A 55,483-nucleotide genomic window follows, 5' to 3' on the forward strand; every position below is an offset into this window, starting at 1 on the left:
CGGCGATCGCGTCCGAGCCGTCCTTCATCGCCTCCGTCTCGCGATAGGGGCTCGCGACCGACCCCGAGTCGAGGTGGTCGCGGCCGATCGCGACGGGCGCGCTGATCTCGCCCGAAGCGACCATGTCGTTGAATCGCCCACCGGCGACGTCGCGCTCGCCGTAGCCGAGCCAGCAGATGCGCGCGGGCAGCCCCTGGAAGCGCACGCGCTCCTGCGCGAGCGGGATCCACCGCTGCAGGCTCTCGTTCTCGGGGAACAGCTCGAGCACCGCGCGGTCGGTCGCCGCGATGTCCTCCGGGTCGCCGCTCAGCGCCGCCCACCGGAAGGGACCCTTCCCCTGCGCGAACAGCGGGCGGATGTACGCGGGCACGAACCCGGGGAAGGAGAACGCGTCCGCGTATCCGGCGACGCGAGCCTCCGTCCTGATGTTGTTCCCGTAGTCGAACACCTCGGCGCCGGCCCGCTGGAAGCTGACCATGGCCTCGACCTGCACGGCCATCGACGCGCGCGCCGCGGCCGCGAAGCCCTGCGGGTCGCGCTCGCGCGCCGCGTCCCACTCGTCGAAGGCGTGCTCGAGCGGCAGGTAGGCGAGCGGGTCGTGAGCGCTCGTCTGGTCGGTGACGATGTCGATGGGTGCGCCCATCGCGAGCAGGGCGGGGAAGACCGCCGCGGCGTTGCCGAGGACTCCGATGGAGAGCGGGCGGCGGGCATCCCGCGCCTGCGTCGCGAGCTCGATCGCCTGATCGAGCGAGTCGGCCTGCACGTCGAGGTAGCGGTGCTCGATGCGGCGGGCGATGCGCGAGGGGTCGACGTCGACGCAGATCGCGACGCCGCCGTTCATCGTGACGGCGAGGGGCTGGGCGCCGCCCATGCCGCCGAGTCCGCCGGTGAGGGTGATCGTGCCGGCGAGGGTCCCGTTGAACCGTCGGGTGGCGACGGCCGCGAACGTCTCGAACGTGCCCTGCAGGATGCCCTGCGTGCCGATGTAGATCCACGAGCCGGCCGTCATCTGGCCGTACATCGTGAGGCCGAGCTGCTCGAGCCGCCGGAACTCGTCCCAGTTCGCCCAGTCGCCGACGAGGTTCGAGTTGGCGATGAGCACGCGCGGCGCCCACTCGTGCGTCTGCATGACGCCGACCGGGCGACCCGACTGCACGAGCATCGTCTCGTCGCCCTTGAGCGTCGCGAGCGTGCGGGTGAGCGCGTCGAAGCTGCGCCAGTCGCGCGCGGCCTTGCCGGTGCCGCCGTAGACGACGAGCTCGTCGGGGTGCTCGGCGACCTCGGGGTCGAGGTTGTTCTGCAGCATGCGCAGGGCGCCCTCCTGCTGCCAGCCGAGGGTGTGCAACTGCGTGCCGCGGTGGGCGCGCACGGGGCGGGGGCCGGATGCCGGGCGCGCGCCGCCGGCGCCGGCGCCCGTTCCGGGGCGGTCGCTCGCGATGCTCATGAGGGGCCTTTCGTGAGAAGCGGGATTCAGACGAGCTCGGGGACGATCGAGCGGGCGGCGGCGAGCAGCTCCCCGCTCTGCGTGAGACGGACGGCCGCCTCGATCTCGGGGGCGAGGTAGCGGTCGGGGCCGGGGCCCTCGACCTCGGTGCGCAGGGCAGCGATGACGGCGGCCGTCACGGGCGACGGCGCGATGCCGCGCAGGTCGATGCCGCGCGCCGCGGTCAGCAGCTCGATCGCGACGACGCGGCCGAGCCCGTCGATCGACCGTCGCAGCTTGCGCGCGGCCGACCAGCCCATCGAGACGTGGTCCTCCTGCATCGCGCTCGACGGGATCGAGTCGACGCTCGCGGGGCTCGCGAGCCGCTTGAGCTCGCTCACGATGCCGGCCTGCGTGTACTGCGCGATCATGTGGCCCGAGTCGACGCCGGGGTCGTGCGCGAGGAACGGCGGCAGGCCCGCGTTGCGAGCGGTGTCGAGGAAGCGGTCGGTGCGCCGCTCGCTCATGCTCGCGAGGTCGGCGACGGCGATCGCGAGGAAGTCGAGCACGAACGCGACGGGCGCTCCGTGGAAGTTGCCGTTCGACTCGACCCGGCCGTCGAGCGTCACGACGGGGTTGTCGATCGCGCTCGCGAGCTCGCGACTCGCGACGAGCGCGGCGTGCGCCATCGTGTCGCGCACGGCGCCGTGCACCTGCGGGGCGCAGCGCAGGGAGTAGGCGTCCTGCACGCGCGTGCAGTCATCCGTGCGGTGGCTCGAGACGATCGCCGAGCCCGCGAGCACGGCGCGCAGGTTCGCGGCGCTCGTCGCCTGACCGGGGTGGGGGCGCAGCTCCTGCAGATCCGAGGCGAAGACGGCGTCGGTGCCGAGCTGGCCCTCGACGCTGAGACCCGCGGCGAGGTCGGCGGAGGCGACGAGGCGGTCGAGATCGGCGAGCGCGAGGCAGAGCATCCCGAGCATGCCGTCGGTGCCGTTGATGAGGGCGAGTCCCTCCTTCTCCTCCAGCTCCAGGGGGCGGATGCCCGCCGCCGCGAGCGCGTCGCCGGCGGGCACGAGGACTCCCGCGGCGTTCCGCACCGAGCCCTCACCCATCGCGGCGAGCGCGCAGTGCGCGAGCGGCGCGAGGTCGCCCGAGCAGCCGAGGCTGCCGTACTCGCCGACGATCGGCGTGATGCGCGCGTTGAGCATCGCGGCGTACGTCTCGGCGACGACGGGCCGGGCGCCGGTGCGGCCGGTCGCAAGCGTGGCGAGGCGCAGGAGCATCGTCGCGCGGACCACCTCGCGCTCGACCTCGGCTCCCGAGCTCGCGGCGTGCGAGCGGATGAGGGAGCGCTGCAGCTCGGCGCGCTTCGCGAGTGGGATGTGCGTGGTCGCGAGGGCGCCGAACCCGGTCGAGACGCCGTAGTGGGCCACGGAGTCGTGGGCCAGCCCCGCGATGAGGGCGCGCGTCGCGGTCATGGCGGCCAGAGCATCCGCGTCGATGACGACCTCGGCCGAGTCGCGGGCGACGGCGACGACGTCGTCGCCGGTGAGGGTGCGGGAGCCGACCGGGATGCGCATGGCACCAGTGAACCGCTCGGGCGCAGCTGCGGCAGCGGCGCGGCGCGATAAAGTGTCTGAGATTTCAGACGATGTTCACGAGCACGCGGCGAAGCGGCGAGGAGGCGGGGCGATGTCGGATGTTCCCGCCGCACGCGCGGCGCTCCGCATCGTCACGCACCTCGCCCACCACAGCGAGCCCGTGCCCGCCTCGACGATCGCGCGCGAGCTCGGACTGCCGCGGTCGTCGACGTACCAGCTCATCCGCGTGCTGCAGGAGGAGGGCTACGTCGTCCACTACCCCGAGCTGCGCGCCTACGGGCTGGGTGGGGTGGTCGCCGAGATCGGCTCGTCGGTGCTGCAGGCCAGTCGGCTCGCGCGCCTCGCGAACCCGCTCATCGAGCGGCTCGTCGCCGAGGCGCCCGTGCCCGCGGTCGCTCAGCTCGCGGTGCTGAACGGGTCGGACGTCTCGTACGTCGGGCAGGCCTCCGCCCCGCGCGCGCCGACGACGGTCGCGCGACTCGGCGTGCGGCTTCCGGCCCACCTCACCGCGACCGGGCGCGCGATGCTCGCCGCCCTGCCCGCCGCGCAGGTGCGCGCGCTCTTCCCGCACCGCGACGCCCTCATCACGAGGCACGGGATCGGGCCGGCGACCCTGCGTGAGCTCGACGGGATCCTCGCCGAGACGCGAGGGCGCGGCTGGGCGGGCGAACACGGCGAGATCACGCCCGAGTACGCCTCCGTGGCCGCCGCGGCGACCGACCGCACCGGCTACCCCAGCGCAGGCATCGGGCTGACCTACCGGGGTGAGGCGGTGGATGCTCCGACCGAGGCCGCGCTCGCCCGCGCGGTGCGCGCGGCCGCCGACGCCTTGACGGCGCGGCTCACGGGGCGCTGACCGCGCTCAGGCCGCACCCGCCCGGCGCGCCGGGCGCCCCGACTCGGGCCGCTCGAGACGCCGCGGCTGCACGATGAGCAGCTCGGTGACGAGAACGGCGATGATCACGGCGATGAGGAGGACGGCGCCGGCTCCGAGCGCGATCGCGATGATGAGACCCGACCAACCGCTGTCGGCCGGCCCGGCGACGAGCGCGAGGAGACCGGTGTTCAGGCCGACGGCGATGACCGCGCTCAGGAGGTGGACGCCGATGCGGACGCCCACTGGGCGGTGACGGAGCACGACAGCCCCGGCGATCAGCAGGAGCATCCAGAGCCCGATCGCGATGCCCGTCGCCCCGAAGAGGAACCGGGCGGCGTTCGGGACGATGTCGCCTGGCGTCGTGGCGTCTCCCGCGGTGACGATCGAGAGCCCGACGAGGGCGAGGACGATCGTGATGCCGAGGATCGACCCCACCTCGGTGAGGATCCCCCTGCCCATGCGTGCCGCCCTTCGCCGGGCAGCCGCCTCATGACGGACGCGCTGCCGCGACTGTAGCGCCCCGCGTGCCGGAACGGACCGCTGCCGGAACGACGAAGCGGGGGCCGGGCTGACGCCCGACCCCCGCTCGCGCGGTGAAGCAGAGGAACTACTTGATGATCTTCGTGACCGTGCCGGCGCCGACGGTGCGGCCACCCTCGCGGATGGCGAAGCCGAGGCCCTCCTCCATGGCGATGGGCTGGATCAGCTCAACGACCATGTCGGTGGTGTCGCCGGGCATGACCATCTCGGTGCCCTCGGGCAGCGAGATGACACCGGTGACGTCGGTGGTGCGGAAGTAGAACTGCGGGCGGTAGTTCGTGTAGAAGGGGTTGTGGCGGCCACCCTCGTCCTTCGAGAGGATGTACGCGGTGCCTTCGAAGTTCGTGTGAGGGGTCACCGAACCCGGCTTCACGACGACCTGGCCGCGCTCGACGTCCTCGCGCTTGGTGCCGCGGAGGAGAAGACCGCAGTTCTCGCCGGCCCAGGCCTCGTCGAGCTGCTTGTGGAACATCTCGATGCCCGTGACGGTGGTCTTCTGCGTCGGGCGGATGCCGACGATCTCGACCTCGGAGTTGATGCCGAGGGTGCCGCGCTCGGCGCGGCCCGTGACGACCGTGCCACGACCGGTGATCGTGAAGACGTCCTCGATGGGCATGAGGAACGGCTTGTCCTTGTCGCGCACCGGGTCGGGGATCGACTCGTCGACGGCCTCCATGAGCTTGACGATGGACTCGGTCCACTTCTCGTCGCCCTCGAGGGCCTTGAGGCCCGAGACCTGGATGACGGGCGCGTTGTCACCGTCGAAGCCCTGGCTCGAGAGGAGCTCGCGGACCTCGATCTCGACGAGCTCGAGGATCTCCTCGTCGTCGACCATGTCGGCCTTGTTGAGCGCCACCATGAGGTACGGCACGCCGACCTGCTTGGCGAGCAGCACGTGCTCGCGCGTCTGGGCCATGGGGCCGTCGGTCGCGGCGACCACGAGGATCGCACCGTCCATCTGCGCGGCACCCGTGATCATGTTCTTGATGTAGTCGGCGTGACCGGGAGCGTCGACGTGAGCGTAGTGACGCTTGGGCGTCTCGTACTCGACGTGCGAGATGTTGATCGTGATGCCGCGCTGGCGCTCCTCGGGAGCCGAGTCGATCGACGCGAAGTCACGTTGCACGTTCGTCGCCGAGGGGTACTTGTCGGCAAGCACCTTCGAGATGGCGGCGGTCAGGGTGGTCTTGCCGTGGTCGACGTGACCGATCGTTCCGATGTTGACGTGCGGCTTGGTCCGCTCGAACTTGGCCTTACCCACTGTGGGTCCTCCTCAGGACTCGGTTGCAGGCATCCATGGTTTCGGATGCACTGCGGTTTGGTGTGTGTTTATCGTAGCGAGGCTCGGGGAGCCCCACCCAGGTCGAGTGTCTACTCGCCCTTGGTCTTCTGGACGATCTCGTCGGCGACGGCCTTCGGGACCTCCGCGTAGCTGTCGAACGTCATCGAGTAGACGGCGCGACCCGAGGTCTTCGAGCGCAGGTCTCCGACGTATCCGAACATCTCCGACAGCGGCACGAGGGCGCGAACGACCTTCACGCCCGTCGCGTCGTCCATCGACTGGATCTGACCACGGCGGGAGTTCAGGTCGCCGATGACGTCGCCCATGTACTCCTCGGGGGTGCGCACCTCGACCGCCATGAGCGGCTCGAGGAGCACGGGGGTCGCCTTGCGCGCGGCCTCCTTGTACGCCATCGATCCGGCGATCTTGAACGCCATCTCCGAGGAGTCGACGTCGTGCGCCGCGCCGTCGAGGAGCGTCGCCTTGACGCCCACCGTCGGGAAGCCGGCGAGCACGCCGACCTGCATCGCGTCCTGGATGCCCGCGTCGACCGAGGGGATGTACTCGCGCGGCACGCGGCCGCCCGAGGTCGCGTTGACGAACTCGTAGCTCGCCTCCGGCGTGACGTCCATCGGCTCGAGCGAGATCTGGACCTTCGCGAACTGACCCGACCCACCGGTCTGCTTCTTGTGGGTGTAGTCGTACTTCTCGATGGTCTTCTTGATCGTCTCGCGGTAGGCCACCTGCGGCTTGCCGACGTTGGCCTCGACGTTGAACTCGCGCTTCATGCGGTCGACGAGGATGTCGAGGTGCAGCTCGCCCATGCCCTTGATGACGGTCTGGCCGGTCTCGATGTTCTGCTCGGTGCGGAACGTCGGGTCCTCCTCGGCGAGCTTCTGGATCGCCGTGCCGAGCTTCTCCTGGTCGGCCTTCGTCTTGGGCTCGATCGCGACCTCGATGACGGGCTCGGGGAAGGTCATCGACTCGAGAACGACCTGGTTGTTCGGGTCGCACAGGGTGTCGCCCGTGGTGGTGTCCTTGAGGCCGATGACGGCGTAGATGTGACCGGCGGTGACCGAGTCGACCGGGTTCTCCTTGTTGGCGTGCATCTGGAAGATCTTCCCGATGCGCTCCTTCTTGCCCTTGGTCGAGTTGATGACCTGGGCGCCGGAGTCGATCTTGCCCGAGTAGACGCGCACGTAGGTCAGGCGACCGAAGAACGGGTGCACCGCGACCTTGAAGGCGAGCGCGGCGAAAGGCTCGCTCGCGTCGGGGCGACGCTCGATCTCCTTCTCCTCGTCGCGCGGGTCGTGCGCGATCGTGGGCGGAACCTCGAGCGGGCTCGGCAGGTAGTCGACGACCGCGTCGAGCATGGGCTGCACGCCGCGGTTCTTGAACGCCGAGCCGCAGAGCACGGGGTAGATCTCGGAGGCGATCGTGAGCTTGCGGATCGCCGCCTTGATCTCCGCGACCGTGAGCTCCTCGCCGCCGAAGTACTTCTCCATGAGCGCGTCGTCGGTCTCGGCGACGACCTCGAGCAGCGCGGTGCGGTACTCGTTGGCCTTCTCGACGAGGTCGGCGGGGATCTCCTCGATCTCGTACTTCGCCCCCATCTCGACGTCACCCTTGGCGTCGCCGCGCCAGGTCAGCGCGCGCATCTCGACGAGGTCGACGACGCCCTCGAAGCTGCTCTCGAAGCCGATCGGCAGCTGGATGACGAGCGGCTTGGCGCCGAGGCGCTTGATGATCGTCTCGACCGTGAAGTAGAAGTCGGCGCCGAGCTTGTCCATCTTGTTGACGAAGCAGATGCGGGGCACGTCGTACTTGTCGGCCTGACGCCAGACGGTCTCGGACTGGGGCTCGACGCCCTCCTTGCCGTCGAACACCGCGACGGCGCCGTCGAGAACGCGCAGCGAGCGCTCGACCTCGACCGTGAAGTCGACGTGGCCGGGGGTGTCGATGATGTTGATCTGGTGCTTGTTCCAGAAGCACGTCGTCGCGGCAGACGTGATCGTGATGCCGCGCTCCTGCTCCTGCGCCATCCAGTCCATCGTCGATGCACCGTCGTGGGTCTCACCGATCTTGTGGTTGACGCCCGTGTAGAACAGGATGCGCTCGGTCGTCGTGGTCTTACCGGCATCGATGTGCGCCATGATGCCGATGTTGCGGACCTTGTTCAGGTCGGTGAGCACGTCAAGTGCCACGGGGGTTCCTCCGGTTCGATAAAGATTGCGGGTGCGAGCAGGGGCGAGGGGCGAGCCCTCGGCCCCCGCTCGCGAAGCCGGTTGTTACCAGCGGTAGTGCGCGAAGGCCTTATTCGACTCGGCCATCTTGTGAGTGTCCTCACGACGCTTGACCGCCGCGCCGAGGCCGTTGGAGGCGTCGAGGATCTCGTTCATGAGGCGCTCGGTCATCGTCTTCTCGCGACGGGCCTTGGCGTACGAGGTCAGCCAGCGCAGCGCGAGCGTGTTGGCGCGGTGCGGCTTGACCTCGACGGGCACCTGGTAGGTCGAGCCGCCGACGCGGCGGCTGCGGACCTCGAGAGTCGGGCGCACGTTGTCGAGCGCCTTCTTCAGGGTGACCACGGCATCCTGGCCGTTCTTGGCCGCGACACCCTCGAGCGCGCCGTAGACGATGCGCTCGGCGAGGCCCTTCTTGCCGTCGAGGAGGATCTTGTTGACGAGCTGGCTGACGATCGGGGCGCCGTAGACGGGGTCTGCGACGACGGGGCGCTTGGGCGCCGGTCCTTTACGAGGCATTACTTCTTGTCCATCTTCGCTCCGTAGCGGCTGCGCGCTTGCTTACGGTTCTTGACCGCCTGGGTGTCGAGCGCGCCGCGCACGATCTTGTAGCGCACGCCGGGGAGGTCCTTCACACGACCGCCGCGGACGAGCACCATCGAGTGCTCCTGCAGGTTGTGGCCCTCACCGGGGATGTAGGCCGTGACCTCGGTGCCGTTCGAGAGCTTCACGCGCGCCACCTTGCGGAGCGCCGAGTTCGGCTTCTTGGGCGTGGTCGTGTACACGCGAGTGCACACCCCGCGCTGCTGCGGGTTGGCCTTGAGGGCGGGCGCCTTGGTCTTGACGACCTTCGGCGTACGACCCTTGCGGACCAGCTGCTGAATAGTGGGCAAAGTTGCTCCTTGGAAATGCTGCACGGTGACAGCGGTTGCGGTTTGTTGTTCCCCGTCTTGGCCAGCGGCGGTGACGGGCTCACGCGAGATCCGACGATGATCGTGACCGATCGGTGGCGGACATGCCGTGGGGGTGTGTCTTCTGCGCGATTCGGCCTGCGGCCGGGTGCGCTCTCATCAGTGACCCTCGTGCGGATGCTCCGCCTCGCGCCGCCCGCGCCGCTCTCGCGGCACAGCACAGGCGCGTGCGAATGCACACACGCGGTCAAGAATAGACGCGGGGGCGCCGGGGGTCAAACGGCGGAGGTCGCGGCACCCTCTCGTGCGGCGGCGAGCTCGCGCTCGTACTCCGCGCGCGCCTCGGCGTTTCGGGCCTTCGTCGCCCGGCCGTGGCGGGCCACGAGCCCGCCCACCCAGATCGGCACCTCGCGCGCGGCGATCGCCGCGGCCCAGCCGAGCGGGTTCGTGATCTGCAGCAGCAGGAAGCGCTGGAGGTCGGCGGGGTTCGCGCCGATCGCCTCGGCGCTGAGGACGGTCGACCCGATGAACACGATGTAGACGAGCGCGGCCACGAGGAAGCCGCCCAGCACGTGCGCCCACCAGCCGGCGCGATTGACGACCAGGACGAGGACGACGTAGCCGATCACGAAGGCGATGACGGGCATCCAGAAGCTGGGCGTGCCCGCGAACGTCTGCACCTGCTGCGCGAGGCCAGGGCCGCCCGTGCCGAGACCGATGAAGATGAAAAGCGTCGCGAGGAGCGCGTAGAGGATCGTGAAGACGAGGCTCGACGCGAGCGCGACGCCGACGCCGAGGCCGCGGGAGCCGCGGCGGCGCGGCGGCTGCGGGGTCGGGACGTACACGACGCGCTCGGGCTTCGGCTCGGCCGGTGCGGATGCGGACGCGGCGGGCTGGTCGGCCGGCTCGGGATGCTCCGCGGGTGCCACTGGTTCCGCGGGGGCCGCCGGTTCCTCGGGGACCGCCGGGCGACGGTCGTCGGGCGAAGCGGCATCCCCGGTGGATGGCTGCTCGTCGGTGCGGTCACACTCGTTCATCGTCGGCCCTTCGTCGTCAGCGCGATCCTTTCACGCTACGGCGAGGGGCTGGTGCTCGGCTCGGCGCTGGGCTCCACGCTCGGGTCGACGCCCCCGACCGCGCCCTCGTCGACCGAGGGCAGCGCGGCGCCTTCCTCGGGTAGCACGAAGATGAAACCGTCGAGCGAGACGCGGCCGGATCCGCCGTCGTCGCCGATCCCGAAGCCCGCGACGAGCAGCAGGCGCGGGCCGAACTGCGCGCTCCTGAGGAATCGCGTGATGTCCTCCGGCGCTCCGAGCGCGCTGATCTGCACGGGGATGGCGACGAGATCGGTGACTCCGTAGGGCTCGACGAGTCGCGCCTCCACCAGCTGCGGAGTGTTGGCCGTGACCTCGTTGAGCGAGACCCCCGAGGCCTCGGCGAGCACATTGAGCTGCCCGAGGTAGGTCGACAGCTCCGGATCCTGCGGGATCTCGACGCGCACCGCGGCGAGCTCGCTCTCGAGCGCCGGCAGGTTCTCCGACAGCTCCCGCAGATCTGCGAGCACCGCCTCGTACTGCGCATTGACCGTCGCCACGTTCTGGCGCTCAGCGTTCGACGCACTGACCTCCGCAAGGCGGGGCTGCACCCCGAGGAACCATCCGGCGAGGAGCAGGAGCGCGGCGACGAACGCCGAGCCGATGACCCACAGTCTGAGAATCGACATGGACTACTCCTCCTCGTCCTCGCTCGAATCCGCGCCGGCATCGGCATCGGCCGATGCCGCGTCCTCCGGGGCGAAGCGGCCGAGGTAGGCCTCCTCGTTGAGCAGGACCTCGATCGTGACTGCGTAGCTCGCGCCCTCGCTGCCGACGACCGAGACGGGCGGGGCGATTCCCGCGAAGCCCGTGATCGACTCGAGGTCGTTCAGCCATGCCTCGATGTCGGGGACTGTCGGGCTTGTCGCGTTGATGCGGAAGCTGCCGATCGAATCCTGCCGAAGGGGTTCCGGCTGCTCATCGCCCCCCTGCGGGGACTCGGCAGCGCCGATGGCATCATCGGCCGTAAGCGTGCCATCCACCGAGATGAGGAGCACGCCCGCGGGCAGGGTCTCCCGGATCTCGCCGAGCAGGGTCTCCCAATCGACCTCCACCGCGGTGCTGACGACGCGGGCGGCTCGGCTCTCCGTCAGTGCCGCGTCGGCGGCGCGTGCGTCGACGAATTCGAGCTGCTGGGCGACCAGGCTCTCTGTCCGCGCGCGTTCCGCCTCGAGCTCACCTGCTGCGACCGAGGCGAGCAAGGTCGCGCCGACGACTGCGACCACGACGATCAGCGCGAGCACGACGAGGCCGAGGACCAGTCGCCGGACGACCGGGCGACGCCTGATCGCATCGCGTGCGGCCGGCGGGAGGAGGTCGGCCCGGGGGGCGCCGCCCACCTCGAGCGTCTCGGACTGCTGCTTGCTCATGATCTGGCCCCCATCGCTAGACCGACCGCGGCACCCGCGCGCAGCGCCTCCGAGACCCCGAAGCCGATGAGCGACTTCGGCATCCTCACCCTCTCGAACGGCGCTGGCGCGACGAGTGCGATGCCCGTCGACTGCGCGAGCGCCGCTGGCAGACCGCGAAGTCGCGCACCGTTCCCGGTGAGCACGAGCGACTCGACGCGTGCGTTCTCGTGCGTGGAGGAGTAGTAGCGCAGGGTATTGATGACACTCGTCATGAGCTCACGCGTGGTATCGAGAATGATCCCGGCGCTCGTCGCGTCATTGGGCGGAACGATCTCCGGGTGCAGACCCTGTGCCACCTTGAGCTTCTCGGCTTGGTCTCGCGGAATCTCGAGCTGAAGCACGAGCGCCCTCGTGGCGTCCTCGCTTCCGGAGGGGATGATGCGCACGAAGTCAGGCACACCGCGCGACGAGACGATGATGTTGGTCGTCGTCGCCCCGATGTCCACGATCGCGCTCACGCCCTCGCTCGGCTGACCGACCGCCCGCTGCAGCGCGAACGGGATGAAGTCCACTCCGACGACGTGGAGGCCCGCCCGCTTCACGGCGTTGACGTTCGTCGTCACCGCGTCGGCGTACGCGGCGATCAGGAGCCCGCGCACCGTGGGGCCCTCGTCGCTCGGTGCGCCGTCGGCGACGGGGTAGAAGTCGATGATTGCTTCCGCGACGGGCATCGGGATGAGCTCCTGAACGCGCAACGGGAGCAGATCTCGGATCTCCTTCTGCGTGAGCTTCGGCATCACGAGGTCGCGCGCGACGACCTTCTGGTCGCCCATGCCGAGCAACACGTCCTTGGTGCCGAACTTGGCGTCGACCCACATCTTCTTCAGGATCGTCGCGACCGCCGTCGGCTCGACGATCTCGCCGTTGCGGACGGCACCGTCCGGCAGCGCCGATTCGTGATACGCGCGCACCTCGACCGAGCCGTTCTTCGACGCCTTCGCCTCGACCGCCCGGATCGCGGTCTGGCCGATGTCCACCCCCACGATGTGACTGCTCATGCTCATGCCCCCCTAGACAAGTTCAATTCCGAACAATGACAGATACGAGCCCGCGATGGATGCCCCCAAAACGAGTCCCACCCACGTGCCCGCGATCATCCACGGCCCGAAGGGGATGCCGCCCTTGCGCGAGACGCGTCGCATCGCGAGAAGGACGATACTGACGATCCCGCCGAGCACGAAGGCTCCGAAGGCGCCGACGATCAGGGCGGCCCAGCCGGAGAAGCCCAGGAACGCACCAAGAACGCCCGCGAGCTTCACGTCGCCCATCCCCATGCCGCCCGGCCAGGCCACTGCCATGAGGGCGTAGGCGGCGAACAGGATGCCCGCGCCGGCCGCCATCGTGCCGAGCCGCTCGAGGTCGCCGGCGAGCAGTGCAGGGGTCACGAGCCCGACCACGGCGACGCCGTAGCCGGGGAGCACGATGATGTTGGGGAGTCGGTGCGTCTCGAGGTCGATCGCGGTGAGCGCGATGCTGGCGGCTGCGAGCCAGAGGTAGGCGGCGAGAAGCAAGCCACCCGCGAGCAGCCCCCACGGCCCTGCGTCGGCGACGATGGCGCCCGCGGGGCTCAGCGGCGAGAGCATCCAGGCCGCGACGAGCCCGAAGGCGATCGCGGTGCCCGCCTCGACGAGCGGATAGCGAGGGGAGATCGGGGTAGCGCAGTCGCGGCACCTGCCGCGCAGCACGAGCCACGACAGGATCGGGATGTTGTCGTACGGCCGTATGCGGTTGCCGCAGGCCGGGCACCCGCTGGGCGGGTGCACGACCGAGACTCCCGCGGGAGCACGGTGGATGACGACGTTGAGGAACGAACCGATGAGGGCGCCGAGCACTGCTGATCCCCCCATCAGCAGCGCCGCCGCCGCGTCACCCACCGGACGACACCTCGCGGATGCTCAGCCGCTCGCCGAGGAACGCGTCGTTCAGGACCAGGTTCGGCGGCAGGCTCGCGCTGAGGTCGATGCCGGGTGGAGACGTCGGAACGTACGTCATCTGCGCCTGCTGATCGAAGTCGATCGTGCCGCCGTAGAGCTGCCCGCGGAAACCGTTCCGGTCGGACCTCACGCGGCAGGGCGAGTAGATGAACGCGGAGACGGTGGAGCGGAAGTCCGCTTCGTTCGTCAGGTAGATGTCGCCAGCCCCGCCCGAGCATGTCGGGAGGGAATTCGGCGTGTTGTCCGGGACGATGAAGTAGAGCTTCCTGTTCGCTGTCGGGTTCGCCGACGCGAAATACAGCTTGTCGAACCGGAAGCTGTTGGAGAAGAAGACGATGTCCGTCTGCAAGCCGATATCGGGCTTGAGATTGTTCAGCGTGACGACTCCGCCGACGCACCCCGTCGCGTCGATGACGGTCGGGGTCGTGTAGGTCTGCAGCGCGACCCAGCGCGGGTCGTGATTCCCGAAGTCGCACGAGCCGCTCCACACGACTCGATTGGTGAAGCCCTGCTGGAACCACGAGGTCGCCTCGAACTGCGCCGTCGTCGAGACCGCCCACGGGATGTCCGTCCAATCCGGGACCTGGGGCGGCGGCGGAGCGCTCAAGCCGACCACAGCCGCTGAACGCGTGCCGAGAATCGAGCCGCCCGGCTGGATCGTGCCGGAACTCAGCACGTTGCCGTCGACGGTCGACCCGGCGGCGACCGATACCGTCGTCGCCGTGTCTCTGTGCGCTGTGACGTTGCCGATCACGCGGGAGCCGGGCCCGCTGAGCACGGATACGCTCCCGCCGGCGAAGACGCTGCCGCGCACTTGACTTCCTCCGGAGACCGTGACGACGGGGTTCGAACCGACCACGCCGTCACCGACCGTCAGGAGGTCTTCGCGAATCACGCTGCCGTTGGACATGCGGACATAGTCGGTGGCGTGCACTCGACCAGTGATCGTGCACGCGGTCAGATCGGCGTAGCCGTCGGCCAGGATGACGTCTCCATTGACTTGCGCATTGTTCGTGCACACGAAATGACCGGTCTTGATCTGGAGGTCGGCCGAGATCGTGATGTCGGCGGTGTCGAGAACGAATCTCCGCAGGATGCCGTCAACCGTGTACGCGTAGACCGCAGGATCCAGAAAAGGAATCTCCACGTACTGAGGGATGTACTGGTAGACCGCTTCCACGACGCGGCCGCCCGACTCCCGCGAATCACTGAACGTCGCGCGAGTGGCATAGCCGGTCGACTGGACCCGGACGTGCGTCGCTTCGCGAACCGGGCATCCCTCCACCCACCCCGACCCGCGGTCGTACGACACGGTCACTCTGAACTTGGGGGTGTTAGTCGACGTGAAGACCCCGCCGGCGGCGGAGCAGCCCGTTCTCGTGCGGAGCGCGAGCTCAGCCGTGGTGATTCCCGCTTCTGCCGCCGCTCGCGCTTCGACCCCCGCCGAGACGTCGTTGCTGAACTTGAGGCTGCTGACGGAGACGCTTCCGACCGTGACCGCGATGACGGCGGTCACGCCCGCGAGAGCGAGAACGGCGATCATCGCGCTGCCGCGGTCGTCCCCTCGGAGCCGATTGATGCGAGTCAGAAACATGGCGCGCTCACCTTTCCGGTGGACGGGACGGGTTGCTTCGCGACGACGACGGTGTCGACGAGCACGGGGATGCCGCGCCCGATGCCGACCGCGAGGTTCACGTCGAGCGATCGGCCGTTCGGAGCCAGGGAGAAGATCGGTGCGGACCCGACTTGCTCGACATCGGTCGCGAGGAGCGTCCATCCCGCAAGCACGGCTGCGTCTGGATTTGCAGGCAGTGCAGATGCCGAGCGCGTAGTCCGAAGCTCGCCGCTCCTCCACACCCACGCCTGGCAGAACCACGCACCGGCCTGGCTTCCATCGATCGAGCGCGTCCGCACGACGATCGTGCCAGCGGCCGGATTGGTGACCTCGACCGCGCTGGCGTTGCGCACTCCCCGACCGAGGGATTCGCTGATGAGCTGCGCGGTGGAGGCCGACTGCGCTGCGTCGCGCACCTGGCTCTCCGCACGGAGCGAATTGATGAGCACGGCGCCGACGATCGTGAGGATCACGACGCCGAGAAAGAGATACACGAGAAGCTCGACGAGGGTGAAGCCTCGGTCGGTCGACCGCGGGCTCGCCTCGCTCGCCGTCTCGTCGAAGTTCCGCATCAGTTGGCACGCTCGACGATCGCGCGTGTCGTGGCCTGAGCGCGAATGCTGGCGTCTCCGACCACAGTGACCGTGAGCACCACCGTGACAGGCGCAGGGTACGAAGCCGGTGTGCACCCCGTGACGGCACGACTCGCGCGATAGACCGTCCCCCGGCCGTCGGTGACGTCGGCGACCGGCGCGCTCCTGAATGCGTCGAACGCGGCGCACGTGCGGTCGACCAGTGCGATCGCGTCGAGCTGCTCGCTCAGGACCTGGTTCGCCGTTGCCACTTTCGAGTTCAGCACCTGAACGCGCAGCGACTCGATGAGCAGAGGAAGGAAGGCGACGGAGAGAAGCGCGAGCAGGAACATCGAGACGACGACCTCGACGAGTCCGAACCCGGAGTCGCCGTCTGCGTAGCTATCGCGCTCGCTCGTCACGTTGATGCTCCTCTCGAGATAAAGTTCGGTGCCTCATAGATTTAGTTGATGAATCACGTGTGGGGCACCAGGTTCCCCTGGTGCCCCACACGCCCTTTCGCGGGCTGCTACGCGGGGGTCGCGCACGTGCCGTTGCGCACGCCGCCGGTGTCGCGGACGTGGCGGCGGTCCGCGGCGGCCGTGGCGGCAGCGTGGAATCCGTCGATGCAGAATGTTGCAGTCGTCCCCGTGGTAATCGCCCCGATGGTGATCGTCACGCCGTCCTGGGAGTAGTTGCCCTGGATCCTCGTGATGGTTGCCGCCGGAACGGTTCCGTCAACCGAGCTGACCAGGGCGGCGACCACCTCCGTCTTCGCGTTCGTCAGCGCTGACTCAACGGCGCTGATTCGCGCCTGGCTCTGTTGGCCCAGGAACACGGGGATGGCGATTGCGGCGAGGATGCCGATGATGATGACGACGACGAGGAGCTCGATGAGCGTGAAGCCCTTCTCGCCCTCATCGCGGCGGGCGCGGATGGCCGCGACCTGGTCGTGAAGCTTGGTGATCATGCGATTGTTTCCGTTCCTGTTCAGATGGACTGAGTGACAGGCGGGCCCCCAATGAACTGCCCCCTGAGAGAACTCTCATCGTGCTGACGAGCCTTGCCCATTCCCCAGTAGGGGGGTGACGCGAACGAGGGCCGCCCGTTCGGGGGCCGCGACGAGGCAGATCACTCGATGAGCGTGAAGATGTTGAAGACCGGCAGGTAGAGCGCGACGATCATGCCGCCGAGGAGCACACCCATGAAGGCGATCATGAGGGGCTCGATGAGCGCCGTCAGCTGCTCCGTTGTCGACTCGACCTCCGCGTCGTAGAAGTCGGAGATCTTCGACAGCATCGTCTCGAGCGAGCCAGAATCCTCACCCACCGAGATCATCTGAGTGACCATGGAGGGGAACACCGGTTCATCGGCGAGCGGGGCGGCGATCGATCGACCCTGCCTCACGCTCTCCTGGACGTTCACGAGGGCCTTCTCGATGACGTAGTTGCCCGAGGTCGCTCCCACGATGGAGAGCGCCTGGAGAATCGGAACGCCAGATTTCATCATGGTCCCGAAGTTCCGGGTGAAGCGCGCGATCGCGATCTTCGTCGCGAGCTGCCCGAAAACCGGCGCTTTGAGCTTGAGCGGATCCACGAAGCTCCGGACTTCCGGTTTGTGCTTGTTCCGCCCCCACCAGACCGAGAAAACGATCAGTGCGAGGATCAGCGCCGGCAACCAGAACGGAGCGCTCTCCGAGAGAACCACGAGGAATTGCGTCGGCAGCGGCAGCTCGCCCCCGAGCCCCTCGAACATCGCCTTGAATACGGGGACGATGAAGACGATCATGCCGATCATGCCGAGGATCGCCATGATGAGAACCACGACCGGGTACGTGAGCGCCGACTTGATGGTGCCGCGTAGCTTGACCTCCTTCTCGTAGTTCTCGGCGACCGATTTCAGCGAGTCTTCCAAGAATCCGCCGGTCTCGCCCGCCCGCACGAGGTTGATGAAGAGGGGCGGGAAGATCAGTTCGTGCTTGGCGATCGCGTCCGAGAGTGACAGTCCGCTCTCGACATCTTTTCGCACCTGATCGATCGTCTCCGCGAGGGTCGGGTTCTCGCTCTGCTCCGCTAGGATCGACAGGGCCCGCATGAGAGCGAGGCCCGAGGAGATCATCGTCGCGAGCTGGCGGCTCATGACGGCGAGATCCTTGAGGCCGACCTTCTTCTTGAACAGCCCGCTGAGGGAGATCTCCTTGTTCAGCCCGGAGCCCGCCGCGCGCACCGTCTCCGGCTGGATCCCCATCGACCGCAGCCGCATGGTCGCGCCGGCCTCCGAGGCTCCGTCGACGGAGCCGCTGACCTTCTTGCCGGCGGCGTCCCTGCCCCGATAGGTGTAGGTGAGAACGTTCGTCATCACTGGCCTCCCGCAGCGTGCATGTGGTCGAAGTCCGCAGCCGGGTCGAACGCCGCGCCGTCCTGCCGCGTGACCAGGCGCTGCAGGGTGTCGAGGTCGTGAGCCTTCTCACGAGCGGCGGTGATGGTGATCGTGCCGGCGTTGACGAGCTCCGCGAGGTGCTGGTCCATCGTGTGCATTCCCGCGCCACGGCCCGCCTGCATGGCCGAGCCGATCTGATAGGTCTTGCCCTCGCGGATCAGGTTCGCGATGGCGGGCGTCGCGACGAGCACCTCGGTCGCGACGGCCCGGCCCTGCCCGGTCGCCTTCTTCACGAGGGTCTGGCAGACGACGCCCTGGAGAGTCGCGGCGAGCTGCTGGCGCACCTGACCCTGCTGGTGGGGCGGGAAGACGTCGATGATGCGGTCGATCGTCTGCCCGGCATCCTGCGTGTGGAGCGTCGCGAACACGAGGTGACCGGTCTCCGCGGCGGTCAGCGCGGTCGAGATCGTCTCGAGGTCGCGGAGCTCGCCGATGAGAATGACGTCAGGGTCCTGTCTCAAGACATGCTTGAGGGCGTTCTGGAACGACTGCGTGTCGGCGCCGACCTCGCGCTGGTTGACGAGCGCTTTCTTGTTCCGGTGCACGAACTCGATCGGATCCTCGACCGTCATGATGTGATCGGATCGCGTCTCGTTGACGATGTCGACGAGTGCGGCGAGCGTCGTGGACTTGCCCGAGCCGGTCGGCCCGGTGATGAGCACGAGCCCGCGCGGCAGCGTCGAGAATCGGCCGACGACCTCGGGCACGCCGAGGTCCTCAAGCCTCTTGATCTCCGTGGGGATGAGACGGAACGCCGCGCCGATCGTGCCGCGCTGCCGGTAGAAGTTGACGCGGAAGCGCGACTGCTCGGTGAGTGGGAAGGCGAAGTCGAGCTCCTGCTTCTCCTCGAAGTGCGCCATCTGCGCCGGCGTCACGATCGAGTACAGGGCGCGCGCGACGCGATCGGCATCCCAGCTGCCCGTCGACTGCACGGGGCGCAACGTGCCGTCGATGCGCACCATGGGCGGCGCGTTCTTCGACACGTGCAGGTCGGAGCCTCGGCTGGCGATGAGCTCGTGCAGCGCGGCGAGCAGCTCGGGGTCGCCCTTGGAGTCGGTGTGGCGCACCGTCGGGGCCGCGGCGGATGCCGGAGCCTTGGTCGGCTCCTCCCACTCCGAGGGGCTCCAGTCGGCGCGGGCCGTGCTGGCTGGCAGCGGCACGACCGGTTCGATGTGGCTGGCGGATGCTCCGCTCGGCATGATCGGAGGCGCCGACGCTGCGACGGGCCGCGGACCGCCCACGGAGCCGGGAGCCGCGACGGGCGGCGGAGCCGAGTAGGGCGTCCCGCCGACGGGCGGCGGCGCATTCAGCGACGAGGATGCCACCGGCGGCGGCGCGTTGAGCGGTGCGCTCGCGGGCGGCGGCGCGGTGAAGGGCGCGGCCGACATGGGCGGCGGCATCGTGGGCGGTGCGCTCGGCGGCACTTCGGGCATCCCCGTCTGCGTGACGTTGAGCGGCAGGGCGCTCGCCGAGGCGACGACGTCCGCTGCGCTCGGCACCGCGCTCGGCGCGGCGCCCGCCGCGGCCGCAAGGGCGTCCCAGTCAGCCGGCGAAACGCGACCGTCGTGCGCGGCGGCGCGGCGCAGGAACGACAGGTCGGCGTCCTCCGGGTCTATCGGGATCTCGTGGATCGGTCGGTCGGTCAAGAGTGCTCCTTACGGCGGCGTCGGGTCGGTGCTGCGGGGCTCACGCGACCACGCGCATGATCTCGTCGACGGAGGTGAGGCCGAGCTTGGCCTTCTCCCAGCCGTCCTGGCGGAGGGTGCGCATGCCCTGCGACAGCGCCACCTTCTGGATCTCGGCGGCGGAGGCGCGCGCGACGGCGAGTCGCTCGATCTCCTCCGTGACGGCCATGACCTCGTGCAGGGCGAGGCGGCCGCGGTAGCCGGTGTTCGAGCAGGCCGAGCATCCGACGGGCTTGTAGAGCGTGGGCCCCGAGGCGAAGGCGAGGTCGGCGCCGGGCACGCGCTCCTCCCCGCCGGCGGCCGTGAAGCCGGTCTCGCCGAAGGCCTGCGCGAGGCTCACGCCGAACGCCATCTGCTCCGTGTCGCCCTGGTACGGCGCCTTGCATCGGTCGCAGAGGCGGCGCGCGAGTCGCTGGGCGACGACGCAATCGAGCGCCGAGCCGACGAGGAAGGGCTCGATGTCCATCTCGATGAGGCGCGTGATGGCGCTCGGGGCGTCGTTGGTGTGCAGAGTCGACAGCACGAGGTGACCCGTGAGCGAGGCCTCGATCGCGATCTGCGCGGTTTCCTTGTCGCGGATCTCACCGAGGAGAACGACATCCGGGTCGGAGCGCAGGATGCTGCGCAGCGCGCTCGCGAACGTGAGGCCCGCCTTCGGGTTCACCTGCACCTGGTTGATGCCGGCCATGCGGTACTCGACCGGGTCCTCCACGGTGATGACGTTGATCTCGGGCTTCGCGACCGCGTGGAGGGTCGTGTAGAGGGTCGTCGACTTGCCCGAACCCGTCGGGCCCGTGACGAGGATCATTCCGTACGGCTTCGTGTACGACTGCTTGAAGACGTCGAAGTTGTACTCGAGCAGCTGCAGCTCGCTCATGTCGCGGCGCGTGGCGTTGTTGTCGAGGATTCGCATGACGACCTTCTCGCCGTACACCGTCGGCAGGGTCGCGACGCGGAGGTCGATCTGACGGCCGCCGTGGCTGACCGACATGCGGCCGTCCTGCGGCTTGCGGCGCTCGGCGATGTCGATGTCGCTCATGATCTTCAGGCGCGAGATGACTCCGTTCGTGACCGAGCGCGGCGCCGCCTGCATCTCGTGGAGCACGCCGTCGATGCGGTACCGCACGCGCAGCTCGTGCTCGCCCGGCTCGATGTGGATGTCCGAGGCGTTGTCCTGGATCGCCTGGCCGATGATGAGGTTCACGAATCGCACGATCGGCGCATCGTCGGCGTCGGCGTCGCGCAGCGCCACCGCCGACAGGTCCTCCGGCCGGTTCTCCTCCTCGAGCACGTTCGACAGCTCGTTGAGCTCGCTGTCGGCGCGGTGGAACTTCTCGACCGCCTCGCGCAGGTCGGTCTCCTCCGCCACGATCGGCACGAGGCGCATGCGGGTGGCGGCGCGTACGTCGTCGAGGGCGAAGACGTCGTCCGGGTTGACCATGGCGAGCGTGAGCATCTCGCCGGCGATGTGGATGGGCAGCACCTTGTGCCGCCTGCACAGGGTCGCGGGAACGAGCGCGACGGCCGTGCGGTCGATGGGGTACTCGGAGAGCTCGACGAACGACAGACCCATGACCTCGGCGCGCGCGGAGGCGATCTGGCCCGGGGTCACCCGCCCCTCGTCCATGAACATCTGGATGATGTGGGCCTCGGCCAGCGGGTCGTCGCTCATGACGTCGAGCGTCTCGATGGGCATGATGCCGCGGATGATGAGCACCTCGGTCAATGACGGCACTGCCGGCTCCCCCCTCATGCGCGATCGCAGGGACGCCAATACCGTCGCCGCCCCCACCGGGACGCTATGACACGCTCTCGGTGAGAAGTAGTCCCCCGTTCGGGGACGCGACTCCTCCCCCACGCGCCACACGCACCCCGCGCATCCGCCCGCCCGCGCCGCAGCGGTGTCGCGCGCGCGTCAGGAGGATGTCACGACGGCGCGATCACGTCGCCGTTCGCCGCGCACGTGCCGTTCTCGACGAGTCCCCCTGAGTCGGCGACGGCCCACGTGCTCGTCACTGCCACGTGCTCGCCGTGCAGGCACCAGCCGTCTGCTTCGCCCGTGCGGCTGAGCGTCAGGCCGGGGTCGCCGTGGGCGGCGAGGATGTCCGCGATGCGCTCGGGGTCGAGGGCCACAGGGTCGCCCTCCGCGGTCGCGATCACGAGCTCGAGCTTCGCGGTGGCGAGGGCCGACTGCACGGCGCTGCCGCGCGCATCCTCCTGGTAGCCGAGGTGCACCGGGATGGCGATCGCGGCGAGGATGCCGATGATCGCCACGATGACGACGAGCTCGATCAGGGTGAAGCCGCGGTCGGAGCGGGCGCGGGCGGAACGGGTCCGGGTTCGGGTCAGGGTGCAGGTCATGGCGACCTCCGAGTCGAGGTCCTCCCAGTCAAGCGGATCCGAGGGAAGGTCGGCATACCCCGAGCGGGGGTGTCGTCCGCCGCGACGGCGCGGTGGTCAGACGCGAGCGTCGTACCGGAGCGCCCCGAAGGGCGCGTCGGCGATCGCACTCGCGAACGAGTGCGGTACATCGCCGCGTCGGCGCAGGATGCCCGCGGCCTCGGCGAGGTCGCCCTCGACGGCGGAGCGGCGCGCGTCATCGAGAGCGGCGATCGCGGCGAGCACCGCGCCACGGGAGCGCTCGGCCAGCTCGGCCGCCTCGACGTCGAGATCCGCGCGCCACGAGGCCTCTTCAGCCCGGTATCGGGCGACGCGGGCCCTCTCGGGCGCTCCGCGGCGGCGAGCGTCGATCCAGACGACCGCGAGGATGACGCCGCAGACGGCGCTGACGATGACGGGCACCATGACGGCGTCGAACGGCGCGCCGCCCCTGGGCTGGTCGGCCCGCCACACGATGAGCCCCGCGCCCGCGAGCGCGGCGGCCGCATCGAAGCCGATGACCGAGCTCGCGCGGTGATTGCTGACCGCCGCGCCCGGTCGCGAGCGCATCGCCCCCACGAGATGCAGCACCGTGGCGCGGCGGGTCGGGCCAATCCTCGTCGTAGGCGCCCTCGCGCTCGCGGTAGCGGGCGCGCAGCGTCGCGATGGCGCGGTCGTGCTCGCGATCGATCGCCCGCAGCGGGCGCGAAGCTGCGGCGCGGCCGCCGCGACGGCCGCATCCTCGAGGGCGCGCGCCCCGGCGGAAGCGCGAGCTCGCCGGACGGCGTGACCGCGACGGTGCCGTTCGACGAGCCGCGGTCGAGCATCCAGAACCCGCCCCTCTCGTCGACGCCGAACTCGGCGTGCGTCTTGGAGAGCTGCATCGCCACGTCGGTGAGGGGCAGGAGAAGCGCGACCCGCTCGCCGGGGTGCGGCTCCGGGTCGCGGCCGACCAGCCCGGAGACCGGGACGTCGATCGTCGTCCCGTCGTCGAAGCGGAGCGTCACGGCGCGCCGGGCGCCCAGCGAGGAAAGCGCCGAGCTCGCCGCGGGCACGAGCGGGGCGATAGGCGGGGCAGCGGGGGCCGTCCTCGCGGCGGGCGGGCGGGAGTCGAGGAGCTCGGGCGGGCTCCAGGACGCCGAGCCCGGGGCGCCCGAGACGACGCCCGAGCTCGATCGCTCAGCGGGGACGAAGCCGCGCGACGACGCGGCGCTCCCGAGGGAGGGCAGCGGCGCGCGCTTCTGACGGTCGAGGGGTCGGGCGCCCTTCCTCGCGTGCCGGAGGGCGCGCGCATCGAACGGGTCGAGCCCGCGCCGCGCGTCGACGACCCACGCGCGGGCGACTCGATCGAGCCAGCTGCGGCCGAGGCGCTCGGGGTCGAGACCCGACGACAGGAAGAGGAGACCTGGGCCGACGACGACCAGGACGGCCGTCGAGGCCTGCAGGAGGAGGGCCCGGAGCACGACCCGCCAGAAGCCGGGCCGATCGAAGCCGGCGACGTTCACCGACCGCAGCCCCATGGCCGCCTTGCCCAGAGTGACGCCGCGGAGGCCGTGCAGCACGAGCTGCACGAGGCCGAACACGGCCGTCAGGCCGAGGCCGACGAGCACGAGGACGAGCCCGGTCGGGTCGGTGCGACCAAGGGGCGCCCCCTCGAGCAGGGACGGGGCCGTCATGAGCACGCCGATGAGGGAGGGTGCGCTCAGCAGCAGCCACGCCGCCGCGTCGATCGCGAACGCGGCGCACCGCCGACCCGGACCCGCCGCGCGGAGTCCGATCGCCGCCGCGTAGTCGGGGTCGGGCGTGCCGTCGTCGCGGAGACCCGGCACCACCTCGGCAGGGGACTGAATCGTGATCGGAGTCCGATCGACGGAGCCCGCGTCGCCTCCCCCGCCGAATCGAACATCACGCACGGGGTTCATCGGAGAGTCCGGCTCGACTCCCCGGCGATGGGGAGCTCTCACCATGAGAACGGCAGAGGGCCCCTGCCGTGCGGAAGGGGCCCTCGTGCGGTGCGATGCGATCTAGTTGTAGGTGCCCGGAGTGAAGTCGTCGCTCGAGAACGAGTCGAAGTCGACGAACGACAGGTCGGCCTCGCTGAACGACGAGTCATCGGCGAAGATGCGGTTGGGGTATCGCTCGGCCTTCGCCTCCTCCGTCGCCTCGACCGAGACGTTCCGGTACGCGGGCAGCCCTGTGCCGGCCGGGATCAGCTTTCCGATGATCACGTTCTCCTTGAGCCCGAGCAGCGGGTCGCTCTTGCCCTCCATGGCGGCCTGCGTGAGAACGCGGGTCGTCTCCTGGAAGGACGCGGCCGACAGCCAGGACTCGGTCGCGAGCGAGGCCTTGGTGATTCCCATGACCTCCTGGCGGGCCGAGGCCGTCTTCTTGCCCTCGGAGAGCGCAGCGCGGTTGATGTCGTTGTACTTCGAGCGGTCGACGAGCTCCCCGGGGAGCAGGTCGGTCTCGCCGTGGTCGACGACGGTCACCTTGCGGAGCATCTGACGGACGATGACCTCGATGTGCTTGTCGTGGATCGGCACGCCCTGCGAGCGGTATACGCCCTGGACGCCTTCGACGAGGTGCTGCTGCACGGCGCGCACGCCCTTGACCCGCAGGACCTCCTTCGGGTCCACGGGACCCTCGAAGATCTGCTGGCCGAGCTCGACGTGCTGGCCGTCCTCGACGAGAAGCTGCGAGCGCTTCGAGACGACGTACACGACCTCCTCGTCCCCGTTGTCGGGGGTGAGGATGACGCGGCGCTGCTTCTCCGCGTCCTCCACGACGATTCGGCCGGCGCTCTCGGCGATGGGGCTCGCGCTCTTCGGGGTGCGGGCCTCGAAGAGCTCGGTCACGCGGGGCAGACCCTGCGTGATGTCGTCGGCCGAGGCCGAACCGCCGGTGTGGAAGGTGCGCATCGTGAGCTGCGTGCCGGGCTCGCCGATCGACTGGGCCGCGATGATGCCGACGGCCTCGCCGAGGTCGACGCGCGTTCCGGTCGCGAGCGAGCGGCCGTAGCAGGCGGCGCAGACGCCGACCGCCGACTCGCACGTCAGGACCGAGCGGACCTTGATCGTGCTGACGCCGGCCGCGACGAGCTCGTTGATGAGCACGTCGCCGACATCGGAGCCGGCCGCCGCGACGACCTCGCCCGAGGCGCTCACGGCGTCGGCCGCCAGAGTGCGCGCGAACACGAGGTTCTCGACGTTCTCGTCGCGGACCCACGTGCCGTCGACCTCGTGGGCTATCGGGAACTCGAGGCCCTTGGTCGTGCCGCAGTCGTCCTCGCGGATGATGACGTCCTGGGCGACGTCGACGAGTCGACGCGTCAGGTAGCCGGAGTCGGCCGTGCGGAGGGCGGTGTCGGCGAGACCCTTTCGGGCACCGTGCGTGGCGATGAAGTACTCGGCCACCGACAGGCCCTCGCGGTACGAGTTGATGATCGGGCGGGCGATGATCTCACCGCGCGGATTCGAGACGAGGCCTCGCATACCGGCGATGTTTCCGACCTGCAGCCAGTTGCCGCGGGCGCCGGAGGTGACCATGCGGTTGATCGTGTTGTCGGTCGGGAAGTTCGACCGCATCTCGTCGTTGACCGCCTTGGTGCCCTCGCTCCAGAGCGCGACGAGCTCGCGGCGACGCTCGTCGTCGGTGATCAGGCCCTTCTCGAACTGCACCTGGATCTTCGCCGCCTTCTTCTCGTACTCGGCGACGATCTCCTTCTTCTTCGGAGGCGTGATGACGTCGCTCAGCGCGACGGTCACTCCCGAGCGGGTCGCCCAGTAGAAGCCGGCGTCCTTCACCTTGTCGAGGGTCGCCGCGACGACGACCTTCGGGTAGCGCTCGGCGAGGTCGTTCACGAGCTGCGAGATGGCGCCCTTGTCGGCGACCTTCTCCATGAACGGGTAGTCCTCGGGCAGGAGCTCGTTGAAGAGCGCACGACCGAGCGTGGTCTCCTTGAGCTCGCGGCCGCCCTCGAACTTCTCGCCGTAGAGGCGGATGCGCACGGTCGCGTTGAGGTGCAGCGAGTGCTGGTCCATCGCCATGATCGCCTCGGAGACCGACGAGAACGCGCGGCCCTCGCCCTCGGCGCCCTCGCGAACGGTCGTGAGGTGGTGGAGACCGATGATCATGTCCTGCGTGGGAACCGTCACCGGGCGGCCGTCGGACGGCTTGAGGATGTTGTTCGACGCGAGCATGAGAATGCGGGCCTCGGCCTGCGCCTCGACCGACAGCGGCAGGTGGACGGCCATCTGGTCGCCGTCGAAGTCCGCGTTGAACGCGGCGCAGACGAGCGGGTGCAGCTGGATCGCCTTGCCCTCCACGAGCTGGGGCTCGAAGGCCTGGATGCCGAGACGGTGCAGGGTGGGCGCGCGGTTCAGCAGGACGGGGCGCTCGCGGATGATCTCCTCGAGGACGTCCCACACCTGCGGGCGCGAGCGCTCGACCATGCGCTTGGCGCTCTTGATGTTCTGGGCGTGGCCCAGGTCGATCAGGCGCTTGATGACGAACGGCTTGAACAGCTCGAGAGCCATCAGCTTGGGCAGACCGCACTGGTGCAGCTTGAGCTGCGGGCCGACCACGATGACCGAGCGGCCCGAGTAGTCGACGCGCTTGCCCAGCAGGTTCTGACGGAAGCGGCCCTGCTTGCCCTTGAGCATGTCGCTCAACGACTTCAAGGCGCGGTTGCCGGTGCCCGTGACGGGACGACCGCGGCGACCGTTGTCGAACAGCGCGTCCACGGCCTCCTGGAGCATGCGCTTCTCGTTGTTAACGATGATCTCGGGTGCCCCGAGGTCGAGAAGGCGGCGCAGGCGGTTGTTGCGGTTGATCACGCGGCGGTACAGGTCGTTCAGGTCGCTCGTCGCGAAGCGGCCGCCGTCGAGCTGCACCATCGGGCGCAGCTCCGGCGGGATCACGGGAACGACGTCGAGGACCATGGCCGCGGGCGAGTTGCCCGTCTGCAGGAACGAGTTGACGACCTTGAGACGCTTGATGGCGCGGATCTTCTTCTGGCCCTTGCCGCCCGCGATCTGCTCGTGGAGCAGCTCGCTCTCGGCGGCGAGGTTGAAGGCCTCGAGGCGCTTCTTGATCGCCTCGGCGCCCATGTGCGCCTCGAAGTACAGCCCGTAGCGGTCCTGGAGCTCCTGGAAGACCGAGTCCTCCGGCTTCAGGTCGCCGACCTTGAGGGTGCGGAAGTCCTCCCACACGCGCTCGAGCTGCGCGATCTGCTCGTCGAACGACTTGCGGACCTGCGACATCTCCTTCTCACCGGCGTCCTTGACCTTGCGCTTCTGGTCGGCCTTGGCGCCCTCGGCCTCGAGCTCGGCGAGCTCGCCCTCGAGGCGCTGGAGGCGCTCGGCGATCATCGAGTCACGCTGGCCCTCGAGGGTCTTGACCTCGAGTCGGAGCTCGTTCTCGAGCCCGGGGAGGTCGGCGTGGCGGCCCTCCTCGTCGACCGAGATGACCATGTACGCGGCGAAGTAGATGACCTTCTCGAGGTCCTTCGGTGCCATGTCGAGCAGGTAGCCGAGTCGGCTGGGCACGCCCTTGAAGTACCAGATGTGCGTGACGGGAGCGGCGAGCTCGATGTGGCCCATGCGCTCACGGCGGACCGAGGACTTCGTGACCTCGACACCGCAGCGCTCGCAGACGATGCCCTTGAAGCGCACGCGCTTGTACTTGCCGCACGAGCACTCCCAGTCGCGCGAGGGGCCGAAGATCTGCTCACCGAACAGACCGTCCTTCTCGGGCTTGAGAGTGCGGTAGTTGATCGTCTCGGGCTTCTTGACCTCGCCGTGCGACCAGCGACGGATGTCGTCAGCGGTCGCGAGGCCGATCCGGAGCTCATCGAAAGTGGTTGCGTCGAGCAATTGATTCTTCTCTTTCGTAAACAGTCGTCAGTGTCTCGGGAGAGACCCGGATCAGATCTCGTCGATCGACGAGGACTCGAAGCGGGAGGAGATGTTGATGCCCAGCTCCTCCGCGGCGCGGAACACCTCGTCATCCGTGTCCTTGAGGCTCACCGCGGTGCCGTCGGCCGAGAGGACCTCGACGTTCAGGCACAGCGACTGCATCTCCTTGATGAGGACCTTGAAGCTCTCGGGGATTCCCGGCTCTTGGATGTTCTCGCCCTTGACGATCGCCTCGTAGACCTTCACGCGGCCGAGGATGTCATCGGACTTGATCGTCAGGAGCTCCTGCAGCGCGTAGGCCGCGCCGTAGGCCTCGAGCGCCCACACCTCCATCTCACCGAAGCGCTGACCGCCGAACTGGGCCTTACCGCCGAGAGGCTGCTGGGTGATCATCGAGTACGGGCCCGTCGAGCGCGCGTGGATCTTGTCGTCGACGAGGTGGTGGAGCTTCAGGATGTACATGTAGCCGACCGAGATCGGGTCGGAGAACGGCTCGCCCGTGCGGCCGTCGAACAGACGCGCCTTCCCGGTCGAGTCGATCAGCCGGACGCCGTCGCGGTTCGGGGTCGTCGAGTCGAGCAGACCGGCGATCTCCTCCTCGCTCGCGCCGTCGAAGACGGGCGTGGCGACCTTCGTGCCCGGAACGGCTTCGCGAGCGACCTCGGGCAGGCGGTTCGACCACTCGGGGGTGCCGTCGACCTTCCAGCCGCGCGACGCAGCCCAGCCCAGGTGGATCTCGAGAACCTGGCCGAAGTTCATGCGGCCGGGGACGCCGAGCGGGTTGAGCACGATGTCGACGGGCGTGCCGTCCTCCAGGAACGGCATGTCCTCCACGGGCAGGATCTTCGAGATGACGCCCTTGTTGCCGTGACGGCCGGCGAGCTTGTCGCCCTCGGAGATCTTGCGCTTCTGGGCGATGTAGACGACCACGCGCTGGTTGACGCCCGAGCCGAGCTCGTCGTCGCCGTCCTGCGCGTCGAACACCTTGACGCCGATGATCGTGCCCTGCTCGCCGTGGGGAACCTTGAGCGAGGTGTCGCGCACCTCGCGCGACTTCTCGTTGAAGATCGCGCGCAGCAGGCGCTCCTCGGCCGAGAGCTCGGTCTCGCCCTTGGGGGTGACCTTGCCGACGAGGATGTCACCGGGGCGGACCTCGGCGCCGATGCGGATGATGCCTCGCTCGTCGAGGTCGGCCAGGAGCTCCGGACTGACGTTCGGCAGATCGCGGGTGATCTCCTCCTTGCCGAGCTTGGTGTCGCGGGCGTCGACCTCGTACTCCTCGATGTGGATCGACGACAGCGTGTCGTCCTTCACGAGGTTCTGACTGAGGATGATCGCGTCCTCGAAGTTGTGGCCCTCCCACGACATGAACGCCACGAGGAGGTTCTTGCCGAGCGCGAGTTCGCCGTTCTCCGTCGCGGGGCCGTCGGCGATGACCTCGCCGGTCTCGACGCGGTCGCCCGCGTTGACGATGACGCGATGGTTGTAGTTCGTGCCCTGGTTCGAGCGGTCGAACTTGCGCAGGAAGTACTGCTGCGTCCCTCCCTCATCGAGCTGGACGGTCACGGCGTCGGCCGAGACCTCGGAGACCACGCCGGGCTTCTCGGCCGTGATGACGTCGCCCGCGTCGATCGCGGCGAAGCCCTCCATGCCCGTGCCGACGAGCGGCGACTCCGAGCGGAGCAGCGGCACCGCCTGGCGCTGCATGTTGGCGCCCATGAGGGCGCGATTCGCGTCGTCGTGCTCGAGGAAGGGGATGAGGGAGGTCGCGACCGACACCATCTGGCGGGGCGAGACATCCATGTAGTCGACCTGGGCGGAGGGAACGAGCTCGACCTCGCCGCCCTTCTTGCGGATGAGCACGCGCTCCTCGGCGAACGAGCCGTCCTTCTTCAGGGGCGCGCCTGCCTGGGCGACGACGAACTCGTCCTCCTCGCTCGCGGTGAGGTAGTCGATGTGCTCGGTGACCTTGCCCTTGACCACGCGGCGGTACGGCGTCTCGATGAAGCCGAACGCGTTGATGCGAGCGAATGAGGCGAGCGACCCGATGAGGCCGATGTTCGGGCCTTCCGGGGTCTCGATGGGGCACATGCGGCCGTAGTGCGAGGGGTGCACGTCGCGCACCTCGACGCCGGCGCGCTCGCGGCTCAGACCACCCGGGCCGAGTGCCGAGAGGCGGCGCTTGTGGGTGAGGCCCGCGAGCGGGTTGTTCTGGTCCATGAACTGCGAGAGCTGCGAGGTGCCGAAGAACTCCTTGATCGCGGCGACGACAGGGCGCACGTTGATCAGCGTCTGCGGGGTGATCGCCTCGATGTCCTGCGTGGTCATGCGCTCACGGACGACGCGCTCCATGCGCGACAGGCCGGTGCGGACCTGGTTCTGGATGAGCTCGCCGACCGCGCGGATTCGACGGTTGCCGAAGTGGTCGATGTCGTCCACGTCGAGACGCAGCTCGACGGGCTTGCCGTCGCGCTGGCCGGGCATGGTCGTGCGGCCCTCGTGCATCGACACCATGTAGCGGATCGTCGCGACGATGTCCTCGACGGTCAGCACCGAGTCGGACAGCGGGGCGTCGACGCCGAGCTTGCGGTTGACCTTGTAGCGGCCGACCTTCGCGAGGTCGTAGCGCTTGGGGTTGAAGTAGAAGTTGTCGAGGAGCGCGCGCGCGGCCTCGGCGGCGACCTGCTCGCCCGGACGGAGCTTGCGGTAGATGTCCTTGAGCGCCTCCTCCTTGGTGAGGACGGCATCCTTCTCGAGGGTCTGCTCGATGGAGTCGAACCCGGCGAAGGCCTCGCGGATCTCCTCGGTCGTCATGCCGAGAGCCTTGAGGAAGACGGTGACCGACTGCTTGCGCTTGCGGTCGATGCGCACGCCGACCTGGTCGCGCTTGTCGATCTCGAACTCGAGCCAGGCGCCGCGGCTGGGGATGATGCGCGCGGTGTAGATGTCCTTGTCCGAGAGCTTCTCGAGCGTGCGCTCGAAGTAGACGCCGGGGCTGCGGACGAGCTGCGACACTACGACGCGCTCGGTGCCGTTGATGATGAACGTTCCGCGCTCGGTCATGAGCGGGAAGTCGCCCATGAAGACCGTCTGCGTCTTGATCTCGCCCGTCATGTGGTTCATGAACTCGGCCTCGACGTAGAGCGGGGCGGCATAGGTCTTGCCGCGCTCCTTGCATTCGTCGATCGAGTACTTCTGCTCTTCGAGATAAGGGTTGGTGAACGAGAGCTGCATCGTCTCGCCGAGGTCCTCGATGGGGCTGATCTCCTCGAAGATCTCCTCGAGGCCACTGCGGCCCGGGACGTCGGTGCGACCGGCTGCCTCCGCTTCGGTGACACGGGCCTTCCACGCGTCGTTGCCGACGAGCCAGTCGAAGCTCTCGGTCTGCAGCGCCAGCAGGTCGGGGACGGTCAGCGTGTCGCTGATCTTGGCGAATGAGAGCCGGGATGCGTTCCGGCCGTTCAGGGGGGACTGGGAATTCTTAGCGGTGCGCGAAGCAGCCAACGAACTAACCTCCGTGGGCGTCGAAGCCCGAATACCGTCGCCGGAGCGACAGATGAACACGGTCGAGTGATCGCGCCAGAAACCCATTGAGGGCCCGTGCTCGGGCCCACCCCGCCGCTATACTCGGGGCACGTCAGCCGACCGCCATTTGACGGCTGAAGTTGTCGGGGAGCGCAAACCTCAATACTAGGCGCGCTCGCACCGCCGTGTCCAGTCGGATTCTTGACCGATAGGGGCTCCTGCGCTATAACCGCGACCGAACCCCGTCGCCCGCTGTGGCACGCTAGCGGTCATGTCCTCCCCCGTCGCCGTCTCACGGCAGCTGTCGAGCGGCATGCGCGCCGTGATCGAGCCGGACAAGTGGTCGCGCGGTAGCTTCACGCTCATCGTCGACGGGACGCCGCAGTCGCACGTCGACCTCGACGACCCGAGCCGGCTGTTCTTCGAGTACGTGCAGCGCATCGGTCGCGTCATCGACGAGTGGGGCGACCCGGGCCAGCCGATGACGGCGCTCCACCTCGGCGCTGGCGCGCTCACCCTCCCGCGCTACATCGAGGCGACGCGCCCCGGCTCGCGGCAGCAGGTGATCGAGCTCGAGGAGGGTCTCGTCGCCTTCGTGCGCGAGCACCTCCCCCTGCCGCGCCGCGCGAGCATCCGGGTCCGGTACGGGGATGCGCGAGCGATGCTCGCCCGCCTGCCCGCCGCGCTGCACGGCGCGGTCGACCTCGTCGTGGTCGACGTCTTCAGCGGGGCACGCATTCCCGCCCACGTCACGAGCCTCGAGTTCTACGAGGAGGTGCGGCGTTTCCTCGCCCCGAACGGCATCCTCGCGGTCAACGTGGCGGATGGACCTGGGCTCGCCTTCGCGCGAGCCCAGGCAGCGACACTGCGCATGGCGTACGGCGACGTCGCCGCGCTGGCCGAGACGGGCATCCTCAAGGGTCGCCGGTTCGGGAACGTCGTGCTCGTCGCCTCGACGAGCGAACTGCCGCTCGACTGGATGCCCCGGCTCATGGCGCGCGGACCGCATCCCGCCACCGTCACGAGCGGCCGCGATCTCGTCAACTGGATCGCGGGAGCCCCCGTCGCGACGGACGCGACCGCGGTGCCGTCGCCCGAGCCGAAGACGGGGCTCTTCTCGCGCCGCGACTGAGCGGCATCGAGGCGGCGCCGCGCCTCAGTCCTGCGTGTGCGGCCCGCCGAAGACGGCGGTGCCGGGAGCGACGGACACGCCCCGACTGACGATATCCGTCCGCAGCCGCGACAGCCGACGGAGCACCGACTGGCGGTCGAGGATCGACAGCTCGGCGGCCTCGAGCGTCTCGCGCATGACGCGGAGGAAGGCGTCGAACTCGCGGTCGCCGAGCCGAAACGGCCCGTGCGCCTCGGGGAGGGTCTTGCCGGTGTACGACTGCGAGCCCCCGAGCAGGGCGGAGAGGAACATCGCGCGGCGGCGGTTGAGCGCCTCCTCGTCGACGTCGCGGAAGTACGGCCCCATGACGGGGTCGGCCTTCACGCGCACGGAGAGCTGCTCGACGAGCGCGGCGACGCCGTCATCGCCGCCGAGTCGGCGGATGAGCGACATGTGACACCTCCTCACGCCGAGCGAGACTGTAGTGGAGCATCTTTCGGCGCGCACCGGTGGAACGGACGTGCGTTAAGCGAACAGTGTTCGCCATGCGAACATCGATCGTCGCGCGGCACGCCGCAGGCCACGACGCGCAGCGGTGTCGACGGCGCCTCGTAGCCTGGTCTCGTGAGCGAGCTCGAGCGGGTGCGGGTGTGGGCGGAGGCCCTGCTGCGCCTGCACCTCGACCCCTCCTGGAGCTTCGCGTTCGACAACGCGACTCGGCGAGCAGGGCTCTGCAACTACACGGACAGGCGCATCACGGTCTCCCGCCATCTCGCGGCCCGCTTCGAGGACGACGAGATCCATCAGATCCTGCTCCACGAGGTCGCTCACGCCCTCGCGGGCCCCGGGACGGGGCACGGTCCGGCCTGGCGCGCGTTGGCCCGAGGGCTCGGCTACGAAGGCGGGCGCACGCACGACGGACCGATCGCGGACGACCGCGCGCGCTGGCGCGGGCGCTGCCCGAACGGGCACGAGTTCGTGCGGTTCAGGAAGCCCGCGAAGCCGCTGTCGTGCGGGCAGTGCGCCCGCGGGTTCAGCACCCGGCACCTCATCGACTGGATCGATCAGCGCGCGGCGTGAGGGTCGCGGGGGGTGAGGAGCTCCGCTACGCGGAGACCTGCACCTCTTTCCAGAAGGCCACGTAGTTCGAGTAGTCGGTGCCGACGCGATCGAACGACGCCGGGTACGGAGTCGGGTAGCTCCACGCGCGGTCCTGCAGCTTCTGGCCGTCGACGACGACGGAGAAGTACTGGCACTCGCCCTTCCACGGGCAGGTGTACGGCGTCGGGCTCTTCTCGAGGAACTCGCTCTTCACGCTCGACGGCGGGAAGTACCAGTTGCCCTCGATCTTGACGAGCTGCTCCTCCGGAGCCTCGGCGATGACGGTGCCGTTGACGTGCGCCTTCATGGGGGTCCTCCCGGTCGGTGGTCTGCAGTGGTCTGCTGACCGAGAGGAACGCTAAGCCTGGTGGCTGAATTCCCGCAGGACGACGAGCTCGCGCTCCTCGAGCCGCGCGCGGGCGGCGGGAAGAGCATCCGCCCCCTGCGTCTCGGCGAGCGCCCGGCCGGCCACCGATGCGGTCAGCATGTGGCCGACGGCGCCGCGGAGGCCCTGGAAGGCCGCGGCCGCGGCGGCCGCCTCGGGGCTCGTCGCGTCGATGCCGACGGCGCCGAGAGCGTCGACCACGGCGCCCGCGAGCAGGACGTCCTCGACGGGGAACCCGTCGGGGCTCTCCAGCGGGGCGCCCGCCGCGACGACGGCGACCATCGTCCGCTCGCCGCGCGCGGCCTGCAGCTCGAGCAGGCGCTGAGCGATCGCGGAGGCCGCGCCGAGGCGGGCGTCGACGACCTCGAGGCGGTGTGGCAGGGCATCCACCGGCACGGGCTCGGTCGCGATCGCGTCGCACCAGACCAGCAGGTGGGCCGAGCCGCCGATGCGGCGAGCGCCGTCGAGCCCGAAGTCGAAGCGGACCTGGTAGCGCTCCTGGGCGGCGGGGTCGGCGGGGTCGATGCTGGGGCGGTCGGGGCGGGCGGTCACAGGTCGATGGTAGCCACGGGGAGCAGACTGGGGGCATGCATGTGACGCTGGATCTCGTTCTCGACTGCGCGCCCGACGCGGCGTGGGAGGCGGTGCACTCGCCGGCCGTGTTCCGGGCGGTGTCGGGCCCGTGGACGAGGGTCGAGTCGCTCGAGCCCGGCGGCTTCCCCGAGCGGTGGCCGGGCGGCGAGCATCGGGTGCGGCTGAAGCTTCTGGGCGTCGTGCCGATGGGCGTGCAGGTGATCCGGCTGAGTGACGAGTCGCTGGTGCTCTCCGACGGCTCGACCGAGCGCATCGTGCACGACGCGGGCGGGTCCGTCTCCGGGCCGATGCGCGTCGTCCGCTCGTGGCACCACCGCATGGCGATCTCGACCGCGCCGGCTGGGCGGACGCTCTTCCGCGACCGGCTCGACGTCGGCGCGGGCATCCTCACCCCCGTCGTCATGGTCGGCTTCTGGGTCTTCTGGCAGCTGCGTGCGCGGCAGCTCACGCGGCTCGCGCCCGGCTGGCGCAAGAAGTTCGCGAGCCGTCCGTGAGCGCCGGCACCCTCACCGCCGCCGATGTCGCCCTCGACACGGTGAGCTGGCGGCGCGCGGTCTTCCGTCTCTACGAGAAGGTGCGCCGCGCGACCGACCTCGAGGCGGCGCACGACCTGTGGCGCCGCGAGCGCGATCGCCTCTTCCTCGAGCATCCCGCCTCGCCCCTGGTGCCCGCCGACCGCGAGCGCTTCACCGGGCTGCGCGTGAAGCCTTACGACCGCACGTGGCGGTTCAAGTGCGTGATAGCGGATGCCCCTCCCGCGTCGCTCGACGTGCCGACCGGCACCGACGGGGTCGTGCCGTTCGAGCGCATCGGGCGCGTCGACGTGCCCGGGGTCGGCCCGCTCGACGTGTGGCGGCTGCGGTCGTACGGAGGCGGACTGTTCGTTCCCGTGAAAGACGCGCTGTCGCGCGCCGAGGGCGGCACCTACGGTGGGGGGCGCTACCTGCTCGACACCGTCAAGGGCGCCGACCTCGGGCCGGGGCTCTCGCGGGGTTCGCTCGTGGTCGACTTCAACTTCGCGTACAACCCCTCGTGCGCGTACGACTCCGCCTGGGCGTGCCCGCTCGCGCCGCCCGGCAACACCGTCGACGCGGAGATCCCGGTCGGCGAGCGCTACGGCGATGGGCGGGCGGTGCTCGCGTGAGCCGGCTCGGGCGCTTTGGCCGAGGCGCCGGGAGCCCGACCTGCTACGGTTGATGCATAGGCACGGCCACTGAAGGTCAGCCTGCGTCGTAGAACGCTTCCTCATCCCGCACCTCGCGCACCGACTCGCGCACCGCGGTTCGATACTTTCTCACGGCGAACGATGTCGGCCACTGCCGCCGTCGCCACTTCGATTCCCGCCCGCGCGCTCTTGTGGCGTGCGCACCGCATCCTGACCGCTCGGTCGCGGATGCCGGGGGTCGCGCATGCTCGAAAGGCACCACCCCATGACCGAAACAACCTTCAGCGCGCTCGGCGTGCCGTACCCCCTCGTCGAGGTTCTCGCGGGGCAGGGCAAGACCGAGGCGTTCCCGATCCAGGTCGACACCCTGCCCGACACTCTCGGAGGGCGCGACGTGCTCGGCCGCGGCAAGACGGGCTCGGGCAAGACTCTGGCCTTCTCGATCCCGATGATCGCGCGCCTCGGCACGCGTCTCGCCGGCGGTCCGCGCCGCCCGGGCCGCCCGCTCGGAATGGTCCTCGCCCCGACGCGCGAGCTCGCGACGCAGATCAACGCCGTGCTCGAGCCGCTCGCGAAGGCCTACGGCCTCACCACGACCACGATCTTCGGCGGCGTCTCGCAGAGCCGTCAGGTCAGCGCGCTGCGCGCCGGCGTCGACATCATCGTCGCCTGCCCCGGCCGCCTCGAGGACCTCATGCAGCAGAAGTTCGTCTCGCTCGACGCGGTCGAGATCACCGTGCTCGACGAGGCCGATCACATGGCCGACCTCGGCTTCCTGCCCGGCGTGACCCGCATCATGAAGGCGACGCCGTCCGACGGCCAGCGCCTCCTCTTCAGCGCGACGCTCGACAACGGCGTGGACAAGCTCGTCAAGCAGTTCCTGCACACCCCGGCGACGCACTCGGTGGACGAGGCGAACTCGCCCGTCGCCGCCATGACCCACCACGTCTTCGAGGTGTCGGGCGTGGACGAGAAGAAGCGTCTCGTGTCGGCGCTCGCCTCGGGAAGCGGCCGCCGCATCCTCTTCATGCGCACCAAGCACCAGGCCAAGAAGCTCGCGAAGTCGCTGACGGCCGAGGGCATCCCTGCCGTCGACCTGCACGGCAACCTGTCGCAGCCGGCCCGTGATCGCAACCTCGCCGCATTCGGCGACGGCAGCGTGCGCGTGCTCGTCGCGACCGACGTCGCCGCCCGCGGCGTGCACGTCGACGACATCGAGCTCGTCATCCACGTCGACCCGCCCATGGAGCACAAGGCGTACCTGCACCGCTCGGGTCGCACCGCTCGCGCCGGGGCCGAGGGCGACGTCGTCACCCTCGTCCTCCCCGAGCAGCGTCGCGACACGGCCGCGCTCCTGAAGAAGGCCGCGATCTCGGTCCAGCCGCAGCAGGTCACCTCGGGCTCGGATGCCGTGACGCGCCTCATCGGCGACGTCGCGCCCCGCGTCGCCTCCGACGCGCTCCCGGCCGTGCTGCGTCCGCCCGTCCAGGGCGGGGGCCGCTCGCAGGGCGCCAACGCGCAGCGCAAGCGCTCGACGCGCGAGGGCTCGGGAGCGGGCCGCTCGGAGTCCGGCCGCTCGGGCTCGAGCTCGGGTGCCGGCCGTCGTGGCGGTCGCCCCACCGCCGCAGGCTCGACGGCCTCCGGCGCCGCGTCGACCGGTGGGGGCGCTCGCGTCCGCACCGATCGCCCGCGCACCGATGCCGCCCCGCACCGCTCCGACGCCGTGCGTCATACCGACGCTCCCGCCGCGCCGCGCACCCGCCAGGGCTCGCGGCGCGCGTCGGCCCCGAGCGGCGGCGGCACCGGCGGCGGGATCCGCGTCGGCCAGGTCGTCCGCTCGAACAGCTCGGGCGGGCAGCGCCGGGGTCGCTGACTCGCACTCGCATCGCTTGTGCGCGCCCGCCTGCCCGCAAGGGGGGCGGGCGCGTTCGCGTTCCCGACCCTGCCCGACCCGCGACGACGTGCGTTCGGGCGGAGCACGTGCGAGCGTCCGCACGTTGTGAGCCGGATCGCACGTGCACGCTCGGCCGCCATGGCGGGGAGCACCTGCACATGGCGTGCTGGCGCGAGGCGCACGGCGGGCTGCTGAGCGCCGAGTTCTTCGAGGGCGCGACGCCCGAGTCGAGTGCCGCGCGCTGGGCCGTGACGATCCCGCGCCTCGCAGACGACGGAGGCACACTCCTGCTCGCCGAGGAGGACGGCGAGCTCGTCGGGTTCGCCTGCTCGAGTCCGAGTCGCGGCGAGGCGCCCCCGCGCCCGCGCCCGCTCGAGCTGTACGCGATCTACGTGCGAGCATCCGCCTACGGATCGGGGCTCGGGCAGCGCCTCTCAACGACCACCCGCTCCTCTCCCCTCCGTTGTTGAGGAGTGTCGAGAACCGATTGCATCACTCCTCAACAACGGAAGGACGCGGAACCGAGACGCGGGGGCTGAGCGAGCGACGTGCCGCGTACCGCGGGCGCGTTGGGGCGGGCGGGCCGCGCGAGGCTTCTAGGCTCGCGGGGTGCCCGAGTTCCGCATCCGCCCCGCGACGCTCGCCGACGCCCCCGCGCTCGGCCGCGTGCACCGGGCGTGCTGGCTCGAGACCTACGTGGGCGTCCTGAGCGAGCGCTTCCTCGCCGCGGCGAGCACCGCATCCCTCACCGAGGAATGGGCGAGGATGCTCGCCGCGGGCTCAGCCGACGCCACCGTTCCCGGCTCGATCATCATCGTCGCCGAGCTCGACGACCCGGCGGGTGAGGGCGAGCTCCTCGGCTTCGCGCGCAGCGCCCCGAGCGACGACCCCGAGGCTCCACGCCCGACGAAGCTCGATTCGCTGTACGCGCGCGCGAGCACGCACGGCTCCGGGCTCGGCCCCCGCCTGCTCGATATCGTGCTCGGCGACCGACCCGCCTACGCGTGGATCGTCACCGCGAACGAGCGAGCGCGACGCTTCTACGAGAAGCAGGGCTTCGCGCTCGACGGCCTCGGGCATCCGTACGGTCCCTGGGACGACGCGCACTGCTCGCGCATGGTGCGCTGAGAACGCGACCCCGCTGCGTCACGACCTACGGCAGCGCGCCCACGGACGCGAGCGCGGCCCGCAGCAGCACGCCGCGCCCGCCCTCCATCTCCGCCGAGACGCGCTCCGACGCGGCCTCCTCCGGCGTGAGCCAGGTGAGATCGAGGGCGTCCTGCCGCGGGTCGCACGTCCCCGTCACGGGCACGACGTAGGCGAGCGCGACCGCATGCTGGCGGTCGTCGCTGAAGCGCGAGACCCCCGGCAGCGGGAAGTACTCGGCGACGTGGAACGGGTTCGGCGAGACGGGCAGCTGCGGGAACGCCATCGGCCCGAGATCCTTCTCGAGGTGGCGGAAGAGCGCATCGCGCAGGGTCTCGCCGTACATGACGCGGCCCGAGACGAGCGTGCGGGTCATCGATCCGGACGTGTTTACGCGCAGCAGCACACCCACCTCGGTCACCTGACCCATGCCGTCCACGCGCACCGGAACGGCCTCCACGTACAGCAGCGGCAGCCGGCGCCGGATCTGCTCGAGCTCGTCGTCCGACAGCCAGCCGGGATTCGGGTCGGGCGTGCGCGTGTTGGCCATGCCTCATTCTTACCCCAGGCGGGCGATGAGGCCCGTGGTGTTGACTCGATGCATGACCGGGATGCAGCTGATCGACGACTCCGCGATCATGTGGTCGGCCCCCGAGCACGAGCGCGCCGAGCGCCCGCTGCTCGTGCTCATGCACGGCTACGGCTCGCACGAGGGCGACCTGTTCGGCCTCTCGCAGTACCTGCCGCTGCAGCCCGTCATCGCGAGCCTGCGCGGCCCGCTGCGGTCGGGGCTCGGGTACGCCTGGTACGACATCGCCGACGACCGCGGCCCGCAGGCCGACGCCGCCGCGCGCGGCATCCTGCACTGGCTCGACCGGCAGCCCGCGACGAGCGTCGGCCTGCTCGGCTTCAGCCAGGGCGGGTCGATGGCGATCCAGCTGCTGCGGCACGCGCCCGAGCGCTTCGACTTCGCGGTGAGCCTCGCCGGCTTCGTGGTGCCGGGCCCCGCCCCCGCCGACGACCGGATGCTCGACCAGAAGCCGCCCGTCTTCTGGGGCCGCGGCACCCTAGACCAGGTCATCGCGCCCGCCCTCATCGAGCACACCCACGACTGGCTGCCGCGCCACGCGACCGTCACCGACCGCATCTACGAGGGCCTCGGCCACGCGGTGAGCGAGGCCGAGCTCACCGACGTGCTCGGCTTCCTGCGCCCGTTCTACGCGGCGCCCTCCGACCCGACCGCGGGCTGAGGGACGGCAGGGGATGCTGTCGGCCGTCGCGTGCATGATGAACGGATGACCTCCCCCGACCTCGATCGCGTGCTCGGCCGGTTCGCCCCGGCGACCCGCACGTGGTTCGAGGGGGCGTTCCCGGCGCCGACGCCGGCGCAGCTCGGGGCGTGGGAGGCCATCTCCAGCGGATCCAACGCCCTCGTGGTCGCACCGACGGGCTCGGGCAAGACGCTCGCGGCGTTCCTGTGGTCGATCGACCGGCTCATCGCCGAGCCGACCGTCGGCGCGACGGCGGAGGTCGCCGGAGCGAGTGCAGCCGAGCCGCGGCGCACGCGCGTGCTCTACATCTCGCCCCTCAAGGCACTCGGCGTCGATGTGGAGCGCAACCTGCGCTCGCCGCTCATCGGCGTGACGCAGACGGCGGCGCGGCTGGGTCACCCGGCTCCGACGATCACGGTGGGCGTGCGGTCGGGCGACACGCCGTCGGCGGAGCGGCGGGCGCTGCAGAAGACGCCCCCGGACATCCTCATCACGACCCCCGAGAGCCTGTACCTCATGCTCACCTCGAGCGCGCGCGAGACGCTCGACGGCGTGACGACCGTGATCGTCGACGAGGTGCACGCCGTGGCCGGCACGAAGCGCGGCGCGCACCTCGCGCTGAGCCTCGAGCGCCTCGACGCGCGGCTCGCGCGGCCCGTGCAGCGCATCGGACTGTCGGCGACGGTGCGACCGGTCGACGAGGTGGCGCGGTTCCTCGGCGGGCAGGCGCACGTCACGGTCGTGCAGCCGCCGGCGGAGAAGACCTTCGACCTGCGCGTCGTCGTGCCCGTCGACGACATGACCCAGCCGCCGCCCGTCGGCCCCGTCGACGACGAGGGCTCGGCCGCGGGCGGAGCCGCGAACCCGTCGATCTGGCCGCACGTCGAGGAGGACATCGTCGATCGCGTGCTGGCCAACCGCTCGACGATCGTGTTCGCGAACTCGCGGCGGCTCGCCGAGCGGCTGACCGCGCGGCTCAACGAGATCTACGCCGAGCGCCTCGGCGAGGGCGCCGAGCTGCTCGCGCGCGCCCACCACGGCTCGGTCAGCAAGGACCAGCGCGCCGAGATCGAGGACGCCCTGAAGTCGGGCCGCCTGCGCTGCGTCGTCGCGACGTCGAGCCTCGAGCTCGGCATCGACATGGGCGCGGTCGACCTCGTGATCCAGGTCGAGTCGCCGCCGAGCGTCGCGAGCGGCCTGCAGCGCCTGGGCCGCGCCGGTCACCAGGTGGGCGAGATCAGCCGCGGCGTGATCGTGCCCAAGCACCGCGCCGACGTGCTGCACGCGACGGTCGCGAGCGAGCGCATGCTCGCCGGGCAGATCGAGCAGCTGAGCGTGCCGGCGAACCCGCTCGACGTGCTCGCGCAGCAGACCGTCGCGCACGTCGCCCTCGAGCCCGCCGACATCGACGAATGGTTCGACGCCGTGCGCCGCAGCGCTCCGTTCGCAACGCTGCCGCGCTCGGCGTACGAGGCGGTGCTCGACCTGCTGAGCGGGCGGTACCCGAGCGACCGCTTCGCCGAGCTGCGCCCCCGCATCGTGTGGGATCGCGTGAGCGGGCAGCTCTCGGGCCGCCCCGGCGCGCAGCGGCTCGCGGTCACGAGCGGCGGAACCATACCCGATCGCGGGCTCTTCGGCGTCTTCCTGGCGGGCGAGGGCGCCGGCCGTCGCGTCGGCGAGCTCGACGAGGAGATGGTCTACGAGTCGCGCGTCGGCGACGTCTTCGCCCTGGGCGCGACGAGCTGGAGGATCGAGGAGATCACGCACGACCGCGTCGTCGTCACCCCCGCCTTCGGCCAGCCCGGCAAGGTGCCGTTCTGGAAGGGCGACGGCCTCGGGCGCCCGGCCGAGCTGGGCCGCGCGCTCGGCGCGACGACCCGCGAGCTCGCCGCCGCCTCGCCGGATGCCCGGCGCGACCGCCTGCGCGCCGCCGGTCTCGACGATCGGGCCATCATGAACCTCGACGCGCTGCTCACCGAGCAGGTCGCGGCGACCGGCCAGCTGCCGACCGACTCGACCCTCGTGATCGAGCGGTTCCGCGATGAGCTCGGCGACTGGCGGGTGATCCTGCACTCCCCGTTCGGGCTCGGCGTGCACGCGCCGTGGGCGCTCGCGATCTCGGCGCGGCTGCGCGAGCGGCACGGCTTCGACGGGGCCGCGGTCGCGGCCGACGACGGCATCGTCGTGCGGCTGCCCGACACGGAGGCCGAGGCACCGGGGGCCGAGCTGTTCCTCTTCGATCCGGCCGAGCTCGACGCGCTCGTGACGAGCGAGGTCGGCGGCTCGGCCGTGTTCGCTGCGCGCTTCCGCGAGTGCGCGCAGCGCGCCCTGCTGCTGCCGCGTCGGAACCCCTCGCAGCGCTCGCCGCTGTGGCAGCAGCGTCAGCGCGCGAGCCAACTTCTCGAGGTCGCACGCGAGTTCCCGAGCTTCCCGATCGTGCTCGAGACGATCCGCGAGGTGCTGAGCGACGTCTACGACCTGCCCGGCCTCACGGCGATCGCGACGGCGATCGACCAGCGCGAGCTGCGCATCATCGAGGTCGAGACGCCGAGCCCCTCGCCCTTCGCGCGCTCGCTTCTGTTCGGCTACGTCGCGGCGTTCCTCTACGAGGGCGACAGCCCGCTCGCCGAGCGCCGCGCTGCCGCCCTGAGCATCGACTCGACGCTCCTCGCCGAGCTGCTGGGCCGTGCCGAGCTGCGCGAGATCCTCGACCCCGAAGTCATCACGCAGACCGAGGCCGAGCTGCAGCGACTCGCCCCCGACCGTCGCGCGAAGGACGACGAGGGCGTCGTCGACCTGCTTCGCATCCTCGGCCCGCACCCTGTCGACGAGCTCGCCGCGCGCGCCATCGAGGGCGCGACCGTCGAGGAGTGGCTCGTCGCCCTCGCGCGCACCAATCGGGTCTTCCGCTTCACCGTGCGCGACGCGACCGGCGCGAGCGTCGAGCGCTGGGCCGTCGTCGAGGACGCCGCGCGCCTCCGCGACGCCCTCGGCACGCCCATCCCGCACGGCGTGCCCAGCGCGTTCCTCGATCCGGTGCCCGACCCGCTCGGCGACCTCGTCGCCCGCTTCGCCCGCACGCACGGCCCGTTCACGGCGCACGACGTCGCCGACCGGCTGGGGCTCGGCATCGCGGTCGTGACGGATGCCCTGCGCAGGCTCGCGAGCGACCGTCGCGTCATCGAGGGCGAGTTCCGCCCCGGGGCGAGCGGCACCGAGTGGGTCGACGCCGAGGTGCTCCGCCGCCTCCGGAGCCGCAGCCTCGCCGCCCTGCGCGCCGAGATCGAGCCCGTGAGCGCGGGAGCCCTCGGCCGCTTCCTGCCCGCGTGGCAGCACGTCGGCCGCGGCGGCGGCTCCGGCGGCGCGCTGCGCGGCATCGACGGCGTGCTGCAGGCCGCCGAGCAGCTGCAGGGCGTCGCCCTGCCGGCCTCCGCATGGGAGACCCTCGTGCTGCCTAGCCGCGTGCGCGACTACTCGCCGGCGTGGCTCGACGAGCTCATGGCGAGCGGCGAGCTCGTCTGGTCCGGCGGCGGGTCGCTGCCGGGCGGCGACGGCTGGCTGAGCATCCACCTGCCGCACCTCGCGCCTCTGAGCCTCGCCGAGCCGGCCGCCCTCGAGGCCGACGCCGGCTGGACCGAGCGGCAGGAGGGCATCCTCTCGGTGCTCGCGGGCGGCGGCGGGTTCTTCTTCCGCCAGGTCGCCGACGCGACCGGAGCGACCGACGACGCGCGCCTCGCCGACGACCTGTGGCAGCTCGTGTGGGCGGGCCTTGTGACGAACGACACGTTCGCGCCCGTCCGCGCGATGCTCGGCGGCACGAAGCGGTCGGGCGCCGCGCGGGCACCGCGGACGCGCGCGCACCGCGGCTACGCCCGCCCGACGATGCCCGCTCGCTCGGGGCCCCCGTCGACCGTCGGGCGCTGGTCGCTGCTTCCCGAGCGCGACCTCGACCCCACCCGCCGCGGCGCCCACCTCGCCGACAGCCTCCTCGAGCGGTACGGCGTCGTCACGCGCGGGGCGGTGCAGGCCGAGAACGTGCGCGGCGGCTTCGCGCTCATGTACAAGGTGCTCGCGCGCATGGAGGAGGCCGGCCGCGTGCGCCGCGGCTACTTCGTCGAGCACCTGGGTGCCGCGCAGTTCGGCACGCCCGCGACGGTCGACCGGCTGCGCACCTTCGTGCGCGATGCGGATGCGGCCCCCGCGCTGGCGGCGCTCGTCCTCGCCGCGACCGACCCCGCCAACCCCTACGGCGCGGCCCTGCCGTGGCCGGGCGCCGCGGACGACCCCGTCGTCGGCACGCCCGCGCACCGGCCGGGTCGCAAGGCCGGAGCCCTCGTCGCCCTCGTCGACGGGCACCTCGCCGCCTACCTCGAGCGCGGCGGCAAGAGCGCGCTGACCTTCACCGACGACTCCGCCGAGCTCGCCGCGGCCGCGACCGAGATCGCCGCCGTCGTGCGAGCCCGCCTGCGCTCGCTGCGCATCGAGCGCGTCAACGGTGCGAGCGTGTTCGGGAGCCCGTTCGCCGAGGCGCTGCGGGAGGCCGGCTTCGTCGCGACGCCGCAGGGTCTGCGGCTTCGGATCTAGGCCGGAGCGAAGGAGGAGGCGCGATGCCCGAGGGCGATACCGTCCACCGCGCCGCGCGGCGCCTGAACGAGGTGCTCGCGGGGCGCGAGGTGACGCGGTGCGACATCCGGGTGCCGGAGTTCGCGACCGTCGACCTCACGGGGCAGACCGTCCACGAGGTCGTCGCGATCGGCAAGCACCTGCTCATGCGCATCGGCCAGACGACCGTGCACTCGCACCTCAAGATGGAGGGCTCGTGGCACGTCTACCGGGCAGGCAGCCGGTGGCGGCGACCGGCCTTCGAGGCGCGCATGGTGCTCGAGGTGGGCGCCGCGGCCGACGGCGGCGATGAGGCAGGCTGGCGGGCCGTCGGCTTCGCGCTCGGCGAGCTCGAGCTCGTGCCGACCCGCGACGAGGAGTCGATCGTCGGCCACCTCGGCCCCGACCCGCTCGGGCCGTCGTTCGACCGCGACGAGGCCCTGCGCCGCCTCACCGCCGACCCCGAGCGCCCGATCGGTCTCGCCCTGCTCGACCAGCGCAACGTCGCCGGGCTCGGCAACGACTACCGCAACGAGGTGCTGTTCCTCCGCGGCATCCTCCCCGAGACGCCCATCGGGCAGACGGATGCCGGGGCCGTCCTCGACCTCGCCGTGCGTCTCATCCGCGCCAACCGCGATCGCGTCGAGCGCGTCACGACGGGCGACACCCGGCGCGGCAGACGGGTGTGGGTCGCGCACCGCGAGCACGAGCCGTGCCGGCGCTGCGGCACGCGCATCCGCTTAGGGATGCTCGGCGACGATGCCCTGACCGAGCGACAGACCTTCTACTGCCCGACCTGCCAGCGCTGAGCGCGCGCCCCTTACTGCCGGTCGGGCTCGAGGGCGCGGTAGCCCTTCGGCCGCCACGCCGCGATGCGCAGGCACGTCGCGGCGACGAGCGCGAGCACGCCGCCCGTGACGAGCGGACCCGAGAGCTCGCTCGCGATCGTCGGAAGAACGAGCGCGGCGCGGTCGAAGCCCGTGGTGCTCGCGTCGAGGAAAGCGTTCTGCGCGTACAGGATCGCGCCGATGCCGAGCAGCAGGGTCGCCCCGCCGACGATCCAGAGCGCGCGCAGCCACGGGTTGCCGACGACGACGAGCTCGAGCGAGCGCTCCAGCTTCTCGGCGCGCGCCGCGACGCTCGGCGCCGCCTGGCCCCGCGGGCCGGGGGCGGCGCTCGGCGCCGCCATCCCCTCATCGAGCACGGGGCGGAAGTCGGAGGCTCGAGCGGGCGAGCGGCGGCGGGGCGACACCACGGGCGCGTCGGCGCCGGCGCGCTGGTAGACCTCAGGGAATCGCGGGTCGATTCCGGGTGAGCGGTCGTCGGTCACGGCGGGTCCTTCCGTCGGCGCCAGCATACGACCGGCCTGCTCGATGTCGGATGCCCCCGGGTAGCCTCACAGCGTGCCCCGCTCCCCCGCCCTCGCGCTCGCCGCGCTGCTCGCGCTCGGCTCGCTCGCGGGCTGCTCGCTCCTCCCGCTCGAGCTGCGCGAGCCGGACCGCGGAGTGCCGGGCGCACCGGGCACGGGCTCCGGCGGCGGCTCCCGGTCCGGCTCTCTCGGCGAGCCGACCGGAACGGGCACGATCGCGTCGATCACCGACGGCGACACCGTGCGCCTGCGCGTCGGCGGGGAGGAGCTGCGCGTCAGGCTCATCGGAATCGACACTCCCGAGATGCGCGACCCGCTCGAGTGCTTCGGGCCGGAGGCGACGGACGCGCTCGAGAGTCTGGCGCCCGTCGGCAGCGAGGTCGGGTACGCGTACGACCGCGACCCGCAGGACCGCTTCGAGCGGGAGCTCATGTACCTCTACGCCGCCGATGGCACGCTCATCAACCTCGAGCTCGTCGCTCAGGGCTACGCCGAGGCGATCCGCATCCAGCCCAACGACCGCTTCTGGCACGAGCTGCAGGCGGCCGAGCGCGCGGCCCGCGACGCCGACCGCGGGCTCTGGGGCAGCTGCCCGGCTCCTTAGTCGGGCCGACCAGACGGGGTGCCAGGGTGACGCGCTTCTCGTCGAACTGCGCACCAGCTAGTCGGCGAGACGCCGCAACCTGCGCCCCAGCGAGACGCCGCAACCTGCGCCCCACGAAGGCGAACACTCGCACTTCGTCCTGCCTGGGGCACTCCGGACGCCCGATTCTGTCCGGGTCGCCCTGAACAGGACGAGATGGCGCGGGTCGGGCCCGGGTCGGCGAGGGTGCGGGCGGTGAAGGAACGGCCCGCGTGTCGCGCTACAGCGGGTTGAGCGGCGCGACGAGCTCGGGCCCGTCGCCGCGCAGCGGCGCGACCTCGTGCACCGTGAGGCGCTCGATCACCGGCTGCGACGCCGCGACGGCGTGCTGCACGAGCGCGTGGTCGCCGGCGATCGTCGGGTCGAGCCACGAGTCCCACTCGGCGCGGGGCAGCATCACCGGGATCCGGTCGTGGATGCGCGCCGCCGGCCCCGCCGCCGCCCGAGTCAGGATCGTGGCTGTCAGCACCCACGGCTCCGGCTCTTCTCCCTCGGCGACCGGCGGCCGCCACCACGAGTAGAGCCCCGCGAACGCGAGCTCGCCCTCGAGAGGGTCAGTCACGAAGTACGGCGTCTTCGTCTTGCCCACCGTCAGCCACTCGTAGTACCCATCCGCCGGCACGAGCGCGCGACTCCGCACGACCGCCGAGCGGAACGTCGGCTTCTCCGCCGCCGTCTCGCTGCGCGCGTTGAACGTCGGATACCTCGACGTCAGCTCCTTCGCGAAGCGGGGCACGAGAGACCAGCGCGCCGTCGTCACGCGCCGCGTCACGGGCGCGCCGCCGCCCGAACCGGCGAGATCCTTCGGCACCGTGTCGACGACGACGTGAATCCGCTGCGTCGGCGCGATGTTCCAGCTCGGCGGCAGGCGCACCTCGTCGACCTCGTCGGCCTCGAAGTAGCGGCCGAGCTCCTCACCGCTCTTGGTGTTCGCGTACCGGCCGCACATCGCGGGTCAGACCTCGTAGTCGACGCACGCCTTGTCGACGACGACGCTGCGGACGAACGGTCCGGCGGCGATGTGGTCGGGATGCGCCTGGTAGGCCGCGAGCGCGTCGGCGTCGTCATGCTCCGAGACCAGGACGACGTGCCAGTTCGACTCGACCTGCCGGATGTCACCGCGCACGACGAGCGACCGCAGCCCCGGGATGACGCCGACCAGCGGCTCGAGTCGCGAGCGCATGCCCTCGACCGCGGCGGCGCGCTCCTGGTCGTTCTGCCCCTGCAGGGTCCACGAGACGATGTGCCTGATCACTGATCCTCCAGAAGAGCGGAACGGAGACGGGCCGCGTCGACCCGCCAGATGGTGTGCACGTCGCCGTCGATGAGCACGACCGGGATCTCGTCCCGGTAGCGCTCCAGCAGGTCCGCGTCGTCGAGGATGCTGCGCTCCTCGAATCCGACCCCTCCCACGTCAGCCACGACCCGCGTCACGATCGCGCGCGCGTCGTCGCACAGGTGGCAGCCGGGTCGGCTGAACAGCATCACGGTCGTCGCGGGCACCAGGTCAGCCTACGACCGCACGTATGCTGAGTCCGATGTCCACCACGCCAGGCAGCGCAACCGACTCGCCGTCGCCGTCGCCGACGCCCATCCTCGCTTTCTTCGACATCGACAACACGCTCATGCGCGGCGCGAGCATCTTCCACATCGGCACGGCCGCGCGGCGCGAGGGCTTCATCCGGTTTCGCGACGTGCTCGGGTTCGTGTGGGCGCAGGCGCGCTTCATCGCCGTCGGCGAGAACACCCGCCATCAGCTGACCGTGCGCGAGCGCGCGCTCGCGCTCATCGCCGGACGCACCGAGGGCGAGCTCACGCGCCTCGCGATCGACAGCTACGAGCGCTCCATCCACCAGCGGCTGATCCCCGAGACGGTCGCGCTCGCGCGCGAGCACCGGGCGAAGGGCCACGAGGTGTGGCTGCTCAGTGCGACTCCGGATGCGATGGCGAGCGTCATGGCGCAGCGACTGGGCCTGACCGGCGCGGTCGGCACGCGCATCCGCAGCCGGGGCGGAGTGTTCACGGGCGAGCTCGACGGAGCGATCATGCACGGCGCGCGCAAGGCCGAGGTCGCGGAGGCGCTCGCGGCGGAGCGCGGGGCGAAGCTCGCCGACTGCTGGGCGTACAGCGACAGCCGCAACGACATCCCGCTGCTCGCGCTCGTCGGGAACCGCGTCGTCGTCAACCCCGACAACGCCCTGTCCCGCCACGCTCGCGCACACGCCTGGCCCGTCCTCACCGCCGGAGCGGGGAGCGTGCGAGCGGCTCGCAAGCGCATCCGCCGGGAGGCGAAGGCCGTGCTGCGGTCGGGGCGCCGCGAGACGCGCCGCGAGACGCAGCCGAGCCCGCCGGACGAGCTGCAGGGCACCTGACGGAGATTCGCCGACAACGCAGAAGCGCCCGACCCGAGGGTCGAGCGCTTGCGGTGAGCGGATGCTCTACTTCTTGTTGCGACGCTGGTGACGCGTCTTGCGCAGCAGCTTGCGGTGCTTCTTCTTCGCCATCCGCTTGCGGCGCTTCTTGATGACAGAACCCATGAAAAACCTCTGATCTTCGCCTGAACGAACCGTCGGTCCGTTCAGACCCGGTCATGTACCGCAGAAGTCTAGCGCAGGCGCCCGGCACGCCGCGCGGGGCGAAGCGCAGGCAAGAACAGCGCCAGGTCAGCCGACGTCGGAGACGGGGGGCCGGACGGCCTGCGCGACCGCGGATTCGGGGATGCGGAACGAGCGCCCGAAGCGGATGGCGGGCAGCTCACCGGAGTGCACGAGGCGGTAGACCGTCATGGTGGAGACGCGCATCATCTCGGCCACCTCGGCCACGGTGAGGAAGCGCACCTCTGAGAGATCACGGGTCATCCGCTGTGTCCTTCGTCCGCGCACGGGCCGTCAGGCTGACGGGGTCGCGCGTTGAAACTGTAGGGGCTGGTGTGACGGGTGTAAAGCCGCCCGAACGGGGGCTGGCTCAGGGCTCGTCGCGACGCCAGGGGAAGCGGCGCGAGACCTTCTCCTGCACGTCGTGCAGCTGCTCCTGCACGTCGGCGAAGCGCCCCTGGGCGCCCTGGATGACCGAGCGAGCCCGGTAGGAGGCGTCGGCGGCCGCGCGGCCCACCGAGCTGCCCGCCTGCTCGACATCGGCTCCGGCCCACGCGGCGAAGATCGGGATGCTCGCCCCCGACTCCGCGTCGTCGAGCGCGAGGAACGGCAGCAGGAAGTCCTCCACCTCCTCCAGCGGCTCGACATCGATCCGGTAGTAGCGGTGCTGGCCCTCGTCGCGCACGTGCACGAGACCGTGGTCGCGCAGCACCTTCAGGTGCTTCGAGACGGTCGGCTGCGTCGCATCCATCTTCTCGACGAGCTCGCCCACGCTCAGCTCGCCGCTCGTCGACGCGAACGCCGCCTCGCGCAGGTGCTCCAGCAGCTCTCGACGCGTGGCGTCGGCGATCACATCGAAGATGTCGGCCATGAGTCAAACCTACTCAGCCCGGGGCCGGAGTACCATGACACCGGCCCGAGGGCCGAGGGGAGATGAGGGATGTCCGCTGCGACCCGCTCGGGCGCGCGCCGCGATGACGGGGTCAGCCCGCTGCGAGCGCTGCGCACCGCGCTCGCCGATGTCACGACATCCTCGCCCGCCCGCTTCGCGATCGTCGTCTTCACGGCGCTCATCCTCATCACGACCGCGCTGCTCGCGCTGCCCATCGCCCGCGCGGGTGAGCGGCAGTGGACGCCGCTCGCGGACGCCCTGTTCACAGCCGTCTCCGCCATCTGCGTGACGGGCCTGTCGACGGTGGACATGGCGACGCACTGGTCGGTCTTCGGGAACATCGTGATCGTCCTCGCGATGCAGATCGGCGGCATCGGCGTTCTCACGATGGCGAGCATCCTCGGCCTCGTCGTCGCCAAGCGGATGGGACTGCGCGCGAAGCTCGTCGCGGCCTCCGACACCAACCCCTCCCGCGTTCACGCCGGCCCCGTCTCGGAGTCGCAGGCAGTGCGCCTCGGCGAGATCGGGACGCTTCTCGCCACCGTCGCCCTGAGCGCGATCGTCATCGAGCTCGCCATCACCGCGCTCGTCGTCCCGCGACTGCTCATCGAGGGGTTCGACCCCTGGTCGGCCCTGTGGATGGGCTTCTATCTGTCGCTCTCCGCCTTCACGAACACCGGGTTCGTGCCGTTCGAGCAGGGAATGGCGATCTTCGCGAGCGATGTCTGGATGCTCAGCGTGCTCTCGATCGCCGTGTTCCTGGGAGCGATCGGCTTCCCCGTGATCTTCGCCCTGGCGCGCTGGGTGAAGTCGCGAGCCCGACTGTCGGTGCACGCGAAGCTCACCCTCGCGACCACGCTCGTCCTGCTCGCGCTCGGCTGGGTCGCCATCGGCCTGCTCGAGTGGAACAACCAGCAGACGCTCGGCGGTCAGGACCCGTGGAACCGTCCACTGACGGCCGGCTTCATCTCCATGATGACGCGCTCGGGGGGCCTCTCGACGATCGACATCGGCGAGATGAACGGCTCGACCCTGCTCGTGCTCGACATGCTCATGTTCGTCGGCGGCGGCTCAGCCTCGACCGCGGGCGGCATCAAGGTCACGACCCTCGCAGTGCTCTTCCTCGCGGCGATCGCCGAGGCGCGCGGCGTCAAGGACATGGAGGCCTTCGAGCGCCGCATTCCCGTCGACGTGCTGCGCCTGGCCGTCAGCGTCGTGCTGTGGGGCGCGACGATCGTCTCCGCCTCCTCGATCATCGTTCTGCACATCACGAAGGACCCGCTCGACCTCGTCCTATTCGATGTCATCTCCGCCTTCGCCACCTGCGGCCTCTCCGCGGGCCTCACCGGACCGGACCTCGAGGAGCCCGCGAAGTACGTCCTCGCAGCCACGATGTGGGCGGGACGCGTTGGTACAGTGACCCTCGCGGCGGCTCTCGCCGCGAGCCACCGGCGACAGCTGTTCCGCCGCCCGGAAGAGAGGCCCATCGTTGGTTGAGCGCATCCGCCACGACGCCCCCGTCCTCGTCATCGGGCTCGGCCGCTTCGGCGCCGCGACCGCGGGGCAGCTGCAACGGCTCGGGCGCGAGGTCCTCGCCGTCGATGAGGATCCGAACCTCGTGCAGAAGTGGGCCGATCGCATCACGCACGCCGTGCAGGCCGACGCCCGCTCGATCGACGCCCTCCGTCAGATCGGCGCCCAGGATTTCTCGATCGCCGTCGTCGCGACCGGCTCATCGATCGAGTCGAGCGTCCTCATCACGGCCAACCTCGTCGACCTCAAGATCCCCCAGATCTGGGCGAAGGCGATCAGCCAGTCGCACGGCAAGATCCTCGCCCGCATCGGCGCCAACCACGTGATCTTCCCGGAGGCGGAGGCCGGCGAGCGCGTCGCCCACCTCGTCTCCGGGCGCATGATCGACTTCATCGAGTTCGACGACGACTTCGTGCTCGTCAAGATGTACCCGCCGAAGCCCATCCGCGGGCTCTCGCTCACCGAGTCGGAGGTGCGGTCGAAGTACCGCATCACGGTCGTCGGCGTGAAGAGCCCCGGCAAGCCGTTCACCTACGCGACCGAGCAGACGGTCGTGTCGAACCACGACCTCATCATCGTCTCGGGCACCGAGGCCGACATCGACCGATTCGCCTCGCTCGACAGCTGATCGGTCACGTGCCCGCAGCGAGCTCGCGTGCACGAGCGAGGGCCGCGGCCGTGGCCCGCTCGAAGACCTCGGCGAGATCGGCCTCCTGCAGCACGGCGATCGCGCGCTCAGTCGTGCCCTTCGGGCTCGTGACACGACGGCGCAGCTCCTCCGGGTCGGCGCCCGTCGACTCGAGCAGCAGCGTCGCGCCGAGGAAGGTCTCCTGCACCATGAGCCGGGCGACGTCGTCGTCGAAGCCGAGCGACTGCGCCGCACGCGTGAACTCTTCGATGAGCAGGAAGACGTAGGCAGGGCCCGAGCCCGAGACGGTCGAGAGCGCGTCGATCTGCGACTCGGGAAGCTCGATGACCGTGCCGACGGTGCGGAAGAGGGCTGTCGCGAGAGCGAGCTCGGACCGGTCGGCGCGCGACCCGGCGCTGATGCCCGTCACCCCGCGCCGGATGAGCGACGGTGTGTTCGGCATCGCGCGGACCACGGGGTTCGGAACGACGGCCTCCATGGATGCCGTCGTGACTCCGGCCGCGACGCTCACGACGAGTGCCCTCGGGTCGAGCTCCTGCTCGATCTCGGCGAGCAGGCCCGTGATCTGCAAGGGCTTCACCCCCAGCACGACCACCCGCGCGCCCTCGACCACCCAGTCGTTCGCCGCGCTGTCGTGCTCGATCGCCCGTGCCTCGACACCCTGCGCACGAAGTGCGGCGGCGGAGGCTTCGGTGCGTGTCGTGACGCGCACGCCCTCGACCGCGACGTCGGGTCGGCGGAGTCCGGCGAGGATCGCTCCCCCCATCGAGCCGGTTCCCACGATGGCGATGGACGGCAGTGGCGAGCTCATGCCACGAGTGTAGGTTGGAGGGTCAACGGCAAGCGGCGGACCGACCGATGGAGGGTGAAGGCATGAGCGCGACCGGAGACAGCACGGGGTCAACCAACACGGCGGCGCAGAGCCCGACGACCGGCTCGGGATCAGGCATCGACCCGCGCGAGGCCGCGGCGATCCGCGAGGTGCTCGTCCTCACCCCTGGCGTGCAGAGCGTCGGCGAGGTCGTCGTTCATCGTCACGGCGATGGCGCGCTCGTCACCGCGGTGCTCGGATTCGGCCCCTCCACGCCCGTGTCGGATGTCGTGGCGGTCCTCCGGGAGGTGAAGGCGGGCATCCGAGCCGCTGCGCCGACCATCTCAGCGATCGTGCTCGAGCCGGACGTCGCGGGCCCGCGCGACGACATGGACACGCCGACCGACGTCTTCGTCATCCGCGGCGCCGACTAGCGGCTCTGCCAGGATCGCGACATGGAATTCCTCTACTCGTTCCTCCTCGTCGGCCACTTCATCGGCCTCGCGGCGATCGTCGGACCGTTCCTGCTCCAGATGCGGCGCAACAAGAACTTCGCGATCACGGCGGTGCTCGCCGGGGCCGTCACGCAGCTCGTCACCGGCGTCGCGATGACCGGGCTCGCCGAGCCGCTCGACCACGACCTCGACTACGCGAAGATCATCACGAAGCTCGTCATCGCGCTCGTCGTCTTCGTCGCCGCGCTGCTCGGCTGGCGCAGGGCGCGCTCCGGGTCGAACGATCGCTCGATCAAGCCGTTCTTCCACGCGGCGGGCGGGCTCGCGCTCGTCAACGTGGTCCTCGCCGTCTTCTGGTGATCGACGCGCGCTGAGCGGCGTCGGCCGGCTCAGCGGCGATCGCGGAAGAACGCGGCGAGCAGGGCGGCGCTCTCGTCGGCGAGCACGCCGCCGACGACCTCCCCCACCCGGATCGGCAGACTGCGGTCGCGCAGCACGTCGAGCACGCTCCCGGCCGCACCGGCCTTCTCGTCCCAGGCGCCGAACACGACGCGCGGAATGCGCGCTGACAGGATGGCCCCCGCGCACATGACGCAGGGCTCGAGAGTCACTACGAGCGTGCATCCGCTCAATTGCCATTCGCCGGATGCCGCGGCCGCCTCCCGAAGCGCGACGATCTCCGCGTGGGCGGTCGGGTCGGCGAGGCGCTCGCGCTCGTTGCGCCCACGACCGATGATGCGGCCCCGCGCATCCAGCACGACGGCGCCGACAGGAACGTCGGCGGTGGCGAGCGCCGCGCGGGCCTCGGCGAGCGCTTCGCGCATCGCCTCGCGGTCGCGCTCAGGCACTGCGATCATCGCCACCTCCGTTAGATTGAGCCTATGCGAGTGCACGTAGCCGACCACCCTCTGATCACGCACAAGCTCACGGTCCTCCGCGACGAGCGGACGCCCTCGCCGACCTTCCGCGCGCTGACGGAGGAGCTCGTGACGCTCCTCGCCTACGAGGCGACGCGCGACGTTCGCGTGGCGGAGGTCATGATCCGGACGCCGGTCACCGAGACGACTGGCGTCACGATCGCCGAGCCTCGACCCCTCATCGTCCCGATCCTGCGCGCGGGCCTCGGCATGCTCGAGGGCATGGTCAAGCTCGTGCCGAGCGCCGAGGTCGGCTTCCTGGGAATGGTCCGCAACGAGGAGACCCTCGAGCCGAGCGTGTACGCAGAGCGGCTGCCCGACGACCTGTCGAACCGGCAGTGCTTCGTGCTCGACCCCATGCTCGCGACGGGCGGGTCGCTCCTCTCGGCGATCGAGTACCTCTTCGACCGCGGCGCGCAGGATGTCACCGCGATCTGCCTGCTCGCCGCGCCCGAGGGCCTCGCGGCGATCGAGAAGGCCGTCGAGGGACGCGATGTCACGATCGTCCTCGGAGCCCTCGACGAGCGCCTGAACGAGCACGGCTACATCGTGCCGGGCCTCGGGGATGCCGGCGATCGCCTCTACGGAACGGTCGGCTGAGCGCCTCCCGCTCCCTCGATCGCGAACGCGGCTCGCGTGTGTCGCCGTGTGTCGTGCGGCGGCGGGGCGCCTTGACCGCGTGCGAGCGCGACGAGGATACTGGCGGGCATGACCGTCCACGCGCTGCCCCCGACCTCCTTCGAGGCCCCCGGGAGCTCCGGCATGATGCCGCGGCGCAGGGACGATCCCCGCCGACCGCGCACGTGACCGTCCGCCCGCCGCTGATCGCCTCCCTCCTCGGATGACGATGAACGACCCACGCCTTCCCGGCCACCCCGACGGATCAGAGCCGTTCGACTCCGCCGAG

Annotated in this window: 56 protein-coding genes and 1 pseudogene (1 of these 57 cut by a window edge); 20 read left to right on the top strand and 37 right to left on the bottom strand. The window is 70.4% G+C overall.

Annotated elements, in window-relative coordinates; genetic code table 11:
* A partial coding sequence (gene hutU / locus FHX53_RS11730; protein ID WP_182491547.1) for a urocanate hydratase occupies positions 1-1,444 on the bottom strand: 1,444 nt, incomplete at its 3' end.
* A gap of 26 nt (positions 1,445-1,470) precedes the next feature.
* A complete protein-coding gene (gene hutH / locus FHX53_RS11735) occupies positions 1,471-3,003 on the bottom strand; it encodes a histidine ammonia-lyase (protein WP_182491548.1) in 1,533 nt (510 codons plus the stop codon).
* Between the two features lie 112 nt (positions 3,004-3,115).
* On the opposite strand from hutH, the gene FHX53_RS11740 reads away from it, so the two are divergent.
* Positions 3,116-3,880: an IclR family transcriptional regulator gene (locus FHX53_RS11740; RefSeq protein ID WP_182491549.1), complete on the top strand. Its 765-nt coding sequence runs from the start codon at positions 3,116-3,118 to the stop codon at positions 3,878-3,880.
* Positions 3,881-3,886: 6 nt separating this feature from the next.
* Here the strand turns inward: FHX53_RS11740 and FHX53_RS11745 are convergent, their stop codons facing one another.
* The 19 genes from FHX53_RS11745 to FHX53_RS13705 all read right to left on the bottom strand — a co-directional run bounded on the left by FHX53_RS11745 (position 3,887) and on the right by FHX53_RS13705 (position 22,574).
* On the bottom strand, positions 3,887-4,360 hold the full coding sequence (locus tag FHX53_RS11745; RefSeq protein WP_182491550.1) for a hypothetical protein: 474 nt from the start codon (positions 4,358-4,360) through the stop codon (positions 3,887-3,889).
* Positions 4,361-4,508: 148 nt separating this feature from the next.
* A complete protein-coding gene (tuf, locus tag FHX53_RS11750) occupies positions 4,509-5,702 on the bottom strand; it encodes an elongation factor Tu (protein WP_182491551.1) in 1,194 nt (397 codons plus the stop codon).
* A 110-nt stretch (positions 5,703-5,812) separates the two neighbouring features.
* Positions 5,813-7,927, bottom strand: a complete 2,115-nt coding sequence (gene fusA, locus FHX53_RS11755) for an elongation factor G (protein WP_182491552.1) — start codon at positions 7,925-7,927, stop codon at positions 5,813-5,815.
* Positions 7,928-8,011: 84 nt separating this feature from the next.
* Complete coding sequence (gene rpsG, locus FHX53_RS11760) at positions 8,012-8,482, bottom strand: 30S ribosomal protein S7 (protein WP_055857268.1); 471 nt, start codon at positions 8,480-8,482, stop codon at positions 8,012-8,014.
* Positions 8,482-8,856, bottom strand: coding sequence for a 30S ribosomal protein S12 (rpsL, locus tag FHX53_RS11765; RefSeq protein ID WP_055857271.1), 375 nt, complete (start codon positions 8,854-8,856; stop codon positions 8,482-8,484). The genes rpsG and rpsL overlap by 1 nt, the downstream gene beginning before the upstream one ends.
* A gap of 293 nt (positions 8,857-9,149) precedes the next feature.
* Positions 9,150-9,911, bottom strand: a complete 762-nt coding sequence (locus FHX53_RS11770; protein ID WP_182491553.1) for a hypothetical protein — start codon at positions 9,909-9,911, stop codon at positions 9,150-9,152.
* A gap of 35 nt (positions 9,912-9,946) precedes the next feature.
* On the bottom strand, positions 9,947-10,597 hold the full coding sequence (locus tag FHX53_RS11775; protein ID WP_182491554.1) for a hypothetical protein: 651 nt from the start codon (positions 10,595-10,597) through the stop codon (positions 9,947-9,949).
* Between the two features lie 3 nt (positions 10,598-10,600).
* Positions 10,601-11,338 carry a hypothetical protein gene (locus FHX53_RS11780; protein ID WP_182491555.1) on the bottom strand — a complete coding sequence of 246 codons (738 nt, stop codon included), beginning with the start codon at positions 11,336-11,338 and terminating at the stop codon, positions 10,601-10,603.
* On the bottom strand, positions 11,335-12,378 hold the full coding sequence (gene pilM, locus FHX53_RS11785) for a type IV pilus assembly protein PilM (RefSeq protein ID WP_182491556.1): 1,044 nt from the start codon (positions 12,376-12,378) through the stop codon (positions 11,335-11,337). Before pilM ends, FHX53_RS11780 begins: the two co-directional genes overlap by 4 nt.
* Positions 12,379-12,390: 12 nt before the next feature.
* Positions 12,391-13,227, bottom strand: coding sequence for a prepilin peptidase (locus FHX53_RS11790; RefSeq protein ID WP_182491557.1), 837 nt, complete (start codon positions 13,225-13,227; stop codon positions 12,391-12,393).
* Between the two features lie 19 nt (positions 13,228-13,246).
* Positions 13,247-14,908: a bactofilin family protein gene (locus FHX53_RS11795; protein ID WP_182491558.1), complete on the bottom strand. Its 1,662-nt coding sequence runs from the start codon at positions 14,906-14,908 to the stop codon at positions 13,247-13,249.
* Positions 14,899-15,501, bottom strand: coding sequence for a PilW family protein (locus tag FHX53_RS11800; protein WP_182491559.1), 603 nt, complete (start codon positions 15,499-15,501; stop codon positions 14,899-14,901). The genes FHX53_RS11795 and FHX53_RS11800 overlap by 10 nt, the downstream gene beginning before the upstream one ends.
* Entirely contained in the window at positions 15,501-15,923 is a 423-nt protein-coding gene (locus FHX53_RS11805) for a type IV pilus modification PilV family protein (RefSeq protein WP_182491560.1), read from the bottom strand. Before FHX53_RS11805 ends, FHX53_RS11800 begins: the two co-directional genes overlap by 1 nt.
* Positions 15,924-16,030: 107 nt before the next feature.
* Positions 16,031-16,471 carry a type II secretion system protein gene (locus tag FHX53_RS13900; RefSeq protein WP_182491561.1) on the bottom strand — a complete coding sequence of 147 codons (441 nt, stop codon included), beginning with the start codon at positions 16,469-16,471 and terminating at the stop codon, positions 16,031-16,033.
* A gap of 161 nt (positions 16,472-16,632) precedes the next feature.
* Positions 16,633-17,859 carry a type II secretion system F family protein gene (locus tag FHX53_RS11815; RefSeq protein ID WP_182491562.1) on the bottom strand — a complete coding sequence of 409 codons (1,227 nt, stop codon included), beginning with the start codon at positions 17,857-17,859 and terminating at the stop codon, positions 16,633-16,635.
* A complete protein-coding gene (locus FHX53_RS13905; protein ID WP_281364416.1) occupies positions 17,859-19,586 on the bottom strand; it encodes a type IV pilus twitching motility protein PilT in 1,728 nt (575 codons plus the stop codon). Before FHX53_RS13905 ends, FHX53_RS11815 begins: the two co-directional genes overlap by 1 nt.
* A 40-nt stretch (positions 19,587-19,626) precedes the next feature.
* Positions 19,627-21,360 carry a GspE/PulE family protein gene (locus tag FHX53_RS11825; protein ID WP_343050994.1) on the bottom strand — a complete coding sequence of 578 codons (1,734 nt, stop codon included), beginning with the start codon at positions 21,358-21,360 and terminating at the stop codon, positions 19,627-19,629.
* Positions 21,361-21,551: 191 nt separating this feature from the next.
* Positions 21,552-21,986, bottom strand: coding sequence for a prepilin-type N-terminal cleavage/methylation domain-containing protein (locus FHX53_RS13910; RefSeq protein ID WP_182491564.1), 435 nt, complete (start codon positions 21,984-21,986; stop codon positions 21,552-21,554).
* A gap of 96 nt (positions 21,987-22,082) precedes the next feature.
* Complete coding sequence (locus FHX53_RS13705; RefSeq protein WP_246335698.1) at positions 22,083-22,574, bottom strand: hypothetical protein; 492 nt, start codon at positions 22,572-22,574, stop codon at positions 22,083-22,085.
* A gap of 216 nt (positions 22,575-22,790) precedes the next feature.
* Here FHX53_RS13705 and FHX53_RS13710 point away from each other — a divergent pair, with 216 nt between their 5' ends.
* The gene (locus FHX53_RS13710) at positions 22,791-23,249 is read left to right on the top strand and encodes a hypothetical protein (protein ID WP_246335699.1); all 459 of its coding nucleotides are present in this window, start codon (positions 22,791-22,793) and stop codon (positions 23,247-23,249) included.
* A 104-nt stretch (positions 23,250-23,353) separates the two neighbouring features.
* On the opposite strand, the pseudogene FHX53_RS14185 reads toward FHX53_RS13710, so the two are convergent.
* The 3 genes and pseudogenes from FHX53_RS14185 to rpoB form a co-directional block, all read right to left on the bottom strand.
* A pseudogene (locus FHX53_RS14185) lies at positions 23,354-23,971 on the bottom strand (RDD family protein); the annotation flags it as partial.
* 57 nt (positions 23,972-24,028) lie between these two features.
* Positions 24,029-27,877, bottom strand: coding sequence for a DNA-directed RNA polymerase subunit beta' (rpoC, locus tag FHX53_RS11840; RefSeq protein WP_182491566.1), 3,849 nt, complete (start codon positions 27,875-27,877; stop codon positions 24,029-24,031).
* 51 nt (positions 27,878-27,928) lie between these two features.
* On the bottom strand, positions 27,929-31,423 hold the full coding sequence (gene rpoB, locus FHX53_RS11845) for a DNA-directed RNA polymerase subunit beta (RefSeq protein ID WP_182491567.1): 3,495 nt from the start codon (positions 31,421-31,423) through the stop codon (positions 27,929-27,931).
* A gap of 292 nt (positions 31,424-31,715) precedes the next feature.
* On the opposite strand from rpoB, the gene FHX53_RS11850 reads away from it, so the two are divergent.
* Entirely contained in the window at positions 31,716-32,576 is an 861-nt protein-coding gene (locus FHX53_RS11850) for a spermidine synthase (protein ID WP_182491568.1), read from the top strand.
* Between the two features lie 24 nt (positions 32,577-32,600).
* Here the strand turns inward: FHX53_RS11850 and FHX53_RS11855 are convergent, their stop codons facing one another.
* Complete coding sequence (locus FHX53_RS11855) at positions 32,601-33,008, bottom strand: truncated hemoglobin (protein ID WP_182491569.1); 408 nt, start codon at positions 33,006-33,008, stop codon at positions 32,601-32,603.
* Positions 33,009-33,179: 171 nt separating this feature from the next.
* Between FHX53_RS11855 and FHX53_RS11860 the strand changes: the two genes are divergently transcribed.
* Entirely contained in the window at positions 33,180-33,635 is a 456-nt protein-coding gene (locus tag FHX53_RS11860; RefSeq protein ID WP_182491570.1) for a SprT-like domain-containing protein, read from the top strand.
* Positions 33,636-33,660: 25 nt separating this feature from the next.
* On the opposite strand, the gene FHX53_RS11865 is transcribed toward FHX53_RS11860, so the two are convergent.
* Positions 33,661-33,963, bottom strand: a complete 303-nt coding sequence (locus FHX53_RS11865) for a DUF427 domain-containing protein (protein ID WP_182491571.1) — start codon at positions 33,961-33,963, stop codon at positions 33,661-33,663.
* 51 nt (positions 33,964-34,014) lie between these two features.
* Positions 34,015-34,593 carry a hypothetical protein gene (locus FHX53_RS11870; protein WP_182491572.1) on the bottom strand — a complete coding sequence of 193 codons (579 nt, stop codon included), beginning with the start codon at positions 34,591-34,593 and terminating at the stop codon, positions 34,015-34,017.
* 35 nt (positions 34,594-34,628) lie between these two features.
* Between FHX53_RS11870 and FHX53_RS11875 the strand changes: the two genes are divergently transcribed.
* The 5 genes from FHX53_RS11875 (at position 34,629) to FHX53_RS11895 (ending at position 38,822) form a co-directional block, all read left to right on the top strand.
* A complete protein-coding gene (locus FHX53_RS11875; RefSeq protein ID WP_182491573.1) occupies positions 34,629-35,129 on the top strand; it encodes a hypothetical protein in 501 nt (166 codons plus the stop codon).
* The gene (locus FHX53_RS11880) at positions 35,126-35,779 is read left to right on the top strand and encodes a DUF1684 domain-containing protein (protein ID WP_343050995.1); all 654 of its coding nucleotides are present in this window, start codon (positions 35,126-35,128) and stop codon (positions 35,777-35,779) included. Before FHX53_RS11875 ends, FHX53_RS11880 begins: the two co-directional genes overlap by 4 nt.
* Before the next feature lie 286 nt (positions 35,780-36,065).
* A complete protein-coding gene (locus FHX53_RS11885) occupies positions 36,066-37,673 on the top strand; it encodes a DEAD/DEAH box helicase (protein WP_182491574.1) in 1,608 nt (535 codons plus the stop codon).
* A 179-nt stretch (positions 37,674-37,852) separates the two neighbouring features.
* The gene (locus tag FHX53_RS11890; protein WP_182491575.1) at positions 37,853-38,164 is read left to right on the top strand and encodes a GNAT family N-acetyltransferase; all 312 of its coding nucleotides are present in this window, start codon (positions 37,853-37,855) and stop codon (positions 38,162-38,164) included.
* 139 nt (positions 38,165-38,303) lie between these two features.
* Entirely contained in the window at positions 38,304-38,822 is a 519-nt protein-coding gene (locus tag FHX53_RS11895; RefSeq protein ID WP_182491576.1) for a GNAT family N-acetyltransferase, read from the top strand.
* A gap of 25 nt (positions 38,823-38,847) precedes the next feature.
* On the opposite strand, the gene FHX53_RS11900 is transcribed toward FHX53_RS11895, so the two are convergent.
* Positions 38,848-39,390 carry an NUDIX hydrolase family protein gene (locus FHX53_RS11900; protein ID WP_182491577.1) on the bottom strand — a complete coding sequence of 181 codons (543 nt, stop codon included), beginning with the start codon at positions 39,388-39,390 and terminating at the stop codon, positions 38,848-38,850.
* A 52-nt stretch (positions 39,391-39,442) separates the two neighbouring features.
* Between FHX53_RS11900 and FHX53_RS11905 the strand changes: the two genes are divergently transcribed.
* Genes FHX53_RS11905 through FHX53_RS11915 form a run of 3 tightly spaced genes read left to right on the top strand, consistent with a single transcriptional unit; the run spans position 39,443 to position 45,522 of the window.
* Positions 39,443-40,090, top strand: coding sequence for an alpha/beta hydrolase (locus FHX53_RS11905; protein ID WP_182491578.1), 648 nt, complete (start codon positions 39,443-39,445; stop codon positions 40,088-40,090).
* Positions 40,091-40,135: 45 nt separating this feature from the next.
* Positions 40,136-44,695, top strand: coding sequence for an Lhr family helicase (locus FHX53_RS11910; protein WP_182491579.1), 4,560 nt, complete (start codon positions 40,136-40,138; stop codon positions 44,693-44,695).
* A 23-nt stretch (positions 44,696-44,718) separates the two neighbouring features.
* Positions 44,719-45,522 (top strand): DNA-formamidopyrimidine glycosylase family protein, encoded by an 804-nt coding sequence (locus FHX53_RS11915; protein ID WP_182491580.1) that lies wholly within the window; start codon positions 44,719-44,721, stop codon positions 45,520-45,522.
* Positions 45,523-45,533: 11 nt separating this feature from the next.
* Here FHX53_RS11915 and FHX53_RS11920 read toward each other — a convergent pair whose 3' ends face one another.
* Positions 45,534-46,043, bottom strand: a complete 510-nt coding sequence (locus FHX53_RS11920) for a hypothetical protein (protein WP_182491581.1) — start codon at positions 46,041-46,043, stop codon at positions 45,534-45,536.
* A 73-nt stretch (positions 46,044-46,116) separates the two neighbouring features.
* Between FHX53_RS11920 and FHX53_RS14090 the strand changes: the two genes are divergently transcribed.
* Entirely contained in the window at positions 46,117-46,686 is a 570-nt protein-coding gene (locus tag FHX53_RS14090; RefSeq protein ID WP_182491582.1) for a thermonuclease family protein, read from the top strand.
* A gap of 259 nt (positions 46,687-46,945) precedes the next feature.
* Here FHX53_RS14090 and FHX53_RS11930 read toward each other — a convergent pair whose 3' ends face one another.
* Genes FHX53_RS11930 through FHX53_RS11940 form a run of 3 tightly spaced genes read right to left on the bottom strand, consistent with a single transcriptional unit; the run spans position 46,946 to position 48,228 of the window.
* Positions 46,946-47,674, bottom strand: a complete 729-nt coding sequence (locus FHX53_RS11930; protein ID WP_182491583.1) for an SOS response-associated peptidase — start codon at positions 47,672-47,674, stop codon at positions 46,946-46,948.
* 6 nt (positions 47,675-47,680) lie between these two features.
* Positions 47,681-47,980: a Dabb family protein gene (locus FHX53_RS11935; RefSeq protein ID WP_182491584.1), complete on the bottom strand. Its 300-nt coding sequence runs from the start codon at positions 47,978-47,980 to the stop codon at positions 47,681-47,683.
* Positions 47,977-48,228: a glutaredoxin family protein gene (locus FHX53_RS11940; RefSeq protein WP_343050996.1), complete on the bottom strand. Its 252-nt coding sequence runs from the start codon at positions 48,226-48,228 to the stop codon at positions 47,977-47,979. The genes FHX53_RS11935 and FHX53_RS11940 overlap by 4 nt, the downstream gene beginning before the upstream one ends.
* Before the next feature lie 35 nt (positions 48,229-48,263).
* Here FHX53_RS11940 and FHX53_RS11945 point away from each other — a divergent pair, with 35 nt between their 5' ends.
* A complete protein-coding gene (locus FHX53_RS11945; RefSeq protein ID WP_182491585.1) occupies positions 48,264-49,097 on the top strand; it encodes an HAD family hydrolase in 834 nt (277 codons plus the stop codon).
* Between the two features lie 66 nt (positions 49,098-49,163).
* Here FHX53_RS11945 and FHX53_RS11950 read toward each other — a convergent pair whose 3' ends face one another.
* The 3 genes from FHX53_RS11950 to FHX53_RS11960 form a co-directional block, all read right to left on the bottom strand.
* Complete coding sequence (locus FHX53_RS11950; protein WP_003792170.1) at positions 49,164-49,262, bottom strand: 30S ribosomal protein bS22; 99 nt, start codon at positions 49,260-49,262, stop codon at positions 49,164-49,166.
* Positions 49,263-49,388: 126 nt separating this feature from the next.
* Positions 49,389-49,583, bottom strand: coding sequence for a helix-turn-helix domain-containing protein (locus FHX53_RS11955; protein WP_182491586.1), 195 nt, complete (start codon positions 49,581-49,583; stop codon positions 49,389-49,391).
* A 106-nt stretch (positions 49,584-49,689) separates the two neighbouring features.
* Positions 49,690-50,190, bottom strand: coding sequence for an ArsR/SmtB family transcription factor (locus FHX53_RS11960; protein WP_182491587.1), 501 nt, complete (start codon positions 50,188-50,190; stop codon positions 49,690-49,692).
* A gap of 69 nt (positions 50,191-50,259) precedes the next feature.
* Here FHX53_RS11960 and FHX53_RS11965 point away from each other — a divergent pair, with 69 nt between their 5' ends.
* Positions 50,260-51,708, top strand: a complete 1,449-nt coding sequence (locus FHX53_RS11965) for a TrkH family potassium uptake protein (RefSeq protein ID WP_182491588.1) — start codon at positions 50,260-50,262, stop codon at positions 51,706-51,708.
* Positions 51,701-52,372: a potassium channel family protein gene (locus FHX53_RS11970; RefSeq protein WP_182491589.1), complete on the top strand. Its 672-nt coding sequence runs from the start codon at positions 51,701-51,703 to the stop codon at positions 52,370-52,372. Before FHX53_RS11965 ends, FHX53_RS11970 begins: the two co-directional genes overlap by 8 nt.
* Positions 52,373-52,376: 4 nt before the next feature.
* Here FHX53_RS11970 and proC read toward each other — a convergent pair whose 3' ends face one another.
* Positions 52,377-53,204 (bottom strand): pyrroline-5-carboxylate reductase, encoded by an 828-nt coding sequence (gene proC / locus FHX53_RS11975; protein WP_182491590.1) that lies wholly within the window; start codon positions 53,202-53,204, stop codon positions 52,377-52,379.
* A 62-nt stretch (positions 53,205-53,266) separates the two neighbouring features.
* Between proC and FHX53_RS11980 the strand changes: the two genes are divergently transcribed.
* Together FHX53_RS11980 and FHX53_RS11985 are read left to right on the top strand one after the other, a co-directional pair.
* A complete protein-coding gene (locus FHX53_RS11980; RefSeq protein WP_182491591.1) occupies positions 53,267-53,638 on the top strand; it encodes a cation transporter dimerization domain-containing protein in 372 nt (123 codons plus the stop codon).
* A gap of 21 nt (positions 53,639-53,659) precedes the next feature.
* On the top strand, positions 53,660-54,019 hold the full coding sequence (locus FHX53_RS11985; protein ID WP_182491592.1) for a hypothetical protein: 360 nt from the start codon (positions 53,660-53,662) through the stop codon (positions 54,017-54,019).
* A gap of 29 nt (positions 54,020-54,048) precedes the next feature.
* On the opposite strand, the gene tadA is transcribed toward FHX53_RS11985, so the two are convergent.
* Positions 54,049-54,516, bottom strand: a complete 468-nt coding sequence (tadA, locus tag FHX53_RS11990; protein WP_182491593.1) for a tRNA adenosine(34) deaminase TadA — start codon at positions 54,514-54,516, stop codon at positions 54,049-54,051.
* Positions 54,517-54,540: 24 nt separating this feature from the next.
* Between tadA and upp the strand changes: the two genes are divergently transcribed.
* Positions 54,541-55,176, top strand: coding sequence for a uracil phosphoribosyltransferase (gene upp / locus FHX53_RS11995; protein ID WP_182491594.1), 636 nt, complete (start codon positions 54,541-54,543; stop codon positions 55,174-55,176).
* A gap of 247 nt (positions 55,177-55,423) precedes the next feature.
* Positions 55,424-55,483 carry the 5' portion of a winged helix-turn-helix domain-containing protein gene (locus FHX53_RS12000; protein ID WP_182491611.1) on the top strand. Its footprint extends 657 nt past the window's final position, so only the first 60 of its 717 coding nucleotides appear in the window; its start codon is at positions 55,424-55,426; the stop codon falls past the right edge of the window.

This window comes from Microcella alkalica, from assembly GCF_014137945.1.
GTDB classification, from domain to species: Bacteria; Actinomycetota; Actinomycetes; order Actinomycetales; family Microbacteriaceae; genus Microcella; species Microcella alkalica.

What these genes read in the sequence shown, in the direction of transcription:
- FHX53_RS11780 (WP_182491555.1), bottom strand. Translation starts at nt 11,338, where the DNA reads ATGAGCAAGCAGCAGTCCGAGACGCTCGAGGTGGGCGGCGCCCCCCGG.
- FHX53_RS11950 (WP_003792170.1), bottom strand. Translation starts at nt 49,262, where the DNA reads ATGGGTTCTGTCATCAAGAAGCGCCGCAAGCGGATGGCGAAGAAGAAG.
- FHX53_RS11800 (WP_182491559.1), bottom strand. Translation starts at nt 15,501, where the DNA reads ATGCGGAACTTCGACGAGACGGCGAGCGAGGCGAGCCCGCGGTCGACC.
- FHX53_RS11915 (WP_182491580.1), top strand. Translation starts at nt 44,719, where the DNA reads ATGCCCGAGGGCGATACCGTCCACCGCGCCGCGCGGCGCCTGAACGAG.
- FHX53_RS11900 (WP_182491577.1), bottom strand. Translation starts at nt 39,390, where the DNA reads ATGGCCAACACGCGCACGCCCGACCCGAATCCCGGCTGGCTGTCGGAC.
- FHX53_RS13705 (WP_246335698.1), bottom strand. Translation starts at nt 22,574, where the DNA reads ATGCGCTCGCGACCGGGCGCGGCGGTCAGCAATCACCGCGCGAGCTCG.
- FHX53_RS11945 (WP_182491585.1), top strand. Translation starts at nt 48,264, where the DNA reads ATGTCCACCACGCCAGGCAGCGCAACCGACTCGCCGTCGCCGTCGCCG.
- FHX53_RS11855 (WP_182491569.1), bottom strand. Translation starts at nt 33,008, where the DNA reads ATGTCGCTCATCCGCCGACTCGGCGGCGATGACGGCGTCGCCGCGCTC.
- FHX53_RS13900 (WP_182491561.1), bottom strand. Translation starts at nt 16,471, where the DNA reads ATGATCACCAAGCTTCACGACCAGGTCGCGGCCATCCGCGCCCGCCGC.
- FHX53_RS11960 (WP_182491587.1), bottom strand. Translation starts at nt 50,190, where the DNA reads ATGGCCGACATCTTCGATGTGATCGCCGACGCCACGCGTCGAGAGCTG.
- FHX53_RS11930 (WP_182491583.1), bottom strand. Translation starts at nt 47,674, where the DNA reads ATGTGCGGCCGGTACGCGAACACCAAGAGCGGTGAGGAGCTCGGCCGC.
- FHX53_RS11775 (WP_182491554.1), bottom strand. Translation starts at nt 10,597, where the DNA reads ATGTCGATTCTCAGACTGTGGGTCATCGGCTCGGCGTTCGTCGCCGCG.
- FHX53_RS11770 (WP_182491553.1), bottom strand. Translation starts at nt 9,911, where the DNA reads ATGAACGAGTGTGACCGCACCGACGAGCAGCCATCCACCGGGGATGCC.
- FHX53_RS11980 (WP_182491591.1), top strand. Translation starts at nt 53,267, where the DNA reads ATGAGCGCGACCGGAGACAGCACGGGGTCAACCAACACGGCGGCGCAG.
- tadA (WP_182491593.1), bottom strand. Translation starts at nt 54,516, where the DNA reads ATGATCGCAGTGCCTGAGCGCGACCGCGAGGCGATGCGCGAAGCGCTC.
- FHX53_RS11790 (WP_182491557.1), bottom strand. Translation starts at nt 13,227, where the DNA reads ATGGGGGGATCAGCAGTGCTCGGCGCCCTCATCGGTTCGTTCCTCAAC.
- FHX53_RS11795 (WP_182491558.1), bottom strand. Translation starts at nt 14,908, where the DNA reads ATGTTTCTGACTCGCATCAATCGGCTCCGAGGGGACGACCGCGGCAGC.
- FHX53_RS11910 (WP_182491579.1), top strand. Translation starts at nt 40,136, where the DNA reads ATGACCTCCCCCGACCTCGATCGCGTGCTCGGCCGGTTCGCCCCGGCG.
- FHX53_RS11815 (WP_182491562.1), bottom strand. Translation starts at nt 17,859, where the DNA reads ATGACGAACGTTCTCACCTACACCTATCGGGGCAGGGACGCCGCCGGC.
- pilM (WP_182491556.1), bottom strand. Translation starts at nt 12,378, where the DNA reads ATGAGCAGTCACATCGTGGGGGTGGACATCGGCCAGACCGCGATCCGG.
- FHX53_RS11865 (WP_182491571.1), bottom strand. Translation starts at nt 33,963, where the DNA reads ATGAAGGCGCACGTCAACGGCACCGTCATCGCCGAGGCTCCGGAGGAG.
- FHX53_RS11955 (WP_182491586.1), bottom strand. Translation starts at nt 49,583, where the DNA reads ATGACCCGTGATCTCTCAGAGGTGCGCTTCCTCACCGTGGCCGAGGTG.
- FHX53_RS11745 (WP_182491550.1), bottom strand. Translation starts at nt 4,360, where the DNA reads ATGGGCAGGGGGATCCTCACCGAGGTGGGGTCGATCCTCGGCATCACG.
- FHX53_RS11890 (WP_182491575.1), top strand. Translation starts at nt 37,853, where the DNA reads ATGGCGTGCTGGCGCGAGGCGCACGGCGGGCTGCTGAGCGCCGAGTTC.
- rpsG (WP_055857268.1), bottom strand. Translation starts at nt 8,482, where the DNA reads ATGCCTCGTAAAGGACCGGCGCCCAAGCGCCCCGTCGTCGCAGACCCC.
- proC (WP_182491590.1), bottom strand. Translation starts at nt 53,204, where the DNA reads ATGAGCTCGCCACTGCCGTCCATCGCCATCGTGGGAACCGGCTCGATG.
- FHX53_RS11850 (WP_182491568.1), top strand. Translation starts at nt 31,716, where the DNA reads ATGTCCTCCCCCGTCGCCGTCTCACGGCAGCTGTCGAGCGGCATGCGC.
- FHX53_RS11965 (WP_182491588.1), top strand. Translation starts at nt 50,260, where the DNA reads ATGTCCGCTGCGACCCGCTCGGGCGCGCGCCGCGATGACGGGGTCAGC.
- hutH (WP_182491548.1), bottom strand. Translation starts at nt 3,003, where the DNA reads ATGCGCATCCCGGTCGGCTCCCGCACCCTCACCGGCGACGACGTCGTC.
- FHX53_RS11740 (WP_182491549.1), top strand. Translation starts at nt 3,116, where the DNA reads ATGTCGGATGTTCCCGCCGCACGCGCGGCGCTCCGCATCGTCACGCAC.
- FHX53_RS11985 (WP_182491592.1), top strand. Translation starts at nt 53,660, where the DNA reads ATGGAATTCCTCTACTCGTTCCTCCTCGTCGGCCACTTCATCGGCCTC.
- FHX53_RS13910 (WP_182491564.1), bottom strand. Translation starts at nt 21,986, where the DNA reads ATGACCTGCACCCTGACCCGAACCCGGACCCGTTCCGCCCGCGCCCGC.
- upp (WP_182491594.1), top strand. Translation starts at nt 54,541, where the DNA reads ATGCGAGTGCACGTAGCCGACCACCCTCTGATCACGCACAAGCTCACG.
- FHX53_RS11875 (WP_182491573.1), top strand. Translation starts at nt 34,629, where the DNA reads ATGCATGTGACGCTGGATCTCGTTCTCGACTGCGCGCCCGACGCGGCG.
- FHX53_RS11885 (WP_182491574.1), top strand. Translation starts at nt 36,066, where the DNA reads ATGACCGAAACAACCTTCAGCGCGCTCGGCGTGCCGTACCCCCTCGTC.
- FHX53_RS11905 (WP_182491578.1), top strand. Translation starts at nt 39,443, where the DNA reads ATGACCGGGATGCAGCTGATCGACGACTCCGCGATCATGTGGTCGGCC.